The sequence below is a fragment of the Vibrio navarrensis genome, assembly GCF_015767675.1.
GTDB lineage: Bacteria > Pseudomonadota > Gammaproteobacteria > Enterobacterales > Vibrionaceae > Vibrio.
Map to the genome: position 1 here is coordinate 1268776 of NZ_CP065217.1, position 57671 is coordinate 1326446.

The following is a 57671-nucleotide window of genomic DNA, read 5'->3' on the forward strand; positions in this document are numbered from 1 at the left end:
GTCAAGAGCGAACAAAAGTGGCAGACCTTCGATTGGGATGCCAGCCGCCAGCAAAACCGCCACGACAAGGAAAGATGGCCCAGGTACGCCCGCTTGACCAACCGCACCCAGTGTCGCAGTAATGATGATCGCAATGTATGCGCCCATGCCAAGATCGATGTTAAACAGCTGTGCAAAGAAGATAGCGACCAAACCGTAGTAAATCGCATTACCAGACATGTTGATGGTTGCGCCAAGCGGCAGAACAAATGAGGCGGTTGAGTTACGCACGCCAAGTTCTTTCTCTACTGTGTCCATCGTGACAGGCAGTGTTGCCATTGAGGATGCGGTAGACAGTGCCACGGCTTGTGGCTTTTTCATCGCTAAGATGAATTTCTTCGCCGAGGTTTTGGTGAACAGTTGGATCATCAGCGGGTAAGCGACGAAGCCGAAGATCAGAATCGCAGCAACGTAGACCACGAACAGTTTGAACACCACCATGAGTGCGCCAAAACCGAACGTGCCGACCGCTTCGGCCATCAGACCAAACACGCCGATAGGAGCAATGATCATGACTTTGTTAATCATCCACACCATAGCGTCAACGATGCAGTTTACGCCGTTGATGATAGGTTCACGTTTTGCTTGAGGCTGCTTAGCGACAGCAATGCCAAAGAACATGCAAAAGACAAGGATCTGTAGAATGTTGGCTTCGTTCAGTGATTGGAAAACGTTGGTTGGGATCATACCAGTAACGGTTGCCCAGAAAGTAGGGAGTTCACCTTTAGAAGCGTATTCGGCCGAGAACATGCTCTCGATGCCTGAAACGTCGATACTCGCGCCTGGTTGGAAAACTTCGCCCATCACTAACGCCAGCGCAACGGCAAGTGCAGAAGTGATACCAAAGTAGCTTAAGGTCACCAAGCCCACTTTTCCTGCGGACTGGCTGTTACCAAGACCAGCAGCGCCAGAAATCAGAGCAACCGCCACTAGAGGGATAACCAGCATCTTGATCAAGTTGATAAAAATAGCACCCAATGGAGCAAAAGCTGACGCGCTGTCACCCATGAAGGCACCAACGGCAGTACCTGCAATCATGGCGATGACAACTTGTACGCCAATGTTGTTTAGCAAACTCTTTTCTTTTAACACTTCCATAACCTCTGTGCTAACAAAATTTAAAATTCCAGTGTTACCCTCTGAACAAAAACTGTTCTTTGGATAAATATTTCGAGAAGCTTTTTACACGTTAATTTCACATTTATCAAGATGAGTCATTTTTAAATGTTGCGTTTAACGACAACTTTATTGATTAGTGACAACTTTTTGACCAATAGCAAACGTTTGCTATTGGCTGTTTCTATAAAACGACGGGATTTTATTGAGAATTTACTGTTTATTGCGCAATGGGAGTGGCGGTGGTGAATGTTAACAAAAAGATCGATTCCCTACTGAAAATAAGAAATCGATCCCATAGAGGTCGGCGTGTCTAACACGTCATTTTTGCGTTGCAGATTTCATTGTTGAAACAAAATTGCTGAGGTTATTTAACATTTCGTCGGGGTTTGACACGTCAGCCTCAATGATTTTGACCACAGCCGAGCCGGAAATCGCCCCCGCTGCGCCAGCATCAATCGCTTGTTTGACTTGCGCGGGCTCAGAAATGCCGAATCCGAGTAGGGCTGGTGGCGCGTTGAACTGGGTGAGTTTCGCCAGCATATCATCAACAGGCATATTTGCTTTGGTTTCCGCACCGGTAACACCTGCACGTGAGAGCAAGTAGGTATAACCGCCGCCCAATTTCGCAACCTCTTTAAGCGTCTCATCACTGGCCGTTGGTGGTGCGATGAAAATCGGATGCACACCAAATTTTTTCGCGGCGGCGACGAACTCGGCGCTTTCGTTGGTGGGAACATCGGCGATCAGCACAGAATCAATTCCCGCCTTGGCACAGCGTTGATAGAAATCTTCAATCCCTCGCGAGTACACCAGATTGGCGTACATCAGCAGCCCAATCGGCAACTGCGGATACTGGGCGCGGATTTGGCCAATCAGTTCGAAGCAGATGTCCGGCGTCGCGCCCGAGTCCAATGCACGGATATTCGCCCCTTGAATGGTTGGGCCGTCGGCCAATGGGTCGGAAAAAGGAATGCCGAGTTCCAAAGCGTCAGCACCTGCTTCGACCAAGGCCTGCATGATGCGCAGTGACTGCTCAGGATTGGGATCGCAAACCGTTACGAACGGAACAAATGCGCCTTGTTGTTTCTCTGCCAGACGCTCGAACATGGCTTGATAACGGTCCATCAGATTGCTCCTTTTTCTTCTAAAATAGCATGTACAGTAAAGATGTCTTTATCGCCGCGACCCGACAGGTTCACTACCAGCAGTTGCTCCTTGTCAGGATTGTTGCGTGCCATTTTCAGGGCATGAGCGAGTGCATGCGAAGATTCGAGTGCGGGAATGATCCCTTCGCTGCGAGCTAACTCTTGGAACGCATCGAGTGCTTCATCGTCGGTAATGCTGTCGTACTCCGCGCGGCCAATGGCATTGAGATGCGCATGCTGAGGGCCGACAGAAGGGAAATCTAGGCCGGCAGAAACAGAGTAAGACTCCTCCACTTGGCCGTTTTCGTCTTGCATGAGTGGTGCTTTCATGCCAAAGAAGATCCCGGTTTTGCCGTGTTTGAGCGGCGCGCCGTGTTGGTCAGTATCAATCCCTTTGCCCGCAGGCTCAACACCAATCAAACGTACCGACTCTTCTTCGATAAAATCAGCAAACATGCCGATGGCGTTGGAGCCGCCGCCCACACAGGCAATCACCGCGTCAGGCAAGCGACCTTCCCGCGCGAGGATCTGGTTTTTGGTCTCTTCGCCAATCATACGCTGAAACTCACGCACTATGGTTGGAAATGGGTGAGGGCCCGCTGCTGTGCCGAGAAGGTAATGCGCGGTTTCATAGCTGCCGGACCAGTCGCGTAGCGCCTCGTTACAGGCGTCTTTTAACGTGGCGGATCCAGAGTGCACTGGAATGACTTTGGCTCCCATCAATTTCATTCGAAACACGTTCGGGCTTTGGCGCTCCACATCTTTTGCACCCATGTAAACGCGGCATTTCAGGCCAAGCAGTGCACAGGCTAATGCCGCTGCCACACCATGCTGGCCTGCGCCAGTTTCTGCGATGATTTCGTGTTTGCCCATGCGTTTGGCAAGCAGCGCTTGGCCGAGCACTTGGTTGGTTTTGTGCGCGCCGCCATGCAGTAGATCTTCGCGCTTGAGATAGAGTTTGGTCTTGGTGCCTTTGGTAAGGTTACGCGTTAAGGTAAGTGCGGTCGGGCGGCCCGCATACTCTTGCAGCAAGCCCATAAACTCACTTCGAAACGCGTCATCTTCTTGCGCATCAATGAAAGCCTGTTCAAGCTGCTCCAAAGCTGGGACCAGAATTTGCGGAACGTACTGACCGCCGTATTCGCCAAAGTAGGCATTCAGTTTTGCCATGGTGTTCATCCTTCTCGTCAATTTTTAGTAGTTGCGGATCGCAGCAAACGCTTGTTGCAACTTCTGTGTATCTTTTTTACCCGGTGCGCTTTCGACACCGGAGTTGAAATCCAATCCTAGGCAACCGAGTGAAGCCGCTTGCTTTGCATTATCTGCGTTCAAGCCACCCGCGAGCATCACCTTGCTCGGGTCGCCAATCAAAGTCCAGTCAAACGCTTGGCCTGTGCCACCGCTTTGGTTGCCGACTTGGGCATCGAAAAGATGTCTGTCGATATGTTGGGTGAGGCGCTGTGGAGTGTGTTCGGTCACGCCGTAGGCTTTCCAAATCGCGATATGTTCGGCGAGCAGGCTACGCAACTGCGTCACATAGTGTTGATCTTCTTCGCCATGCAGCTGCACTGCGGCAAGGCCGAGTGGGCTGGCGGTTTGCGCCACAAATTCAAGCGATTGATTTTGGAAAACGCCGACGTAACGTAGTGGCGCGCCACTCATGACCAAGCGTGCGCTGTCGATATCCACCACACGTTTTGATTGCTCAGCGAAAATCAGCCCGCCAAAAACAGCCCCCGCATGGTACGCTTTGGCTGCGTCGTCTGGCTGAGTGAGCCCGCACACTTTATTCTCACCTAACGTCACTTTGCGCACCGCCAGTTCAAGATTTTCCTCGGCCATTAGCGAGCTGCCAATTAAGAAACCATCGGCAAACTGAGCCAGATCGCGCACTTGCTGGTGGGTGTAGATCCCCGATTCAGAGATGACAACCGCATTGGGCGCCAGTTTGCGCAGGGTAGGTGCGAGTAATTTGGTGCGATTCAGATCAGTGGTCAAATCACGCAGGTTACGGTTGTTGATGCCTATGACTTTTGCCCCTAAGTTGACCGCGCGGGCTAACTCTTCCTCATTGCTGATTTCGGTCAGCACGCCCATATTGAGTTTGTGGGCAACGTTTGCCAGCGTTTGGTACTGCTCATCATCCAAAACGGACAACATCAGCAAAATTGCATCCGCTTGGTAGTGTCTTGCCAGCATGACCTGATATGGGTCGAGCATAAAATCTTTACACAGTACGGGCTGTTTCACTTGCTTGCGTACTTGCGGCAGGAAGTCAAAACTCCCTTGGAAATATTTCTCATCGGTTAGGACGGAAATGGCGTCTGCATGTCGGTTATACACCGAGGCGATGTAATCCAAATCAAACTCTTGACGAATAAGCCCTTTCGATGGAGATGCTTTTTTGCACTCAGTGATGAACACCGTTTTGCCGGTGGACAGTGCTTGATAAAAGCTGCGATCGGAAGGGATGAGATCCGCTTCGAAGGTATTTAAAGGTTGCTGCTGTTTACGTAAAGCAACCCATTGATATTTATCGCGTACAATCTTTGCCAGCACTTCGGCCATTTGCGCTTCTTGCACCGATACGTGCTCGGACAGTTTTTCGCTCATCTCTTTTTCCTTTCAGGCGTGTGCCGCGAGTTGTTCAACCAGTTGGTAGGCTTTTCCTGAGTTCATCACTTCAATCGCTTGCTGAGTGTTAGCTTTGAGATCTTCATGACCAAACAGACGCATCAGCAGTGCGACGTTAACCGCGACAGCACCAAGTTGCGCTTCGCTCCCTTTGCCTGTCAAGAGGTGCGTAATGATGGCGCGGTTTTCTTGCGGATCGCCGCCCTTAATCGCCTCTAGTGGGTGTGTTTGCAAGCCAAAATCGGCGGGCGTGAGGGTGTATTCATGGATTTTGCCATCTTTGATTTCCGCAACCGTGGTTTCGCCGTGGATCGCCACTTCATCCAGCCCGCTGCCATGTACCACCGCCGCGCGCTTCATGCCCATTTTCAACATGGTTTGTGCAATCGGCTTGACCAGCTCTTGGCTGTACACGCCCATCAGTTCGATGTTGGGCCGCGCCGGATTAATCAGTGGGCCGAGGATATTGAAAATCGTACGGGTTTTCATGGTTTGGCGCACAGGCATCGCATGGCGGACACCGCTGTGATACTGCGGCGCGAACAAAAAGGCGACGCCAATCTCATCCATCGCTCGGCGGGTATCTTCGGCGCTCATCGCCAAATTGATGCCAAAGGAGTCAAGCAGATCGGAAGATCCCGATTTGCTCGACACACTGCGATTGCCGTGTTTGGCAATTTTCAGCCCGCACGCCGCCGCCACAAATGCCGCTGTGGTGGAGATGTTGATGGTGTTGTGCCCATCGCCACCGGTACCGACGATATCAGCAAAGTCGTAATCTGGACGAGGGAAAGGGTTAGCGTTGGCCAATAAGGCTTTGGCGGCGCCAGCGATCTCATCTGGCGTTTCGCCTTTGATTTTCAATGCGGTGAGCGCTGATGCCATCAAAATCGGGTCCAACTCACCGCGAATGATAGTATCAAACAGCTGCTGACTCTCTTGCTCACTCAGCGACTGCTGCTGATAAAGTTTGTTGATGATAGTTTGCATAATGTCTCTCCCTGTCCTTACGCTAGCGCCCAGTCAATGGCATTGGCGAGCAGTGTCGCGCCGTAAGTGGTCATGATCGATTCTGGGTGAAATTGAAAGCCGCACACCTTGTCTTGCTCATTCACTACCGACATGACCAAGCCGTCCACTTCCGCAGTGACGGTTAAGCTCTCGGGCACTTGTGTGGCGACTAAAGAGTGGTAGCGAGCAATCGCGAGAGGCGAAGGCAAAGTAGAATAAATCGCGTGACCTTGGTGCGCCATCATCGACACTTTGCCGTGAATGATCTCACCCGCACCAGCAACGGTACCGCCATACGCCTCTACGATGGCCTGATGACCAAGACAGATGCCAATCACCGGCACTTTGCCTTTCACGCGTTGAATCAGCTCCGGCATCGAGCCCGCTTCTGACGGAGCGCCCGGGCCCGGTGAGAGAAGTACCACAGGTTGTTCGAGCTTGGCGATGGCTTGCTCAATCACCTTCGCAGGGATGTGGTTGCGGTAAATGGTTACCTTATGGCCAAGTGAGCGGAATTGATCCACTAGGTTGTAGGTGAACGAATCGAAGTTGTCGATAAATACGATGTCAGCCATGTCCGTTACTCCTTATGTGCTTTCTGGATGGCAGAAATAACGGCCTGCGCCTTGCCGCGCGTCTCATCGGCTTCGGCTTGTGGGTCGGAGTCAAATACCACACCCGCGCCCGCTTGCACTTGAGCGATGCCATTTTCGACGTAAGCTGAGCGGATCACGATGCAGGTGTCCAAGGTGCCTTCACCCGTTAGGTAACCGACCGCACCGCCGTAACTGCCACGACGAGCGCCTTCAACATCGCGGATAAGCTGCATCGCGCGAATTTTTGGCGCGCCAGTCAGAGTACCCATATTCATGCAAGCTTGGTAGGCGTGCAGCGCATCCAGATCTGTGCGAAGTTGTCCTACTACACGTGAGACCAAATGCATTACATGGCTGTAGCGGTCGACTTTGAGCAAATCGGCAACATGGCGAGTGCCCGCTTGCGAGATTCGTGCGACGTCATTGCGCGCAAGATCCACCAGCATCATATGCTCGGCGTTCTCTTTTTTATCGGAGCGCAATTCCAGCTCGATACGGCTGTCGAGATCAAAATCAACCTCACCATTTGCTCGTTTGCCGCGACGGCGGGTCCCCGCAATCGGATAGATTTCCACTTGGTTGGTGTCTGTTTCGTATTTCAGCGCGCTTTCTGGTGACGCGCCAAATAAGGTAAACAGCTCATCTTGCATGTAGAACATGTAAGGGCTTGGATTGCTCAGCTTCAACTCTTTATACGCCGCCAGCGGTGAAGGGCAGGGAAGAGTAAAGCGGCGTGATGGCACCACTTGGAAGATGTCGCCTTTGACCACGTACTGTTTGAGATCGCGGACGATTTGGCAAAAAGCCTCATCGCTGACACTCGGAGTGGCATCCACTTGCGAAAGTTTCACCGCTTGAGGCAGAGTTTTTGGGGCGGCGCAGAGTGTACTGATTTGTTCAATGCGTGTTTCGAGTACGGATTTTTGCTCTGTGTTGGCAAAGAGTGTTGCTTGCAGATGACAGCTTTCCGTTTGGTGATCGACCACCAGCAGTGTCTCTGCGACATAAAAAACGTAGTCTGGGCATCTGTTCGTGGCGCAGGCGTTACCCAAAGGTTCAAAACTGGCCACCAGATCATAAGCAAACAGACCGCCCATAAACAGCGCATGTTTGTCATGACTACTTAAATCAAAGCTGTGCTGAATTAAACGCAGCGCGTCAAAGCTAGATGCTTCGCGCAGACGGGAATCTTCGTCTAAGGTATTGTCGGAGTCGCTGAAGGTTAACGTCAGTGTTTGTCCGTCGAATTGGTGCTTGATCTCAGGTTGGATATTACGCAGTAAATGCGCTAGCAGATGACGACCGTTATCCGTGAGCGCGTTGCAGGTCACCGTTTGCCCGTAGCAGACAATACGCAAGGCGGAATCGACAATTAGCAGGCTCTTGAGATCCCGCTTCGAATCAATCTCGGCGGATTCGAGCAACAAGCTGTCCGTCTTGCTTTCGCATAAGGTGTGGAACAGACGGGTTGGGTCTTGTGTGTATGGGACCGATGCCGTAATCACATCTAACTTGCCCAAGGTTTTGATCTTAATGGCCTTGTTCACAAGACCTCCTTATTATTTCAAATCTGTTCTAGCTTCCTGTTGTACATACTCGCACAAAGCAAACGTTCACCCAACGCACAATTTCGTCAATCTGGTGGATATTTAATCGGTTGAACGTGAGTTATACAACAAAACAAAAAGCCCGCTGTTTAGGCGGGCTTCGTATCATGAGTGTCCTCAATTAAAAGTACACGTTTGCCCACCAAGAACTTGTCCAGATGCGCCACCAAGCCAACTCAGCTGCATTCGATTTCTCGTCATGCAGAGCAAGTTTCGCTTTTTGCTTTTGGTTAAGTTCTTGTAACATAGTCGGCCTTACAGTCAGGTACTTTGTATTTGTGTACTAGTTAACTAGTGCAAGGGTAAAAAGTCAACCCCCAAGAAGCAAATATATGAGAATAGATTTACACAGCCATACCACCGCCTCTGATGGCAGGCTCACGCCAGCGCAGTTGATTGATCGCGCAATCAGCTTTGAGCTGGATGTTTTAGCTGTTACCGATCATGATACCGTGGAAGCGCTGGAGGAGATTCACCGTTATGTGGCGCAGAATCAATTGCCGCTCTCCATCATTAACGGCATCGAAATTTCGACTGTGTGGCAAAACAAAGATATCCATATTGTTGGTTTGAATATCGATCCTCAAAATGCTCAACTAAGCCAACTGATCGCTCAGCAACAGGCGTATCGAGTCGCTCGCTCTGAAATGATCGCGCAGCGCCTTGCTAAAGCAACGCGAGAAGGAGTGCTTGAAGAGGTCAGAGCGATTGCCGATGGTGCGCCAGTGACTCGCGCCCATTTTGCCAAATGGTTGGTGGATAACGGTTTTGCAAAAAATATGCAGCAGGTGTTTAAAAAATACCTGACGCGCAACAATCCCGGTTACGTGCCGCCGAATTGGTGTTCAATGGCTGATGCCGTCGGCGCGATCCATGCCGCGGGGGGCTTGGCCGTGCTGGCTCATCCGGGGCGTTATGATCTGACGGCCAAGTGGCTAAAACGGTTGTTGCAAGCGTTTGTCGAGGCCGGTGGCGATGCCATGGAGGTTGCCCAGCCACAACAATCGCAACAAGAAAGACGCACGTTGGCGGATTATGCTATACAATACAAACTATTAGCTTCCCAAGGCAGTGATTTTCACTATCCCTCCCCGTGGATGGAATTGGGAAGAAACCTCTGGTTGCCCTCCGGCGTAGAACCAGTTTGGAAAGATTGGGGTTTAGAGTCCGCTCCTTTGGAGCAAGCACAAACATCCACACTCCAGTCTTATAGAGCCGAGAGGCTCGATAATGAGGAATTACAATGAGCCAGTTTTTTTACGTTCATCCAGAAAACCCCCAGGCTCGCTTGATCAATCAAGCCGTAGCAATCATTCGTAATGGTGGTGTGGTGGTTTACCCGACCGATTCCGGTTATGCACTTGGTTGTCAACTGGAAAACAAACAAGCACTAGAGCGAATTTGTCAGATCCGCCGACTGGATGAAAAACACAACTTCACCCTGTTATGCCGTGATTTGTCGGAGTTGTCGCTGTACGCTCGTGTTGATAACACCGCATTTCGTTTGCTAAAGAACAACACGCCGGGCGCGTACACTTTTATCTTCAAAGGAACAAAAGAAGTGCCTCGTCGTTTGATGAACGCCAAGCGTAAAACCATCGGCATTCGTGTGCCAGATAACCGCATTGCACTCGATCTTTTGGAAGCGATGGGTGAGCCGTTGATGTCAACTTCCTTGATTTTGCCGGGTAATAACTATACCGAGTCGGACCCCGATGAGATCCGTGACAAACTCGAGCATGCGGTGGATGTGATTCTCAACGGTGGTTATCTGGGCGAGCAGCCAACCACGGTGATTGACTTTAGCGAAGGTGAGGCGGTTATTGCTCGTCTTGGCGCGGGTGACCCAGCCCCATTTGAGTAAGCCGACACGAGAAAAATCTGTTTAAGATAAAGGAGCCAAGTGCTCCTTTTTTATTAATATTCATCAAGTTGTTATTATAAAGTTAACTGTCACCATCGACAGTGCTACTGGGTGATTTTTAGCGAGAATTTTTCCATGATTCGCCCGATGACGAAGTGCGGAGAGCTTACATTGCGGATTTATTTCCCGTATAATTGCCGCCCCCGATTCCGAGCTTCGGGTAGATAACTAAGTCTGGTCTATGCTTGGTAAGACTACGACGTCTGAGAAGACGACACATAGGTAGATAAATGAACGAAAAATTACAGAAAGTTTTAGCGCGAGCCGGTCACGGTTCACGTCGCGAATTGGAAGCATTAATCAAATCAGGACGTGTAAGTGTAAACGGTGTTGTTGCGAAACTGGGTGAGCGACTGGAAGACGAAAATGCGGTTGTGCGCATCGATGGTCATGTTGTGTCGGTTAAGGCACAAGAGGAAGTGATCTGTCGAGTGCTGGCGTATTACAAGCCGGAAGGTGAACTCTGTACCCGCCACGACCCAGAAGGTCGTCGTACTGTATTTGATCGTCTACCTAAGATCCGAGGTTCACGTTGGATTTCTGTTGGTCGATTGGACGCGAACACATCCGGTCTGCTGTTGTTCACCACCGACGGTGAACTGGCAAACCGTTTGATGCACCCAAGCCGTCAAGTTGAGCGTGAATACCTAGTTCGAGTGTTTGGTGAAGTGAACGAGCACAAAGTACGCAACTTAGTTAATGGTGTACAACTAGAAGATGGCCTCGCTCGCTTTGAAGACGTTGTCTATACGGGCGGTGAGGGGATGAACCACACCTTCTATGTGGTGATTAACGAAGGTCGTAATCGTGAAGTTCGTCGTTTGTGGGAATCACAAGATTGTACGGTAAGCCGTCTGAAACGCGTGCGCTACGGTGACATCTATCTGGATAAGAAATTGCCTCGCGGTGGTTGGATGGAGCTGGAACTGAAAGACGTCAACTACCTGCGCGAACTGGTTGAACTGCGCCCAGAAAAAGAGACGATGATTGAACTGAACAGCTCATCGCGTAAACGTGACCGTGCCCGCAGCCAAAAAATCCGTCGTGCGGTGAAGCGTCATGAAGAGCGAGTGAGTACGCCAAAAGGTCGCAGCAATAATCCGTCACGTCGCAAGCCCGCGACTAACAAAACAAGTACTGCAAACACGCCAAACGCACGTCCATCTCGCAGCAATACTCAGCGCTAAGTGCTTAAAAGTGATAGCAAAATAGATAGTAAAAAGGCTTGCCAGTGGCAAGCCTTTTTTATCGCGGTTAATCGCGTTTCCACCGAATGTGGCAGAATTTCTGATCGGGATCTCGGCTAATCAGCATTCTGGCGAACACATCGTCCAAGACATCGTTCTCTTCGTTGACTAAACCGATAAGCACTTCTGCGTAGATTTCGTCATCGACATCAAAGCCAACGTGGGAAGGCCAATCGCTCGCGACATCAACCAGCTCAGCCGCACCACGATCATCGAATTGCGCGGTGAACAAGATCACGTCAGCAGGCTCCAAGTTATCTGCAGCCATCTCTAGAAAGATATCGTACGCGGCATCAATCGCATCGTCGTAAGAAATCAGATCCGTCATGCTTACGCTCGGCTCATGTATTTGCGTTCTGCGGTGTTGATGATCACACGATCACCCGTCGCAATGTACTCTGGCACCTGTACAATAAGGCCAGTACTAAGACGAGCAGGTTTGGTACGAGCAGAGGCAGAAGCGCCCTTGATCGATGGGTCGGTCTCTTCAATAACCAACTCAACAGAAGAAGGCAGCTCTATGCCTACCGCGTCGCCGTTGACGAGGATTACGTGGATGCCTTGAGTTTCTTCGTTGATGAACAGCAGATCGTCTTCAATGTCAGCGTGTTTGAACACATACTGAGAGTAGTCGACGTTGTCCATGAAGATGTAGTCATCGCCATCGATGTAAGAGAAAGAAACCGCGTGTTTGTTCATTTCAACGGTTTCTACCACGTCGTCTGACTTGTAACGCTCTTCTACGCGAGCACCAGTTGTTAGGTCTGTACAACGCATTTTATAGATTTTTGAACCGCCACGGCCACCAGGGGTTGTCACTTCAATATCTTTAACTAGAAGAGTCTTACCGTTAGATTCGATTGCAAAACCTTTCTTAATTTCACTTGCCTTTGGCATATCTGTTCCTATTGCGTTTTTTAAGAGTTACTCAAAATCGCTGAATTATATACTCAACTCCTGCTAACTTGCGAGTACCAAGAAAAATTACTTCATCACACGGTTTTCGCTCTTAATCGCGCTTAGCTTTGGCGACGTTGTATTGCGCTTGATTCCGTGGGCTAACTGGGCGAAGATTGCCTAAACATCATAATTATCAAGAATCTAAACTGGTTATGACCTTACCTGTAATCGATCCAAAAACACCTTTTCAACCTGAATTTCAACCAGTTATCAATGATGTATTGATGTGTCTCAAAGGTGGTCTCGGAGAAAATCTGCACAGTGTTTATGTTTACGGCAGTGTGGCACGCAAAACAGCCATCGCAGGTTTGTCTAACTTGGATCTTGTGGTAGTGACTCACCGCCCATTTACGGCAAGTCGTGCCACGGTTCTCAATACCCTAAAATGGCGTGTGCAAAAGGGCTTTCCTCAAGTGATCGGCGTGGCGGTAAAAACTGCCGAGGTGAAAGACATTGCGTCACTTGATAGCCTGTTCACTTGGGGGTTTATGCTTAAACACTGCTGTGTCTGCGTTTATGGCAATGATTTAGCGGAGTGTTTTGGCGAGTATGTTCCGAGTTGGGAAATTGCCAAGCACTGGAACATGGACGTGGAAGATTGGCTGGCGGTCTATCGCAATAAAATTGTCCGTGCCAATACGTCTGAATTGCTGGTGATAAATCAGAAAATCATCGCCAAGAAGCTGCTGCGAGCCAGTTATTCGTTGATCATGCATAAAGACCAACAATGGTTTGATGATCCGATCGAGTGTGGAAAACACTTTGTGCAATATCATCCAGAAAAATCGGTTGAGATCCGTCGTCTGACGATTTTGCTGTCTGGCAAACTCATAGAAAAGCGTTCGGTGATTGGTTTGTTAGACAGTTTTGGCGATTGGCTTGTGAAGCACTATCAGAAAACTGAATTTAAAATCGGCTAATTGATCGCATTGTCACTAGAGTCGATACCGAATCATCCTGCTTGTGCTAACTTTAATTGGTAAAAGACAATTTTCAGGTGAGCATATGGATAAGCAAGCGGCTGCGCCATTGTATTGGCTCGGATCTGGTTTGAAAAAACGGCTTAAGTCGCTCTCACTATCCTTATTGGCGGTTAGAGAGGGAATGATTTGGCTGATCCCATGCCTGATGCTTTCTGCGTTTGCGCTTTTTTTTGCCAGCATTGGTGAGTTTTTCAGTGGAGGGAGGAGCTGGTGGATAGCCACCCTTTACGACATTCATAACGCTATCGCGACTTTTTTCCCCTACTTGATGACCGCGGCAATTTCTTACGTATTGGCGATGCAATGGAAACTTGCTCGTCCACCTATGGCGTTGTTATCCATGTTGTTTCTTTTGATTGTCAGCCAAATTGTGCCCGAAGAGCGCACGATGCAAATGTTTCATATCGTCATTGCCATTATTACTCCACTTTATGCTGTGCCGATCTTAGCCCGTTTGCAACATGTGCCACAATTGCGCATTACCTCTTCTGAAAGTGGCGGCAAGTTGGTCAAAGAGTCATTGAATTTGGTGTTTCCAGCCTTACTCACGGCCGCAATTGTGCTCACAATCAACTACCTGCTCTTTAGCTTGCTGAGCCTGACTGTCGCTTTTCAGCAGATCGGCCTAGATTACGCCAATGAACCGTATCAATTTGGTATGCTGTTCAGTGCGCTCAACTCAGGGCTGTGGTTTTTAGGGATCCATGGCTATTACTCTTTGCTACCGATGGTGGACCTGCTTCAGCAAGCCAGCCAACTCAACTATTCCACCTTTGTGGCTGGTGGGGAAGGCCAATACATGATGAACCTGTCTCTGATGGGGACGTTCGTTTTTATTGGTGGCAGTGGAGCGACACTCTCGCTGGTGGTGGCACTGTTACTGTTTTCTAAGCAAAAAAGTCACCGATTGATCGCCTTGGCATCGATCCCAATAGGGCTCATTAATGTCAATGAAATCTTGCTCTTTGGTCTGCCAATTATCTTGAACCCTAGGCTGTTTTTGCCCTTTTTGATCACGCCAGTGGTGAATGTGGTTGTTAGCATGCTTGCGGTGGAAAGTGGTTTTATTGCCGTTCCGAGTGCAAGTGTCCCTTTTAATGCCCCTATTCTTGTCAATGCGTGGTTAGCCACATCGGGAGATCTCAATGGGATTCTACTGCAACTGTTGAATATTCTGCTTGGTGTAGCGATTTATTACCCAGCAGTGCGAAGTCTGAATCGCTTGTATAGTAATCAGGCGATCAAAATTCATTTCCTCGATACGGTGTATGTACGCCGCCAAGAAGAAGCGGAAACGCTTAAAGAGGATCCCATTGCCACCGCCAATGACAGAGCGCGTCGTGACCGAGAAATCGAGAAAAAATTGGAACACATTGGCAGTAAAGAATTTTGCGTAGAGTACCAACCGCAAGTGTCGGCAGAAAATGGTCGCGTGGTTGGTTGTGAAGCCCTAATTCGAGCAACAGAGCCCGATGGCACATTGATTTATCCTGGTGCTTTTCTTCCTTGGCTCGAGGTGGCGGGGTTAATGAAAGAGGTGGATTTATGGGTGCTAAAAAAGGTGGTTTCCGATGTTCAGCAGTGGAATCGCAGTGAAATATACATCCCAGTCAGCATTAATATTACCCCTGATTTTTTGGTTGATCAGGAGTACATGGAAAAGTTGGAGTACATCATTGCGCCTGTGGCGTCACAAGTCCATATCGAGATCACAGAAGAAACGCTGTTGGTTGACGAGCAAATGCTGGCAATCTCGTTCAACCGCTTGCATCAGTTAGGCGTGGAAATATCGATAGACGACTTTGGTACCGGATTTTCATCGCTCTCTTATCTCAATCGCTTTGACGTTGATGCGATAAAGATTGACCGTTCGTTTGTTTTAGCGCTTGGTAATGAGAAGGGTAAGAAAGTCTTTATGAGTTTGCTGTCGGTCGCCGAGCAGCTCAAGTTAAAAGTCGTGGTGGAAGGGGTTGAATCGAAACAGCAGTTAGGCCACATTCCGATCCGCGATCATATTTCGGTGCAAGGATGGTACTATAGCCGCTCCCTGCAATACGTTGATTTTATTCACTACTGCAAAAAAGCGAACAATATCAAAAGCCTATAGACGTTGCTGACTAGAATAGCCCTAGTTGTGGCGCTGCGAGTTGGTCAAAATCCATGTCGATAAACGGGAGAATCGCATTTGCCACCGGTTTCAACTGTTTGTCGATATAATGCTGATAATCAATGGTGCTTGAGCGGTAATCTCTTGGCTCTGGGCCGTTGACCGTGATCAGATACTCAATCAACCCCTTGTTCTGGTACTGCAAAGGGCGGCCTAAACGGGCGTTCATCTCATCGGCAAGACGTGCTGCTCGAACTTGCGGTGGCACATTCTTTTGATATTCGTGTAATTTACGTCTTAACCGTTTTTGATAGACTAAATCGCAGTCAAAATCGCCATTTTGTGTTTGTTCTACGGTGTGGCGAACGTAGTCCGTCGGGTCTTCGCCATGAAATATCATCATGTAGAGCTGCTGCTGGAACTTTTGTGCTAGTGGCGTCCAGTCGGTTCGCGCACTCTCTAGCCCTTTGAATACAATGCTTTCGTTTTCTCTTTCACCGATCAGCCCTGCGTAGCGCTTTTTCGAGCCCGTTTCCGCGCCCCGAATGGTTGGCATGAGAAACTTGCGATAATGGGTTTCATATTCCAGCTCCAAAATCGAAGTGAGGTTGAATTCTTGCTGAAGATGTCGTTTCCACCACTGATTGATGTCCCGCACCAGCGATTGGCCAATCGCATCCGCTTGTTGTTGGCTATAAGCGCCATTGAGTGAAACAAAAGTAGAATCGGTATCGCCGTAAATCACCTGATAACCTTTTGCCTCAATCAACTTGCTGGTCTGTTTCATGATCTCGTGACCGCGCATGGTAATGCTAGACGCAAGCCGCGTATCAAAGAAGCGGCAACCCGAGGAGCCGAGCACACCATAAAAGGAGTTCATGATGATTTTAATCGCTTGGGAGAACGCCTTCTCATTGTTCTTTTTCGCTACATCACGAGCGGCCCAAAGTTGTTCGATCATCTCGGGCAAAAAATGTTGGCTACGATGAAATTGCCCCCCGCGAAAACCGGGTACGGCTTGATGTGCCTCTTTACCCATCTCGAGTTGTAAACCTTCGATAAGGCCGAGAGGATCAATGAGAAAGGAGCGGATGATGGATGGGTATAGGCTTTTAAAATCGAGCACCAGCACCGAATCATACAATCCGGGAAGCGAATCCATCACATACCCGCCAGGGCTAGCTACCCAATTCTCTGGTTGAAGGTTCGGGGCAATATAACCAGCGCGATGCAGTCGTGGCAAATACAAATTGGTAAATGCGGCCACCGAGCCGCCGACTCGATCCAGTTCCACGCCAGTAAGACGGGAGCGTTCGATGGCAAACTCAAGCAAGTGAGTGTGGGCAAAAATGCGATTCACCAAAACACAGTCTTGTAAGTTGTACTTGGCGAGCGAAGGCTTGTCTTCGCGAAACATGGTGTTGATTTCCGCCATGCGATCGTGAACATTGTGGATGGCTTTGCCTTCACCAAGCAGCTCTTGGGAAACGGATTCTAAAGACCAAGAACGGAAATGGTAGGTGGCCGTTTTGAGTGTATCGATGCCGTCTAGCACCACCCGACCGGGAATGGTGATGAAACTCTGCTGACTTTGCGTTGAAGAGCGAAAAAAACTGCTTTGGTTGCCGCGGCCCAAGGTGAGCTTTAGCTTGTGCCATTCAGCCCGTTTGTGCAGTAAACGAAAGTCAAAATCAATCACGTTCCAACCGATGATGACATCCGGATCGAACTGTTCAAACCAGCGAATTAGCCGCTCTAGCAACTGCTTCTCGTCATCTACCCACTCAATGGGCGTGTGTGAATCTTGAGCTTGGCCAATCATGATGACTCGGCTATCCATTGGACTGTCGAGGCCGATAGAGTAGAGGATGCCTTTTTCTGAACATTCAATATCCAGCGACACTACCGAAAGTGTTGGCACATAGTCGCCTTTGCGGCATTTGGCCTGTTTGACGCGAACAAACTTCTCCTGTGACTGGGGCTTGCCGACAAACTCCACCGATCCTTGAATGAAACGCTCCATCAGAAATCGGTCTGCGAGACGAACATCGGCCTCTAGCACGAGGATGTCGTGTTGTTGCAGCCAAGCTGCGAGGCTAGTTGACTCTTTTATGGTGGCACAATAGCAGGCAGCCACAGGGTGGTACTCAAAGTTTTTCAGTGGTAGAGGAGTAAGCTGCGCGTGATGCCCGCCCTCCAGAAGCAAGTTTTCGATACGAGGCAGATCACTTTGCAGCACAAAGAACACCGGTTTTTCGCCTTCGATCAGCAGTTGGTGAGGGCCATGTGGCGTGCTCAGCCACAACTCAAGTTGAGTTGTGGCAAATTTATCGCGAGATTGGCGTGTTAGAACGAACCCAGGTGTGGTGGTCAAAATATCTGCCTGTAGATGCTATTGCTCTGCTGATGTTAGCAAAGTCTACAAAAGGTTCAGAACTTTATCGTCAGATAAGCCGTGATTGATGGATAATTGAACATTTACTCTATGATAAACATGATGTAGGTAAAATTACTGAGTATTGGTCATAACTAACAGTCTCCTTTTTAAAACAAAATTGGTAGAGTGACTCGCTATATTCGCGTCTGCATTGAATAAGTCCTTGCTAAAGTTTGCGATTAGGCACATATTCTTAGCAGGCATTTCTGAGGAAATGCGGTAGTATAGGCAAGCGTACTGATATCCACATTTATTGTGGGTGCAGAGCCATTGAATAGTGTGGAGATACAAGTTTGATCAATGTTTTCCTTGTAGATGATCACGAGCTGGTTCGCACAGGGATACGACGTATTATTGAAGACGTCCGTGGAATGAACGTAGCAGGAGAAGCTGATAGCGGTGAGAATGCAGTAAAATGGTGTCGCACGAATCATGCTGATGTCGTTTTAATGGATATGAACATGCCTGGGATTGGCGGCTTGGAAGCGACCAAGAAAATCCTGCGTGTTAATCCGGATGTAAAAATCATCGTCTTGACTGTTCATACGGAAAATCCGTTTCCAACTAAAGTGATGCAAGCCGGGGCCTCTGGCTATTTAACAAAAGGGGCTGGTCCGGATGAAATGGTCAATGCAATCCGCATTGTGAATAGCGGACAGCGTTATATTTCTCCGGAAATCGCACAGCAAATGGCATTGAGCCAGTTTTCGCCAGCGTCTGAAAATCCGTTTAAAGATTTATCAGAGCGTGAACTGCAAATCATGATGATGATCACTAAGGGGCAAAAAGTCACCGACATCTCTGAGCAGTTGAACCTCAGCCCGAAAACGGTCAACAGCTATCGCTACCGTTTGTTTAACAAACTGGATATTAATGGTGACGTTGAATTGACGCACCTTGCCATCCGTCATGGAATGCTGGATACCGAGACTCTCTAGTTGTGACCCTTCCTTTCGACTCGGTATCTTTCCTTAAGACAGTGACTCATCAGCCCGGCGTTTATCGAATGTATAACGCCGGCGCTGTGGTGATTTACGTCGGTAAAGCCAAAGATCTTAAAAAACGCCTCTCGAGTTATTTTCGTAAGAAAGTCGACAGTGAGAAAACGCGCGCGTTGGTCAGTAATATTGCTAAGATTGACGTCACGGTCACGCATACAGAGACAGAAGCGCTGATCCTTGAGCACAACTACATCAAGCAATACTTACCTAAATACAACGTGTTGCTGCGTGATGACAAGTCCTATCCTTATATCTATGTGAGTGGTCACAAACATCCTCGAGTTTCTCTGCATCGTGGTGCGAAAAAACGTAAAGGTGAATATTTTGGACCGTATCCTGACTCCGGAGCGGTAAGAGAAACGCTGCATCTATTGCAGAAAATTTTCCCGGTGCGTCAGTGTGAAGATACGGTTTATGCTAACCGTACTCGACCATGTCTGATGTATCAGATCGGCCGCTGTGCAGGGCCTTGCGTGAGCAGTGTGATTTCCGATCAAGAGTACGCTGACCTGGTGAATTATCTTCGCCTGTTTTTGCAAGGCAAAGATAATCAAGTACTTGAACTGCTGGTTAGCAAGATGGAAGACGCCAGTGTGGCACTGCGCTTTGAAGATGCTGCTCGTTTTCGCGACCAGATCCAAGCTATTCGTCGAGTGCAAGAGCAGCAATATGTCTCTGAAGACAGTATGGATGATATGGATGTCCTGGGTTTTGCCCAAGAAAATGGCATAGCTTGTATCCATATTTTGATGATTCGGCAGGGTAAAGTGCTGGGAAGTCGCAGCCATTTCCCGAAAATTCCACAAAACACCACAGCGCAAGAGGTATTTGATAGCTTCTTAAGCCAGTACTACCTTAGCCACAATGAAGCGCGAACCGTTCCGACGCGCATTATTCTCAATAAGGATCTGGCGGTGGATGTGGCGGCTATTCAGGAAGCGCTCAGTCAGGTTGCCGGGCGTAAAGTCACTTTTCATGCCAATCCAACTGGGGCGCGTAGCCGTTATCTAAAACTGGCTAATACCAATGCGCTGACTGCTATTACCACGCAAATCAATCACAAGATGACCATCAACCAGCGTTTCAAAGCACTGCGCGAAGTTTTGGGTAAAGAAACCATCCAAAGAATGGAGTGTTTTGACATTTCGCATACCATGGGGGAAAGCACCATCGCGTCGTGCGTGGTCTTCAACACCGAAGGGCCCGTCAAGCAAGAGTACCGCCGTTACAATATTAGCGGGATTACTGGTGGCGATGACTATGCCGCGATGGGGCAGGCTTTAGAGCGGCGTTATTCGAAACAACTCGACGTGGAAAAAATCCCTGATGTGATCTTTATCGACGGTGGTAAGGGACAACTAAATCGTGCGCGTGAGATCATTGAACAGTATTGGGGCGATTGGCCCAAACGACCAGAAATGATAGGAATAGCGAAAGGCGTGACACGTAAACCGGGTTTAGAGACCTTAATTACCGTGTCAGGTGAGGAGTTTAACTTGCCAAGTGATGCGCCAGCTTTGCATTTGATTCAGCATATTCGTGATGAAAGTCATAACCATGCGATTGCGGGCCATAGAGCTAAGCGAGGAAAGACGCGTAAAACCAGTGCACTAGAGGGCATTGAAGGAGTTGGACCTAAACGACGCCAAGCATTACTGAAGTATATGGGCGGTTTACAAGAGCTTAAACGAGCCACTGTTGAAGAAATCGCCAAAGTTCCGGGGATTAGCCATTCTTTAGCAGAAATTATCTATCAAGCATTGAAACAATAGTGAAAATCCAGCACCATTAACGCGCAAAGTGTAAGAGAATAATAATATGCGTCTAAATATCCCTAACCTCCTGTCATTAATGAGATTATTTCTCATTCCGGTGTTCGTGGTTGTATTCTATCTTCCTTATTCATGGGCACCGTTTGCGGCAGCGATGGTCTTCTGGGTGGCGGGCTTTACCGATTGGCTCGATGGCATGCTGGCGAGAAAATTGGGCCAAACGTCTCGATTCGGTGCATTTATCGATCCGGTCGCAGACAAAGTGTTAGTCGCGACGGCGCTTATCCTTATCACTGAGCATTATCATACAATTTGGGTGACGATTCCGGCAGTCACGATGATTGCACGTGAAATTATTATTTCTGCCTTACGTGAGTGGATGGCGGAGATTGGCAAGAGGGCAAGTGTTGCTGTCTCTTGGATCGGCAAAGTGAAAACACTGTCACAGATGTTTGCCCTGTGGGTGTTGATTTGGCGCTATGATGACTGGATGATTTGGCTTGGTTATGCAGCGCTTTATATTGCGACATTCTTAACTTACTGGTCGATGGTGCAATACCTGATGGCGGCCAAAGATGACTTACTGAGTGAAGAGAATCACTGAATTTAAGAAAACGGGCGAAAGCCCGTTTTTTATATTTGAAAATAGCCATTCTGGCCCGTTTAAAGCACATTTGTGGTGAAGTCAAAAGCTCATTTTTAAAGACTAACTGCCTTTAAAATAAGCAATTTGCTGTGTTTCGCACACTTTCTGCTCAAACGATTCAAAAAAATAAAAATAGTGTTGACTCAGTGAGATGATTGCGTAGAATGCATCCCGTACCCAAGAGGGAGTTACCTCTTAAGGTTTGAAGGCGCGTTGGCAGAGTGGCTATGCAGCGGATTGCAAATCCGTGGACCTCGGTTCGACTCCGGGACGCGCCTCCATTTGCGACACTAGCTCAGTTGGTAGAGCGCAACCTTGCCAAGGTTGAGGTCACGAGTTCGAACCTCGTGTGTCGCTCCAAATTAAAAGATACGGCGAAAGCGGTATTTATAGATGGTGTCTCCATCGCAAAGATTTGCGTGCCCTGGTGGTGAAATCGGTAGACACAAGGGATTTAAAATCCCTCGACTTTCGAGTCGTGCCGGTTCAAGTCCGGCCCGGGGCACCATTAAAAGACAATATGCGACACTAGCTCAGTTGGTAGAGCGCAACCTTGCCAAGGTTGAGGTCACGAGTTCGAACCTCGTGTGTCGCTCCAAACATTGAACCCAGCAGAAATGCTGGGTTTTTTGTTTGTCTGTTTTCTTCGATTTATCTCTTCTGAAACATTAACTTGTCGACGGAAGCGGAAATTTGTTGGCAAAAAGGATTGCCTGTTGCTTTCTTATTATGATAAATTCGCGCGCAATCTCGGGCAGTAGTCCTGGGGGATACGCGTAGTGACCATTCAGGCTGATTGGGAAACTACGTAGGGTAGGTATCGGCAAAGCCTTTTGTCGATAGACGGGATACTAATGTTGCTTAAGCAGCGGCATGTAAATGGGAAACCCAACGTTGAACTTTTTTAATAATCTCACATTAATCAGCTTCATACTTCCTAAATGCCCTGTATTGCAAAACAGAAGCATTACCGAGCCTTGATTTTTAACACCGACATTTACCATTCGTCGTAATGGTCGCTATTCCGTACCCGTCTTTTTAGACCCAATCGGAAGGCTTGGTCATGTCCCAATCTCGTACTAAAAAGTTACACAGTGCGCAGGGGGCGAGAATCATTTTTTGTTTCAAGGGAAAATGTATGAGCACCGCCTTTGAAGTCGATACTAACGCTATCGCTACAATTTTTTCTTCCCAGGTTCCGATTGTTGAAGGAACTTACGATTTAACTCCGGATCAAGTACTGCTTGATCAAGCCGCGCACGAGTCTGAAGTTCGTTCATACCCTCGTCGTATCCCAATAGCGATTAAGCAAGCATTCGGCTGTTTAGTTGAGGATACTCGTGGTCAGATCTTTCTTGACTGTCTGGCGGGTGCGGGCACTTTGGCGCTGGGTTACAACCATCCAGAAATTAATCAAGCGCTAAAAGAGCAGTTGGACTCGGGTCTGCCATACCAAACACTGGATATCGCGACGACCGCAAAAACCAACTTTATCAAAACAGTAAAAAGTTTCTTGCCACAAGAGCTAGGTGATAACTGTGTCATTCAATTCTGTGGCCCGTCTGGTGCTGATGCCGTCGAAGCGGCTATCAAACTGGCGAAGCAGACGACAGGTCGCAACACCATGTTTGCTTTCCGTGGTGCTTACCACGGTATGACCAACGGCACAATGGGCATGATGGGTAACCTGAATACCAAAGCCCGCCGTACTGGTCTGATGTCTGATGTTCACTTTATGCCTTTCCCTTACAGCCTGCGCTGCCCGTTTGGTTTGGGTGGTGATGAGGGAGCGAAAGCAAGCATTCGTTATATTGAGCGTCTTCTCAATGATGATGAAGCGGGCATCATGAAGCCTGCAGCCATCATCGTTGAGCCGGTTCAAGGCGAAGGCGGTGTGATCCCTGCACCTGCATTTTGGCTGCGTGAACTACGCCGTCTCTGTGATGAACACGGCATGCTATTGATTTTCGATGAAATTCAATGCGGCGTGGGTAAGTCTGGCTACAATTTTGCGTTTGAAGAAGCTGGCATTGTGCCAGATGTTCTGTGCCTTTCTAAAGCAATTGGCGGCGGTCTGCCGATGTCTTTGCTGGTTATTAACAAGCAGCACGATACCTGGCGTCCTGGCGAGCACACGGGCACCTTCCGTGGTAACCAGCTCGCGATGGTTTCTGGCGCGAAAGCACTGGAAATCATTACTCGTGATAATCTGGTTGAACATGCCAACGTGGCGGGTCAATACCTGCGTCACGGCCTAGAGAAAATCCAACAACGTGTGAACTGTATCGCTGAGGTTCGCGGTAAAGGCTTGATGCTAGGTGTGGAAATTCGCAAGCCAGGCAGCGAACTCAACAAATTTGGTGAGCCTGTTTCGGATGGCAAGCTGACACTGGCGATTCAGCGTGCGGCGCTGGAGCGCGGCCTGATGGTTGAAAAAGGCGGTCGTGACGGCTCTGTGATTCGTTTCCTTCCACCGTTGATCATTTCTTTCGAGCAGATCGATTTTGCCCTGCGCGTGCTGGAAGAAGCGATTCTTGCTGCGGGCGGCGAACGTGTTGAAGCAGAGCAGAACCCAGAGTGGAAAAAACACTTCATCCACACTGGTGTCAATGGCAGCAAAGAGTTCGCCTCTGTGATGAACCACACCACAGAAGCAATGAAGTCGGTGTTTGAACAAGTCAGCGCCCCTTACTCAGGAATGGATCCGAAAGCACTTGAGCAAGCGATCTATGCCGTTGATCTAGACAACAAAAACGCTTCATTGAAAGCGGTGATTGACGAAACGGCGGAGCTGGTGGCGAAAAACTCGATTTTCACTCAGCATCCAGACTGTATCGCACACTTACACACGCCTCCTTTGATGCCAGCAGTGGCTGCTGAGAGCATGATTGCGGCGCTAAACCAATCCATGGACTCTTGGGATCAATCGTCTTCGGCAACGTATGTTGAGCAGAAAGTGATTGATTGGCTATGTGACAAATATGAGCTAGGCGAGAAGGCCGACGGCATCTTTACCAGTGGCGGTACGCAAAGTAACCAAATGGGTCTGATGTTGGCGCGCGACTGGATTGCCAACAAGCTGAGCAACCACTCCATCCAAAAGCTTGGCTTACCTGAGTATGCCGATAAACTGCGTATCGTTTGTTCGAAGAAATCGCACTTCACGGTACAAAAATCCGCTTCTTGGATGGGCCTAGGTGAAAAAGCAGTCCTGACCGTTGATGCACATCCAAACGGTACTATGGATGTCAGCAAGCTAGCTGAGGCGGTTGAACAAGCCAAAGCAGAAGGATTGATCCCATTTGCGGTGGTTGGTACGGCAGGTACCACCGACCACGGTGCTATTGACGATCTTAATGCGATTGCTGACGTGGCAGAGCTGCACGACATGTGGATGCACGTCGATGGCGCTTACGGTGGTGCGCTGATCCTCAGCAGCCAGAAACCGCGTCTAAAAGGCGTGGAGCGTGCGCAATCAGTGAGCGTGGATTTCCACAAATTGTTCTATCAAACAATTAGTTGTGGTGCGTTGTTGGTTAATGATAAGCAAAACTTCACTTTCTTGCTTCATCATGCCGACTACCTCAACCGCGAACATGATGAGTTGCCAAACTTGGTTGACAAATCAGTGGCAACAACAAAACGCTTTGATGCATTGAAAGTCTTTATGACTATGCAGAGCGTCGGTCCGAAAGCACTGGGTGCAATGTACGACCACATTCTAGCTCAGACACTGGAAGTGGCTGATCTAGTTCGTCACCATGAAGGCTTTGAGTTACTGGCAGAACCTTCGCTGTCCACCGTTCTATTCCGTGCAACCAACGGAACGGATCTGGATGAACTGAATAAAACGCTAAGACTGGAAGCATTGACTCGTGGTGTAGCGGTCCTGGGTGAAACGATTGTAGATGGTAAGACTGCTCTGAAGTTTACGATTCTTAACCCATGTCTGAAGATTTCAGATTTTGAAGCTTTACTATCTAAAATCAACACTCTAGCGGAAGAGCTAGCGCAATAAAGGTAACGGAAAACAATGGCAATTTTACAGATTGGTGCAGGCGGCGTAGGCTGGGTAATTGCACACAAAGCAGCACAAAACAACGATGTTCTGGGTGATATTACTATCGCTTCTCGCACGCTAGACAAATGCGAAAAGATCATTGAATCGATTCATGGTCGTAACAACCTGAAAGATTCGAGTAAGAAACTACAAGCTCGTGCTGTTAACGCTGATGATGTGGATGCACTGGTTGCACTAATCAAGGAAGTTCAACCTGATCTCGTTGTCAACGCTGGACCTCCTTGGGTAAACCTGACCATTATGGAAGCGTGTTACCAAGCGAAAGTCTCTTATCTTGATACGTCTGTGGCCGTCGACCTATGCAGCGAGGGGCAACAAGTCCCTGAAGCGTACGACGAACAGTGGAAATACCGTGCGAAGTTCGAAGAAGCGGGTATCACTGGCATTCTTGGTGTGGGTTTTGACCCGGGCGTGGTGTCGGTGTTTGCAGCCTACGCGGTGAAGCATCTGTTTGATGAAATCGACACCATTGACGTGATGGACATCAACGCTGGTGATCATGGTAAGAAATTCGCCACCAACTTCGACCCAGAAACAAACCTTTTGGAAATCCAAGGTGACTCGTTTTACTGGGAAAACGAAGAGTGGAAACGCGTACCATGCCACAGCCGTATGATGGAATTCGATTTTCCGAAATGTGGGAACTTCAAAGTGTACTCCATGGCACATGATGAAGTTCGCTCGATGAAAGAGTACATTCCGGCGAAACGCATCGAGTTCTGGATGGGCTTTGGTGACCGCTACCTGAACTACTTCAACTGTATGCGTGATATCGGCCTGCTCAGCCCAGAGCCGTTAACGCTGCAAGATGGCACTGTGGTTCAGCCGTTACAAGTTCTAAAAGCGATGCTGCCAGATCCGACATCTCTTGCACCGGGCTACACGGGGCTAACCTGTATTGGTACTTGGGTACAAGGTAAAAAGGATGGCAAACAGCGCAGCGTGTTTATCTACAACAATGCGGATCACGAAGTGGCTTACCAAGATGTGGAGCATCAAGCGATTGCTTACACCACAGGTGTGCCAGCGATCACCGCAGCGTTGCAGTTCTTCCGTGGTGAATGGGCGGACGCAGGTGTGTTCAACTTAGAACAGCTTGACCCAGATCCATTCCTCGAAACCATGCCAAGCATTGGTTTGAGCTGGGATGTTCAGGAACTGGTTCCTGGACAACCGACCATTCACACACTGAAATAAGTGTGCGTTAAGAATCTTCAGTAATGAACTCAAGCCGGTGCTTTGCGCCGGCTTTATTCCGTTAAAGTGATTGAACAATGAATAAAGAACAATTGAAGACGCCATTTTTCATGATTGACGAAGCGAAGTTGATCCGAAACTTGGAAATTGCCAAACAACTGAAAGAGATCTCAGGCGTTAAGCTCGTTCTCGCTCTGAAGTGTTTTTCCACTTGGGGTGTGTTTGACATCATCAAGCCTTATTTGGATGGCACGACCAGCTCTGGTCCGTTTGAAGTGAAACTTGGCTATGAGAAATTTGGCGGTGAAACGCACGCTTACAGCGTTGGCTACAGTGAAGAAGATGTGCGTGAAGTGGCCGATATGTGCGATAAGATCATCTTCAACTCGCAATCTCAGTTGGCGGCCTATCGTCACATTCTGGAAGGTAAAGCGTCGATTGGCCTGCGTCTTAATCCCGGTGTAAGCTACGCGGGGCAAGATCTGGCAAACCCAGCACGTCAATTCTCGCGACTCGGCGTACAAGCGGATCACATTGATTCGGCGGTATTTGAGAGCATCAATGGTGTTATGTTCCATATGAACTGTGAGAACAAAGATGTCGATGCGTTTATCGCTTTGTTGGATTCGATCTCACAGCGTTTCGGTCAATACCTAGACAAGCTTGATTGGGTCAGCATGGGCGGTGGTGTGTTCTTTACCTGGCCGGGTTATGATGTGGAAAAACTGGGCTTGGCACTTAAGGCATTTGCAGAAAAACACGGCGTGCAGATGTATCTGGAGCCGGGCGAAGCGATCATTACCAAAACAACCGATCTGGTGGTGACCGTGGTCGACATCGTTGAGAACGGTATGAAAACCGCTATCGTCGATTCAGCCACCGAAGCGCACCGTCTGGATACCTTGATTTACAAAGAGCCAGCGTCAGTGCTTGAGGCATCGGAAACGGGTTCACACGAGTACGTGATTGGTTCTTGCTCTTGTCTTGCTGGCGATCAGTTCTGTGTGGCTAAGTTCGATAAACCACTCGAAATTGGCCAACGACTGCACATTCTCGATAGTGCGGGTTACACCATGGTGAAATTGAATTGGTTCAACGGTCTGAAAATGCCTTCGGTTTACTGTGAGCGTACCAGTGGTGAGATCGAAAAACTCAACGAGTTTGGCTATGAAGATTTCAAGCGTTCTCTGTCGTTGTGGTCGGTGAGCTAACTGACTAACTAAGATAGATAGACCAAAAAGACAAAAGAGCAGCCGTTGAGCTGCTCTTTTTGTAGCAGGGTTATCAGAGAACGAAGTGCTTATGACTCTACTATGACCCGTGTATCTTCACTGAGTGATTCAAGCTCATTAGCAACGTCTTCAATGTCGACTTCAGCCGGTAATTTGATCGCAAGGTTTGCGGTAAACAGGCTCGAACTGACACCACCACCGCCAGCAATAAACACGCGTTGACAGTCCATATCGAGAATACTAATGCCTTGACTGTCTAGTACATGAGTGATCTCATTGACGATGCCCGCTCGGTCGTTGGAATCGACACGTAACTGATGGATCGTATCGCTTTTATTGGCTGTTAAATCCGTATCAACAAATTGCACAAGCAAATCAGCGTGAGCGGAAAAAGCCTCTTTGACCAAGGTTTCATTTTGTTTGGGTAACTCAACTTTGATCACTGCCGCCACTTGTTCTTCAATAAAGTTGACTTTGCTAATCAACCATTTACCACCATTTTCGTGCGTGATTGCCGCTAACTGTTTGATGGTCGTCGGTGACGCCTTGCCGATGAAACTCACGATGAATACACTGTTCATAATTTCCCCCTGATACATCAGACAACTCATTGATTCACAGAAATAATCCTTTTCAGATTCAGTGTAGAAGTTTTGCGAACCCACCTGATTTGATGGAGGTCATATTTTCCAACGAATGTGCCAAACCATCCTAAAAACTCTGTAAAAGAGCACAAAAAAGCGGCTCTTTAGCCGCTTTCTTGCAAAGTGTTTAGTTAAAACGTGACTTTAAAGTCCAGTCCATAAAACTGATTGTCGTAGGCGTAGCCCGCATCTAAAGCAAATTTCGCCGCGTCTTGATTGCCAAACCAAGGGTTGGAAGTGAAGTTCACGTCCGCGCTGCCGCCCCACAGATTCGACGCCCAGTGATGAATATGACCCACAGGGTTTAAGAAGAAAATTGAAACATCTCCCGCCAGTTTAGAACCGAGCACTTCACCACCATCGGCTACAATACTCTGTTCTGCCTCAAGCATCATTTCGCCGACGACAGCGCCAAAAAAGGGTGTAATAAAAATATCTTGCCAAGATGGCACTTCAGCAAACGCTTCTACACCATACTCCCAGAAAAAAGTCGACATAGTGGCTGAATAAAGAAATGACTCGAATTCGTTGTAGCCTGCGTGTCGAGCTGCCGTGTAGTACACGCCGCCAAAATAAGGGTGCATGATGTAGTTCAAGACGTGTTCATCCCTGTCCCATACTGGCCCAGAGGTGACGTTGTCTTTCCACTTACTTCCCAAGTTACTCAGATCTCGTGAGTCGTCATCCCATTTGGTGATACTTTGTGGCAATAAAGTCATTAAGCCAACAGTGGCGACGCTTAAACCCAAGATGGTGTAGGTTTGGCCCATCAGATAATCCCAGTCTTTATCTTGCGGGACGATCAAATACTTAGGCTGGGTGTCGGCATCGAGATCGAGCTTAAGCTCGCTCTCGTCCAGAGATAGGAGCTGGGCGTTGTTGAAGCTATACAAGCTATCGTTAACGCAGTACTCTTGAAGACAATCCGTTGCGTAGGTAGTTTCTGTGTGCTTACTGAAATCAAACTGACTGGCCTGGGCTGAAACAGAAGCGGTAAGAAGAAGTCCACTCAAAGCTTTTGTAAGAAGTAATGGCTTTGGCACGAATGTCTCCAGTTTCTTTTGTAAATAATCAAGCGCACGATTATCCCTGAATCTTCTGGGGATGCAAACACCTGTCACAAATTTATCCGAAACAAAGTGCAAGGCTTCGGGTCTAAGAAGAGAAAATTCATAGGGTTGCTTAACAAAGCAGCGAGAAAGAGGAAAAAGAACGTGAAAATTGCCATGTTGAGTACCGGTGAAGAAGTGCTTCACGGCGATATTGTCGACACTAACGCCGCTTGGCTCTCTAGCTACTTGTATGAGCATGGTTTCGCTATGGTGAAACGTGCCACGGTTGGCGACCAGCTATCTGCTCTTACTGAAGAGCTTATGATGTTGAGCTTCAATAATGATGTTGTGATTGTCAATGGCGGTTTAGGTCCCACTACGGACGATTTGAGTTCAGCCGCGGCGGCACAAGCGGCAGATTGTAAACTGGTCTTGTTCAAGGAGTGGTTGCAGCGCATGGAAGTGATGTATAGCCAGCGTGGCAGTAAAATGCCTGAAAGCAACTTGAAACAAGCCATGCTCCCTGAAATCGCACAAATCATTGATAACCCAGTCGGTACCGCCTGCGGGTTTAAAATGCTGATCAATGATGCGGTGTTTTATTTCACTCCCGGCGTACCTAAAGAGTTCAAGGTTATGGTGGAGCAACAAATTTTGCCTGATTTGCAGCGTGATTGGCCAAACAATGTCGCATTCCAGTGCAGCCGTTTGTACACCTTCGGCCTGTCGGAGTCAGCGATATCGGACAAGCTAGATAACTTGAAGCTACCCGCTGGCTATGACCTAGGTTACCGCTCTTACTTACCTTTCATTGAAGTGAAACTTTTTGGCCCTCAGGATGCTTTGGAAGAACGCGTCAGAGTGATGCAACTCATCTACAAGTTGCTTGAAGCGAATGTGGTGAGCGTTGATGAGCCAATGCTTGAACATTTAGGGCATCTATTAGTGGAGAAAGGTTTGACGCTAGCAACGGCAGAACAGTGCAGTTTCGGCTACCTCACCAGTTGGCTGCAAAGCGATGAACAGATCAGCCAGCAAAGTGGCCATAGTTGGATTTTATCGACCCGCGACAGTGAAACGATTGATAACAGCAACCCCCTGGCGGCCACCTTTGCATTAGCTGGGGCTACGCGAGAAAAATGCGCCACGGACATTGCGTTAGTCACGGGGCGAATGGAGGAGAATCGATTCACCATTGCACTTTCAGCACACGGTGGTGAGTGGGGGATGGTACTAGAGTTTAACCGTCCATATGGACGTAAAGAAGCGGTGAAAATCATCAGCGCCGCTGCCGCCGATTTGCTGCGTCGCTATTTAGAGCGTAAACCCATGTTTGGCGATTATTTTTCTCTGAAGAAAACCAAAGAGATGTTTTTACCAAGCAGTGTGGTGAAATAAGCACTGTTGGTCGTCATGTAAAAAAGAAGCCGGGTTTGTTCGCCCGGCTTATTATCGTTTTATTGCTGACCAATATCATAGTTGCTGAGAAGTTATGCTCAACTAGGCCCGTTTCTCTTTGAGACTGTAATTGACTTGACTCAGCACCACATCGGTCTTGGCCTTGCAAATGCAGGGCAGGATCTCGTTGCCTTGTGTGTAAGCCATGGCAAAACCAACATACTCGACTTCGCCGGCTTCGAGCTTGCAGCGACACGCACCGCAGTGACCATCACGGCAATTGTACTCCGGCAGCAGCCCTGCGCTTTCCATCGTCTCCAAAATCGTGTTGGAGCGGTTCGACTCGATGCAGACGAGTTTGTTGATTTTGATCCGCGCCATTAGAGTTCGAAGCCCTCGAAGTCGTCAATACTCACTTCGTTATCAATTTGGCCGACCAAGTAGGAGGAGATCTCCGCTTCTTGAGGGGCAACTTGCACGTTGTCAGAAGAGAGCCAAGCATTGATCCACGGAATAGGGTTCGACGTCGCTGCAGGGTAAGCAATCGGTAAACCTACCGCTTGCATGCGGATGTTGGTGATGTATTCCACATACTGGCAAAGGATGTCTTTGTTTAGGCCGATCATTGAACCATCTTTGAACAGGTACTCCGCCCACTCTTTTTCTTGCTCAGCCGCTTCTTTGAAGAGATCAAAACACTCTTGTTTTGCTTCTTCGGCGATCTGTAGGAAGGCAAAATCATCTTGGCCATTGCGCAGCAGGTTGATCATGTGCTGCGTACCAGAAAGATGCAGCGCTTCGTCACGGGCAATCAGTTTGATGATCTTTGCATTGCCTTCCATCAGTTCGCGCTCGGCAAAAGCAAACGAGCAGGCAAAACTGACGTAGAAACGAATCGCTTCTAGCGCGTTAACCGACATCAAACACAGATAGAGTTTCTTTTTCAGATCATACAGGCTGACCTTGACGCTTTCGCCGTTGATGGTGTGCGTTCCTTCGCCATAACGGTGGTAGTCATTCGTCGCTTGGATAAGGTCGTCATAGAAATGCGCGATATCTTTGGCGCGCTTGAGAATGTGCTTGTTTTCTACAATATCATCGAAGACGATCGCCGGATCATTGACGATGTTACGAATAATGTGGGTGTAGGAGCGAGAGTGAATTGTTTCCGAGAACGACCAAGTCTCAATCCACGTTTCCAGCTCTGGTAGCGAAACCAGTGGCAATAGCGCGACGTTCGGGCTGCGGCCTTGGATCGAGTCCAGCAGGGTTTGGTACTTCAAGTTTGAGATGAAGATATGCTTTTCGTGATCGGGCAGTTTGTTGTAGTCGATGCGATCGCTTGACACATCCACTTCTTCAGGGCGCCAGAAGAAAGAAAGCTGCTTTTCGATCAGCTTTTCGAAGATCTCAAACTTCTGTTGATCGTAACGAGCAACGTTAACCGACTGTCCTAGGAACATCGGTTCTTTGAGTTGATCATTTTTTGTTTGGTTAAAAGTACTGTAAGCCATAGTGCCTCATTTCCTTTTATACCTCCCCCGTAAGGGAGGTACTCGATAATCTGTCTTTACGGTTTGTGTTTTTACGCGGGTTAGATCTTACAACCGCCGCCAGCACAATCGTCATCTTGTGGTTGAACCGCATCTTTTTGTTCGTCTTTCGCACCATCACGCGTGTTATGGTAGTAAAGCGTTTTAACACCAAACTTATAGGCAGTGAGCAGATCCTGCAGCAGTTTCTTCATTGGCACTTTGCCGCTGTCGTAACGCGATGGATCGTAGTTGGTGTTGGCAGAAATCGCTTGGTCAACAAACTTCTGCATGATGCCCACAAGGTGTAGGTAACCATCATTAGAACCAATGTTCCAAAGTAGCTCGTAGTTGTGTTTCAGCTCTGTGAAATCGGGTACAACCTGTTTCAAGATACCGTCTTTAGACGCTTTTACCGACACATAGCCACGTGGTGGTTCAATGCCGTTGGTTGCGTTAGAGATCTGAGAGGAAGTCTCAGAAGGCATCAGCGCTGTGAGCGTAGAGTTTCGCAAGCCATGCTCCATGATCTCCACGCGCAATGCATCCCAATCGTAATGCAAAGGCTCATCACAGATAAGGTCGATATCTTTCTTATAGGTATCGATCGGCAGCAAACCTTTGGCGTAGTTGGTTTCGTGGAACGACGGACACTTACCTTGTTCTTTGGCCAACGCCACAGAGGCTTTCAGTAGGTAGTACTGAATGGCTTCAAAAGTGCGGTGAGTCAAACTGTTGGCGCTACCATCGGAATATTTCACGCCATGTTTTGCCAAGTAGTATGCGTAGTTAATCACGCCCACGCCCAAAGTGCGGCGGTTCATGGTTGACTTGTAGGCCGCTGGTAGTGGGTAATCTTGATAATCCAGCAGCGCATCTAGCGCACGTACCACCAGATCAGACAGCTCTTCGAAATCATCCAGTGATTGAATCGCGCCGAGGTTAAATGCAGAGAGGGTACAAAGAGCGATCTCACCAGAGTCGTCTTCCACGTTGCTCAGCGGCTTGGTTGGCAGTGCGATTTCCAGACACAGGTTAGATTGGCGCACTGGCGCCACTTCGGCATCAAATGGGCTGTGTGTATTACAGTGGTCAACGTTTTGAATGTAGATACGGCCAGTTGAGGCGCGCTCTTGCATCAGCAAAGAGAACATCTCAATCGCTTTGACGGTGGTCTTCTTAATCGACGCATCGTTTTCGTATTTTACATACAAACGTTCGAATTCTGCCTGATCTTGGAAGAAAGCGTCGTAAAGCCCAGGAACATCGGATGGTGAGAACAGCGTAATATTGCCGCCTTCGACCAGGCGTTGATACATGAGTTTGTTCAACTGCACGCCGTAGTCCATATGGCGAACGCGGTTCTCTTCGACACCACGGTTGTTTTTCAGCACCAGCAGAGACTGCGCTTCACCATGCCAAAGCGGGTAGAATACCGTCGCCGCACCGCCGCGCACGCCACCTTGTGAACAACATTTTACCGCAGTCTGGAAGTACTTGTAGAACGGGATACAACCCGTATGGAATGCTTCACCGCCACGAATTTCAGAACCTAGCGCGCGGATACGACCTGCGTTGATGCCAATGCCTGCACGTTGAGAAACGTAACGCACAATGGAGCTTGCGGTCGCGTTGATTGAGTCTAGGCTGTCACCACATTCAATCAGTACACATGAGCTGAACTGACGAGTTGGGGTGCGCACGCCCGACATGATCGGCGTAGGCAGCGAAATCTTAAACGTCGACGTCGCATCGTAGAAACGTTTGATATAAGACAAACGGGTCTCGTGGGGGTATTTAGCGAACAAGCAGGCTGCGACCAAAATGTACAGGAACTGTGCACTTTCGTAGATCTGGCCTGTTACGCGGTTTTGTACGAAGTACTTACCTTCGAGCTGTTTTACCGCCGCGTAAGAGAAATCGAGATCACGTTTATGATCGATGTAGCTATCCAGCTCGGTGAGTTCTGCTTGGGTATAATCTTGCAGAATGTGCTTGTCATACTTACCCAGTTCAACCATGCGAGTTACGTGGTCAATCAGCGTTGGTGGCTCATACTGGCCATACGCTTTCTTACGCAGGTGGAACACCGCTAGGCGAGCCGCGAGGTATTGGTAGTCTGGCGTCTCTTCGGAGATCAGATCCGCAGCAGATTTGATAATAGTTTCATGAATATCAGACGTGGTGATGCCGTCGTAAAACTGGATGTGCGCACGCAACTCGACTTGAGAGACAGAGACGTTTTGCAGGCCTTCTGCAGCCCAAGCAATCACGCGGTGGATCTTTTCCAGATCAATATTTTCTTTACGGCCATCACGCTTGGTGACGGTAAGTTGTTGGTTCATTCTGCTTTATTTCCCTAAGAAAACTGATTAAAGCCGCATTTTTGAATCTTTATTCTGAAACGATTGTAAATATCGTTACGGCCTTGTGATCAAAGTCTATCTATACATTGTAGTACAAACACAACATATAGGGGCACTACTGTTTGCGGGTAACAAGATAGTGCTATTGGCAGGTCATTTCAAGTTATAGCCTTGGGATGACTTGTGGATAAGTGGCGAAATCGAAAAAAACAGTAAGTAAACACTTACCGATGACAAAAGAGCTCAATTGAGTAGAGAAAAATGACAATTTTGGATCGGTTTAATCTTAACCGTCAGCAAAAATATTTTTCTTGATCTTTCAGTCATTTTGTAAGCCAAAACTGGATTGTATAAATTGGAAGCAAAAGCACAAAAATAGCGCAAGGAGCAACTAAAACAGGCAGTAGTTTTATGCTACTGCCGATGAAGTTAGAGCGATATCGAGATCAGAATTTTTGCGTGTGGACAATGTAGTTGACGTCAACATTGCGTCCGAGCTTGTAGCGGTCGGTTAACGGGTTGTAGTGCAGACCTGTGATGCCTTGCTCACAGAGATCGGTTTGGTCAATCATCTTGATGAGCTCTGAAGGACGAATGAATTTTTCGTGGTCATGTGTGCCCTCAGGGACGATCTTCAGCAGTTTTTCCGCACCGACAATCGCGAACAAATAAGATTTGAGATTGCGGTTGAGTGTCGAGAAGAACACGTGGCCACCGGGTTTAACCAATGCCGCGCAAGACTGAATCACCGACAAAGGGTCCGGCACGTGTTCTAGCATCTCCATGCAGGTCACCACATCATATTCGCCGGCATGCTGCTCGGCGTGATCTTCAATGGTGCTTTGCAAGTAAGTCAGTTTCGTGCCCGTTTCCAAAGCGTGTAAACGGGCTACTTCTAGCGGCTCTTTGCCCATGTCTAAGCCAGTGACAATCGCACCTTCACGAGCCATGCTTTCTGCCAAAATGCCGCCGCCGCAGCCAACATCCAATACCTTCTTGGCAAACAAACCTTGCGCCTTTTCGAGCACGTAGTCGAGACGCAGAGGATTGATCTGGTGGAGCGGTTTAAACTCGCCCTCTAAGTCCCACCAACGGGAAGCCATCTCTTCAAACTTTCTGATTTCATTTGGGTCAACGTTTTGTGTTTTACTCATATGCTTCGTCCGCGCTGTGTCTGCATCCGTGAAAAGATGGCGCATTATAACGCCATCGTTCTTTTCCTCCATAGGGAAAGGCGTTTTTGGTAGAACCTGGCTAAATAATCACCTGTTATCAGCGTGATAGAAAAAGAATGTGCAATTTCTCAGCAATTGATTCACAACCAACCTCACAACCTGATAAAAGGAAAGGGAAAGTGATGCCGCAAAGGGGAATTGTGTGTTATATTTTTGCACCTTAAACGTATTGTACATACGATCAGAAAATAGAGGGATAATGGCTCTATGAGCGATCTAGCTAAAGAGATCACGCCCGTAAACATTGAAGATGAGCTGAGAGGTTCATACCTAGACTACGCGATGTCCGTTATCGTGGGTCGTGCTCTTCCAGATGTGCGTGATGGCCTAAAACCAGTACACCGCCGCGTATTGTTCGCGATGAGTGTGCTAGGCAATGACTGGAATAAACCATATAAAAAATCTGCCCGTGTAGTCGGCGACGTAATCGGTAAATATCACCCACATGGTGACAGTGCGGTATACGATACAATTGTTCGTATGGCACAGCCGTTTTCGCTTCGTTATATGCTGGTCGATGGCCAAGGTAACTTTGGTTCGATCGATGGTGACTCCGCGGCAGCAATGCGTTATACCGAAGTTCGTATGGCGAAAATCGCTCATGAACTTCTAGCAGACCTAGATAAAGAAACCGTGGATTATGTGGCCAACTACGATGGCACAGAACAGATCCCAGCGGTGCTTCCAACCAAAATTCCAAACCTGCTGGTCAACGGTTCGTCCGGTATCGCAGTAGGTATGGCGACCAACATTCCTCCGCACAACTTGACGGAAGTTATTGATGGCTGCCTTGCATACATCAATAACGAAGCCATCACCATTGATGAGCTGATGGATTACATTCCAGGTCCAGATTTCCCTACGGCTGCGCTGATTAGTGGACGTAAAGGCATTATTGACGCGTACAAAACGGGACGCGGAAAAATCTACATGCGTTCGAAAGCGGATATCGAAGTCGAGAAAAATGGTAAAGAAACCATCATCGTGACTGAGATCCCATATCAAGTGAACAAAGCTCGTTTGATCGAAAAGATCGCTGAGCTAGTGAAAGAGAAAAAAGTCGAAGGCATCAGTGCTCTGCGCGATGAGTCTGATAAAGACGGCATGCGTATTGTTATCGAATGTAAACGTGATGCGGTTGGCGAAGTGGTTCTCAACAACCTTTACGCTCAAACACAGTTACAAACGACATTCGGCATCAACATGGTTGCGCTGGATAATGGTCAACCTAAGCTATTCAACTTGAAAGAAATGTTGAAATGCTTTGTTGATCACCGCCGCGAAGTGGTGACGCGTCGTACTATTTTTGAACTGCGTAAAGCACGTGAACGTGCGCACATCCTCGAAGGTTTGGCGCTGGCTTTGGCCAACATTGATGAAATCATTAACTTGATCCGTCAAGCGCCAACGCCAGCAGAAGCAAAAGAAGGCTTGATTGCTCGTGGTTGGGATCTTGGCAACGTAGCGTCAATGCTTGAACGTGCTGGCACCGATGCCGCTCGTCCTGAATGGCTTGAACCAGAATACGGTATCCGTGATGGCAAATATTTCTTAACTGAGCAACAAGCCCAAGCAATTCTTGAGCTTCGTCTGCACAGATTGACAGGTTTAGAGCACGAAAAAATTCTTGATGAGTACAAAGCTCTTCTGGAAGAAATCGCTGAACTGATGCATATCCTTGCCAGCACTGAACGTTTGATGGAAGTGATCCGCGAAGAGCTTGAAACCGTTCGTGATGCTTTTGGTGACGCACGACGCACTGAAATTACCGCGGCAACTCACGATATCGACATGGAAGAGCTGATTGCTCGTGAAGATGTGGTTGTGACTTTGTCGCACGAAGGCTATGTGAAGTATCAGCTACTGAGCGACTACGAAGCACAGCGTCGTGGTGGTAAAGGTAAGAGCGCAACGAAGATGAAGGATGAAGACTATATCGAGCGTCTTCTGGTTGCGAATACGCATGACAACATCCTATGCTTCTCCACTCGTGGTAAAACTTATCGCTTGAAAGTGTATCAATTGCCTCTTGCAAGCCGTACGGCTCGTGGTAAGCCAATTGTTAACTTGTTGCCGCTGGAAGAAAATGAACGTATTACCGCAATTCTGCCGGTCACTGAGTTCAGCGCAGACAAATACATCTTCATGGCGACTGGAGACGGCACGGTTAAGAAGACCTCGCTTGATCAGTTCTCTAATGTTCGTGCAAACGGTCTTATCGCACTTAACCTACGTGATGATGATTCACTGATTGGCGTGGATATCACTGACGGCGAAAGCGAAATTATGCTGTTCTCTAAATTCGGCAAAGTGGTTCGCTTTAAAGAATCAGAAGAAACCGCGGTTGTGGATGAAAACGGTCAACCTGTGCTGGATGAACATGGTCAACCAGAGATCAAGTTCAAAGGCGTAAGACCAATGGGCCGTACTGCCGCGGGTGTACGAGGTATGAAACTGGCCGATGGCGACCAAGTGGTATCACTCATCGTACCTAAAACGGAAGGTGACGTGCTAACCGTCACTGAAAATGGTTACGGTAAGCGTACCAGCCTGTCTGAATACCCAACCAAGGGGCGTGGTACTCAGGGCGTGGTTTCGATCAAAGTCTCTGAGCGCAATGGTAGCGTTGTCGGTGCGGTTCAAGTTGACGAAGGCGACGAGTTCATGATGATCACAGATGCTGGTACATTAGTGCGTACTCGCGTTGCAGAAGTGAGCCAAGTTGGCCGTAATACGCAAGGCGTGACATTAATCCGTACCGCAGAAGATGAGTTGGTGGTTGGTCTACAGCGTATTGAAGAAGTCGAAGAGGTGGAATTGCTAGAAGGCGATGAAGCGCAAGAGACCGATGTCGTTGTCGATGAGGCTCAAGACGAGCAGGAATAGCATGCTTTCTTCTTGAAAAAGCAAGCGTATGTTGATAAGAGCCGGGTAGTTTTCTATCCGGCTTTTTAATTTCTGCTCCTATTTTCCAGCGAAAAGTAAACTGCCTGGCAAAATATAGTTATGCAATTAGATGCTATAACTCGATTTTGGAACCGAACCCAGCAATTACCACATTTCTTGAGCTTAAAACCGCTCGTTCGCCTGCCTATCTGGTAACCTGCGCACTTATAGGAAAAAGCAGTAAGAGAAAGTGACTGCTTTTGCGTAGGAGACATACACATGGAATTGCAAGCTGCTTCCTCACTATCAACCTATCTGGCAGCGATGATGGCACTGCTGATTGGTTATCCTTTTGGTTTGGTCGGGGTCAAACTAGCAAACAGTGGCTGTCGTTTAGCTAAACAGAAGTGGGTTAATCGCTTTAATTACTTTTTTGCTCTGATTTTGTTGATCTTTATGATCGCGCATATTCATAGCGATACTTTTTTAGCCATTGAGCTTTTGCAATTGTTTAAACCAGAGTAAGCCAAAAACGCTATTTTATTGGATCGAGAAAGATCTTATTTGATGATCCAATCCGATTTTCTGCGCTAAATAAGAAATACAATAAGGAAATAACGAGAAAAGATCTTTCTATTCGATAGAAATGATCGATTCTTCGCGCCTTCTTGATCATAAAATTGGACTTAGGAAAATAGAGTGATTGATCTTTCTTCGTCCAGTAAGGGGAGAAACAGGCAGCGCAAATAGAGCACTAGGCTTGCCTTTATTTGCTTGAATTAAATGACTTTTTCTCAATAGAATTGCTTTAGTAAAGTGCAGAGAAGCAACTCAAATGCCACTTGTGGCAATGAAATTTCTTTTGTCTGTGGAAATTATCTGAGAGTTGGATGCGATCTTTTCTTCAGTAAAAGATCAAAAATATCGCAAGCTAGATAGGGATCATATGAGGGGAAAATAAGATCAAGATCCAAGTTGAAAAATAATGTGATGACTATTCCATTGTCGATAATTAATTGTACAATTATCACGCAAGCTGTTATTATTTTTGAGAATTAACGATTTTATTTCTGGTAATAATACGTGTGCTGATAGGGTAATCGCAGTGGATGCAGTCAAAACTCAACTAAAAAAAGATTTCTATTCACAGATTTATTCTCTACAGTCTAGTGCTGTCTCTCAGTCGACTTCAACGTTAGCAGTATTAACGGAAGAAGAGCTCAGCGAGCTGGAAGCCGCTTGGATAGAGTTGGTGGTCTGGAAGAAAAACCAAACGCACTAATTGATTAAAAGATTAATTGATTAAAAGAAAGTAAGACATCAGATGAACCTCAAACCTTTGTTTGGGGTTTTTTTACGCCTAAGGGTTGCCACGAGGTTGAATTGTTATAATATAACAAAAAATTCATTTGTGATCCGTATGTTGAATTTCTCAGTATCAGACCTCATATTTGGCCTATAAGTGAGAGCAGATCATGTATGCAATATCAGATAGACAAAAATTAACAAATCAAGTGAGTGTAGGTATGGCGGAAGTTCGAGCCAGGGTCGATTTTAAAGTCGGCGCAAAAAGTGATATTGATGCGGAGATTTTATCGTTTCGCGGTCTTAACTCCGACAAAGAACATGTCGCGGTGATTTTTAAGTCAGCCGACAAGACTCAGTCGGTGCCATTGGTGAGAATGCACTCTGAGTGTCTGACGGGCGATGTATTCCACTCCTCGCGCTGTGATTGTGGTGAACAACTCGAAGAAACGATTACTCGCATGGGGCAATCTGGCGGGATTATCCTCTACTTGCGCCAAGAAGGACGCGGTATTGGTTTGTACAATAAAATTGATGCTTATTTGCTTCAAAGCCAAGGGATGAATACCTACGAAGCCAATAATCATTTAGGCTTTGGTGATGACTTGCGTGACTTCACTGAGGCGGCGCAAATGCTTGAGGCGCTTGGGGTGCAACAGATACGCTTAGTGACAAATAACCCGAAGAAAATCCGTGAATTGAAAGAATATGGCATTGAGATTGTTGAAGTGGTCAACACCTCTGCCCATATTAAAGATGGCAACGAAAACTACTTACGTGCCAAAGTATCGCATGGCAAACACAACCTTAAAGTTGATTGAGCCAAGAGTCGGTCATTGATTGATATCCAACTTTCTAACAAAAGCCTCACTGAATTGGGGCTTTTTTCGTTTCTGGCTTGCAAAAAAAATGTAAATTTGTATGATCAGCAACAAAAGTGCAAATGAGAATAGTTAGCACTACCAATAATATTAACAAATGCTCAACAAGGATGCTTTCAATGAATGCCAAGAATTTCTTGCTCCACTCTATTACCGCGTCAATCTTGCTTACCAGTGGCAGTGCGCTGGCGGCAAATGTCACTCAACAACAAGTCGTTGAACACTATGCAGACATTGCGCACGCGGTTTTTGCCGATTCACTGACCACGGCACAACTACTTGAAAGAAAAGTAGAACAGTTCCTTTCTGCGCCGTCAGAAGCAAAACTCAACGAGGTAAAACAAGCTTGGTTTGCCGCGCGTGTTCCTTACCAGCAGTCAGAGGTATTTCGTTTTGGTAATGCAGTAGTGGATGACTGGGAAGGCCAGCTAAACGCTTGGCCACTTGACGAAGGTTTGATTGACTACGTAGCAGCGGATTACCAACATGAACTGGGTAATGAAGGTGCCAAAGCCAATATCGTAGCCAATACCACGCTGAAAATTGGCAACAGTACCTTGGATGCATCGAATATCACCCCAGAGTTGATTGCAGATTTAAACGAAGTCGGTGGCTCTGAAGCAAACGTTGCGTCAGGTTACCACGCGATTGAATTCTTGCTTTGGGGACAAGATCTCAACGGCACTAACGCTGGAGCCGGTCAACGTGCGTACACAGACTTTGTTGTGGGTGAGGCATGCACTAACGGCCACTGTGACCGTCGTGGTGCTTACTTAAAAGCCGCAGCACAGCTTCTCGTGCAAGATCTTGAGTGGATGGAAAAGCAGTGGTCTGCCGAAGGCAAAGGAAACTATCGCCAAGAGTTGCTTACAGATTCGAGCGACAATGGCCTACGTAAGATGCTGTTTGGTATGGGGTCCCTTTCTCTTGGTGAGCTAGCGGGCGAGCGTATGAAGGTGGCACTGGAAGCCAATTCTACCGAAGATGAGCACGACTGCTTCTCAGACAACACGCACAACTCGCATTACTACAATGAACAAGGTATCTACAACGTTTATACCGGGCTGTACAAACGCGCTGATGGTACGCTGCTCTCAGGTCCAAGCTTGCATGATCTGGTGAAGCAAAAAGATCCTCAAGCGGCAAAAGAGATCCAAAAGCAGTTTGATGTCACTCGTGCACAAGTCGGCAAGTTAGTGACTTCAGCAGAGAAAAATAATCAGCATTTTGATCAACTGATTGCGGCTGGTAACACGCAGGGCCATGCGTTAGTCAACGAAACCATCATGTCACTCGTGGCGCAAACCTCAGCCATTGAACGTGCGGCAGGCATTGTGGGTATTGACAGCCTCAACCCAGACACCGCTGATCACGAATTCTAATCAACACAGCATTATGTTTTTCAGGGCTCTTTGGAGCCCTTTGCTATTTAAGAATAACAACCTGTTTTTCAGGAAGTAATCGATGAAGCCTTATTTATTGAGCCTTTTGATGCTGGCCATTTCAGGCGCTGTGTTTGCAGATACCGAAAAATCGGGCGGCGACACCAGCGTAAGAAAAGAGGGGCCAAACGCTTTTTCCTTACCAGCGGCAAATTTGCCGATGAGCGAACGTCTGGATTTTAGTGTAGGAAACAGTTTCTTCCGCAATCCTTGGGTTCAAGCGCCTGCTTCAACGGACGCGAGAGATGGTCTCGGTCCGCTTTTTAATACCAATGGCTGCCAAAATTGCCATATCAAAGATGGCCGCGGCCACCCACCTGAAGCCAATGACTCGCATTCGGTCTCGATGCTGGTTAGGCTCAGCATTCCCGCACTGACGGATGAGCAAAAGCAAGCGCTGCTCAAAGGGGGAGTGGTCCCAGAGCCGACCTATGGCGATCAATTACAAGATTTTGCCTTGCCGGATCAAAAAGCAGAGGGCAAGATCATAGTCACCTATTCGCCCGTGCCAGTCAGGTTCCAAGATGGCAGTGAGGTGGTGCTACGTAAACCCCATGTCACAATCGGCGAGTTGGGATACGGGGCAATGCATCCTGATGTCATGCTGTCTGCCCGAGTTGCGCCGCCCATGATCGGTCTTGGCTTGCTGGAAAGCATCCCGGAAGAGACACTGCGCCAATGGGCCGATCCGGATGACGCCAATCACGATGGCATCTCAGGTAAACTCAACCGAGTTTGGGATGTACAAAAGCAACATTTCGCCATTGGGCGCTTTGGTTGGAAGGCGGGGCAACCCAGTCTGATGCAGCAAAATGCCGCCGCGTTCAATGGAGACATCGGCTTGACCAGTCGTCTCTTTCCACAAGAAAACTGCACCGCAAAGCAAGCACTGTGTGAAACAATGCCAAACGGGGGGGAGCCAGAGGTTAGTGATAATATCCTCGCTTTTGTTGAATTTTATTCACAGCATCTCGCAGTCCCAGTACGAAGGAACTTACAAGATCCTCAGGTTCAGCAAGGTGCAGCTTTGTTTGAGCGAGTGGGTTGTCAGAGTTGCCATAAAAAGGATGTAAAGACAGCCAAACGACCGAATTTACCTGCCTTATCGCAGCAAACCATCCACCCATACAGCGATCTGCTACTGCACGATATGGGCGAAGGGCTGGCGGATAATCGCCCAGAGTTTCTGGCTAATGGCCGCGAATGGCGCACGCCGCCACTATGGGGGATTGGTTATACGCAAGAGGTCAATGGCCATACCTACTTCTTGCACGATGGCCGAGCTCGCAATCTACTTGAAGCCGTGTTGTGGCATGGCGGTGAAGCAGAAGCAGCGAAACAAAAAGTATTGTCGATGAGCAAAGCGGAGAGAGACGCTTTGATCGCTTTCCTCAAATCCTTATAGGAATCGTTATAGGAATTTTAGTGTGAAATATTCTTTAATTGCGTTCATGACGAGCTCGCTTGTCACCATGTCGGGATGTGAGTCGATCGACTCGCAGATGGAGAAGAAAGCGGAGCAAACGCATCATGCTAGCCAAGCGGTTTACGAAGTGGAGTTTGCAGCGGCTCAGCAGTTTTATCGCCAAACCGAACTGCTCTCTCAATCGTTTGCTGATTATTGTTCTGCGCCGACGCAGGAAGCCAGCGAAGTGCGCCAGCAGTGGCATCAAACCATGCTCAGTTGGATGGCTCTGCAAGGTCAGGAAAGAGGCCCGGCGGCGGCACTGGAACAGAGCTGGAACGTACAGTTTTGGCCCGACAAGAAAAATACCACTGGAGTAAAGATGTCTGCCTTGACCCGCCGCGAGCAGAGTTGGTCGGTGGATGAGATAGCGGTACAAAGCGTCACTGTGCAGGGCTTGGGGGCGCTGGAATGGTTACTCTACGACAGCCAATCTAACTTGTCGAAAAATCCGCAGACTTGCGATACTGGCGTGGCGATTGCCGGTAATCTTAAGCGCAACGCAGAAAAAATCGCCACGGCTTGGCAAAGTAATCCATGGGTGGCTTTGGACGATAAAGAGTGGCAGTCAGAATACATTTCGCTGTTGTCGAATCAGCTCGAATACGCGATGAAAAAAATGGCGCGTCCACTGGCAAACATTGGTCAGCCGCGACCTTATTTTGCGGAATCTTGGCGCTCTGAAACCTCGTTTTCTAACTTGAAAGCGAACATTGAGGCACTTCGTCAACTGTATGTTGCTCACGGGCATGGTTTGGATGCGATGCTGCGCGAAATGGGCAAGCAGGATCTGGCGGATCGTGTGCTGAATCAGTTCGATACTATGCTGGCCACTTGGCCGCAAGAGCGGAGCCTATTTAGTGCATTACCAACGAAGGACGGCTACCGCCTAGCATTAGCGCAATATTATAAGCTCGAGCAGTTGAAGTACGTCATTCATGATGAGGTGGCGGTGGAGTTGGGCGTAGTGATAGGGTTTAACGCAACAGATGGTGACTGATTTACAACGCAGAAGCCTGCTGAAAGCTGCTTTAGCTGGCATAGTAACGCCCGTGTTGCCTTTTGGTTGTGCGTCTCTGGCCGCGTCAAAACCGGCCTTAATTGGCTGTGCCATTGCCGGGCGTGAGCAGTTTAGTGCGGTGGTGGCGGATGAATATGGCTACCCTTTGCATCAATTGCCACTGCCGGCGCGCGGACATGGCGTGGCGACGAATCGGGCGGGGCACGCGGCGGTTTTTGCAAGGCGTCCGGGCAGTTTCTTCATTGTGTTCGATTATCAGTGCGGGGAAATGCGTCATCTCAGTTTGGCAGCAGAAAATCGTCACTATTACGGACACGGTGTTTACTCTTTAGACGGAAACTACCTGTTTGCCACCGAAGGAGAGCGTGGAACCAGCCGGGGTATCATCGGTGTCTATGATGTGCAGCATAATTATCAGAAAGTTGACGAGCTGAGTGGGTTTGGCATTGGCCCGCACGAAGTGATCATCATGCCAGATAGCACCTTAGTGATCGGTGTTGGCGGCGTGCATACCAATGGGCGTGAGCCGCTCAACTTAGCGAGTATGCAACCCAGCCTCAGTTACTTAGCGCAAAACGGTGAGTTGCTCGACCAAGTGACTTTAGCCGATCCCAAATTGAGCATTCGCCATCTTGCACATGATGGTCGCGATACGGTGCTTTGTGGTCAACAATATCGTGGTGAGCCAGACGAGTACCCGTCATTGTTGGCCATGCACACTCGCGGGTATGAGATGGTGTCGTTGTACGCCGAGTCAGAGCAGTGGGCGAGGTTTAATCACTATATTGCCAGTATTGCCGCCACGGCAGAGTGGATTCTTGCCACTTCACCTCCGGGCAATTGCTACGGTATCTGGTCCAAACAGAGTGGCAAACTGGTGGAGCTGGGGGCTTTGCCTGACGCGTCCGGTGTGGTTGTGTATCAAGATCAATTTCGTGTCAGTTCAGGCGCAGGCACAGTTGTGAACACTTCGGTTGAGCAAGGGCGAAGAGAAATCCAGTCGAATATTCAATGGGATAATCACTGGTCACAAATTGTTTAAAAAAAACTTCTCACTTTTGCGCTCGTAACCTCGACGATATTTGCCATACTTAGCCTATGGCAAATTTTGATTTTCTGGAGCGAAAAAGGTGTCTAAGTCGTTGATAGTTTTATTGCTAGCGTTTCTCGCTCCACCTTTGTGGGCATTAACCCAGCAGGAAGATGTCCATTGGCGTATTGAAAACTCCGCGGCTCTTGCTTATGTGCAATATCCTCATCAAGTGGAGCAGTTGTATCGAGAGCACGGGCACCAACGAATTTGGACGGATGCGAGAGCGATTGAGCAATTTGAATTTCAACTGGAATTGGTCAAAGCGGCCGGAGTGAGCTCTTATTTTGAACATCAAATCGCAAAACTCAATCGCTATAAAGCGCAGCAACAGTGGTTGGGTTATGACATTCTCGCCACCGACATCTTGCTTTCCTACCTGAGTTATCTCGACAAACTGACGCGCAATGGCAAAGATTGGCTGTTTGCTTCCCCGTTAAGTCAAAGTTTGCCAGCGCCTAATCCAAGGTCACTAAGCAATCTCGCACAAGAAATTCGTTCAGGCTCGCTTGCCGATTACATCGCCTCTTTGCGTTCTCCGTTGCAGCTCAACCCTCAATTTGAGCAGCGTTATCGCAAGTTATGGAATGTACAGCATCAAGTTACTACAGAGTACCGTCCACAAGGTCTGAAAAAAGTCGGTGACTCCCTTACGGATAAAGCCACTTTGCTCAGACGTTTGCAAATGGTCGGTGTTGATACCCATCAAAGCTCAGATGCTGATCCTCTCTATGATGCGGCGCTCGCTAAAGCCATCAAGCAATTTCAAAAGATGCATGGCCTCGCTCAGGACGGGGTGATAGGTCCTGCGACCATCAAATGGCTGAATGTTTCACCAGCACAACGTTTGCACTCGATGGCACTGAATGCAGAGCGTTCGCGCTTATGGCCGCAAGAGCGGGATTTGCTCATTCTGGTCAATGTGCCTGGCTATGAAATGCAATTTTGGTACAAGGGCGAGGAGGTATTCGAATCGAAAGTGGTGGTCGGAAAAATCAGCCGCAAAACACCGATCATGGAAGGGAAAATGGACGGTATCGTGCTTAACCCGGTGTGGAATGTGCCAAATAAAATTATGGTTAAAGACATTTTGCCTAAGCTGAAGCGCGACCAAAACTATCTTAAAAAACAAAATATTGAGATTTTGGAAGCGTGGGACTCAGAGACGGCCATCGACCCTGGAAGCATCGATTGGTCACGTGTTTCGCGACACAACTTCCCGTACAAAATGCGTCAGTTATCAGGCAACACAAACGCCTTAGGCTTGTATAAGTTTAACATTCCCAATAAACGGGCCATTTTTCTGCATGACACGCCTTCTAAGCGTCTGTTCTCCAGAGATAATCGAGCGTTTAGTTCCGGCTGCGTGCGGGTGGAAAATGCCGATCAATTTGCCCATTTATTACTGCAAACCCAAGGGCTAGAAGAAGAACTCACGCGACAATCTGCCTGGCAAGAGCCTAACAATATGATCCCGCTCAAGACTCGCGTGCCAGTACACATCATTTATCAAACGGTTTGGTTTGATGGTGAAGAGATCAATTATCGTGACGATATTTATCAATTCGATTTGATTCGCCAGCAGGGATGAAATTTGCCAGAAATTTACATACGTGGAAAAGATCAGTTACTTCAATCACTAACTCTCATCCCTGATGCAAATTGAACCCGTTGCTACCCAGAAAGCAATTTGACGCTGAGAAAGTCATTCGCTATGGTGCCCCGCTGTTACCAATAAGTGTGGGAATTTGAGTGAAGTCGAAATTTGAGCCGCTTTCGCGTCGGCGTTTTATCTGTATGGCGAGTGCGACTGTCGCAGCGGTTTCGTGCATGCCCAGTCGAGCATTTGCTTCGTTGCCTGATGCACCTCGGGAATTGGCAATGAACAATTTACACACGGGCGAGTGGTTGGAAAGTTGTTACTTCGATGGCGTGAGCTACGTTGAAGAAGAGCTGGCTCGCCTTGACCATTTATGCCGGGACTTTCGCCAAAACGAAGCGCATCCGATGGACAGACGTCTGTTTGATCAACTCACGCAAATTCAAACTCTGATTGGCACACAAAACGAAGTGCAGATCATTTCGGGCTATCGTTCGCCCGTGACCAACGCGGCGCTAAGAGCTCGCTCTTCGGCGGTCGCTAAGAAAAGTTATCACATGCTGGGTAAAGCGATAGACTTTCGTATCGATGGCGTTGCCATCGCCACGGTCCATGAAGCCGCCTTAACGCTCAACGCGGGTGGTGTTGGTTACTATCCGCGCAGTGATTTTGTGCACATCGACACCGGGCCCGTTCGTCAATGGTAGCCGCTTCTTGTTTTTCCCTCCTTCAAGTGTCATAGTTCCGGCCAGATTTTCTTGGTCCGAGGTTACTATGGCACTTAAATATCAGATTGTTCCCGTTACTCCTTTCGCGCAAAACTGCTCGATTGTCTGGTGCGATGAAGCCATGAAAGGCATCGTGATTGACCCAGGCGGCGATGAGAAACAACTGGCGGCACGTATCAAAGAGCTCGGCGTTGAGGTTGTGCAATTGGTTTTAACCCACGGTCATCTGGATCATGTTGGTGGTACGGAGCGTTTGTCTGAACTCTTAGGCCAAGTGGAAATCGTTGGCCCGCACAAAGCCGATAACTTCTGGCTGCAAGGTTTGGAACGGCAAAGCCAAATGTTCGGGTTTCCTTTGACACAAGCATTTGAACCGCATCAGTGGTTACAGGATGGTGACGAGATCCGCTTTGGGCACCAAGTGCTGCAAGTGCTGCATACTCCAGGTCATACACCGGGCCATGTGGTGCTGTTTAGCGAACAAGCTCGTCGCGCTTTTGTCGGCGATGTCCTGTTTAACGGCAGCATCGGCCGTACCGATTTCCCACAAGGGGATTTCAACACCTTGATCGCTTCGATTAAAAACAAGCTTTGGCCTTTAGGCAATGACGTGACGTTTATCCCGGGTCATGGACCAGAGTCAACCTTTGGCCATGAGCGCAAAACCAATCCATTCGTCGCTGACGAGATGCCGCTCTACTGAGTCTCCCTTCACTCACTTAATCTGGTTCGGCGGCGGCTAAGTAGCGCCGAGCCAGGCCGACAAAATCGTCGGCTTCCCGGTCGAGATCTTGCGCCGAAATAAAAATGTCGTAATCAAAAAAACGCCGCTGATAGCGCATGCGGTTGGCGAGCATGGCTTTTAATCCGGTATACAAACGCTCATCGCCAATGTGGACGGGATCTGAGTTGAGCACCATATCTTCAAACTGGTTTGTACACCGATGTTGATGTGCGCCCAAGTAAAGTAGGGCTCGTTGACTGAGGAGAATTTCGCTGGCGACTCGGGGACAAATCGCATCCAGATAGGGCGTATAGTTTTTGAGTTTAATGCCTATCCAAGGTAGCGGCTCATGCCAACCTTGTGTCTCAACAGTGCAGACGCCAATTTTTTCAATATTGCGCCATTTGACCACCCAACCGCCTTTAAACAGGTGTTGTTGGAAGTGAGTGGCAGTGAGGGTGTATTTCACTTGGCTGCGCAGCATTAAGTAGATGCCAAGTAAGGCTAGAAAAAGCAGCAGTGTGATGGCGACAAAAGCTTGTAACCAACTGGTAGAGAGGGACAAAAGCAGTAAAGCAGCGGCCAAGAATCCGCCAATCAAGCCCCGACCTTTATTTGAGTTGAGACTGAAATCGTAGTTGCACAATTGCAGCGTTTGCATACTCATCCCTTTGCATTTTTAGTGAATCTTACCACTGTATTTATACTCAGCACTCAATGCTTTGTACTTGTTTAAATTGTAGTCTTTCTGCCCAAACCACGCATTTTTCATGACCTTTCGCCGCTTAAGCCTACAAATTACCCCTGAAATTTGCTATAAAACGCGCTTCAAAATTTTCATCCCTGCTGACAAGCAGTGAACTGGAGACCAATTCAATGAGACTTTCTCATAAGCGTAACGTGCAGGCAAAACTGCAAAAACGCATTCAAGCCGCTGTAGCAAATTTGGCGACGGCACCGAGAAAAGCGAAGCCAGTGGCGAGCAAAGCAACGGTATCTGCGCTGGTTGCTGAAAAGAAGGTTGCCGCCAGCGAAGTGGCTGAAGTGAAAAACGTTGCCGTTTCAGCGGTGAAAAGCAACCTCACGTTGACCCCAAAACAGCAGCAAGTGCTGGATATAGTGACGGCCAATGTTGATGGCATCAATCCCAAAAGTATTGGTCTCGCCGCAGGGCAAGACGAAGCAAAAGCGGCTTCATGGGCCACTGGTGCGCTAAAAAAACTGCTTGAAGAAAATCTCGTCACCAAAGAGCAGCTAAGCGGTAACAAAGTGATCTACAAGCGCGCTTAACTTTACTTGGCAACATCTGCTTTGCCTCGGCTTGCCCGGGGCACTTTATCCCATCTCACCCAATCTTGCGTCTTCTCTGTTGCTCTTAACCAGCCTTGTTTGTCACACTTTTGCTAAAAACTGTTAATACTTGACTTGTTTTACTACGTAAGTATCCGTTCAGATCTAAATTTGTCGATGAATTTTTAATGTTTATATTAATCAAATAATTAAAGTGATATCTGATTTTGATCTTACGTATTAATACGTAATACCTTGGTCGAATTATCTCGCCAATCACGAGACAGCTTGCGTGTTCCTGCCGATTACATGTCGTTGGTTTTTGTTACATCTTTAACATGAATAACAAGTGTTCATTGATGTGACATACAATAAAACCAAGGACGTGAAACATGAGTCTTATCCAACAATCTCTAAAACGTGTGCTGAAAAGTACTGCCGTGGCGGCCGCTTTGGCACTGCTTGCGACATCGGCCAATGCGGCAGAAAAAGTGTACCGCCTGAAACTGGCAGAAACGTGGGGGCCTAACTTTCCCATCTTCGGTGATGCGACCAAAAATATGGCGAAAATGGCAGAAGAGATGTCCAACGGCCGCTTGCAGATCCGTATCGACTCTGCCAACAAGCACAAAGCACCGCTTGGCGTGTTCGACATGGTGAAATCAGGACAGTACGACATGGGGCACTCAGCGTCCTATTACTGGAAAGGCAAAGTACCGAACACGCTCTACTTTACGTCAATGCCGTTTGGTATGTTGCCGATGGAACAATACGCTTGGTTCTATTACGGCGGCGGTATGGAGTTGATGGAGAAGGTGTACGCGCCGCACAACATGCTGTCTTTCCCGGGGGGTAACACGGATACCCAAATGGGCGGCTGGTTCCAAAAAGAGATCAACTCGGTAGATGATCTGCAAGGGTTGAAGATGCGCATTCCCGGTTTTGCGGGCGAAATCTTAGCCGAGCTTGGCGCGAAACCGACCAACATTGCACCGGGTGAATTGTATACCTCACTTGAGCGTCGTACGATTGATGCGCTGGAGTGGGTCGGCCCATCACTGGATTTGCGCATGGGTTTTCACAAAATCGCCCCTTATTACTACACAGGTTGGCATGAGCCAGCTACGGAATTGCAGTTTTTGGTCAACCAACGTACTTGGGATGGGCTGCCTCAAGACTTGAAAGCGATTCTGCTGGTGGCAATGAAAACTGCGGCGTACGACATGTATACCCAATCCAAGCATGAAAATGGCAAAAACTGGGCATCGATCAAATCTGAATACCCGAATGTACAAGTGAAAGACTTCCCGCCTGCGGTGATGTCTGCGATGCGTGCAGCCAACGACAAGTTGCTAAAAGAGCATGCTGAGAAAGATGCACTGGCCAAAGAGATCCAAGAATCGCAAGCGGCTTATCTTAAGCAGGTTCGTCCTTGGACCGACATTTCTACCCGCGCGTACCTAAATGGTCAGGCGCAATAAAATTCGCCAGCGATTCTGGTGAGGAGCCCAAGAAAGCTCACTCTATCTTGAGATGAGCCGATAACAGAGCTCCGCTGGCTTGCCAAGCGGAGCCATTTTTCAAAATTCCATGGAGTAGGGAATGAGAAGTCTGATCTATATCGAACGTCTGTTTAACCGTTTCGGGGACTTCCTCGGATGGCTTGCCAGCATATTGTTTGTGGTTCTGCTCGCCAACGTGGTATACGACGTCATCATGCGTTATGCCTTTAACGATGTGTCCATCGCCTTTCAAGAGTTGGAATGGCACCTGTTTTCCGCTGTTTTCCTGCTGGGTATCCCTTATGCGCTAAAAGCGGGCGGGCATGTTCGCGTTGATCTCTTTTACGAAAATCTTTCTCATCGCGCGCAAGCGATCATTGACCTGCTGGGAACGGTCGTTTTCCTCATTCCGTTTTGTCTTCTAGTGACGTGGTTTGGTATCGACTTTGCCAAAGAGAGCTATGCATTAGGTGAAACCTCCGGCGATCCGGGTGGGCTGCCCTATCGCTGGATAATCAAAGCGATGATCCCACTCTCATTTGCCTTCATGACCATCAGTGGCGTCGGTTTGATGTTGCATTCGCTCAACAAGATCGTCAATCCGCACTTGTTGCACCTTTCCAAATCAGATAAGTCGTAGGAGCTCAGGATGATCGGAATTGTGATGTTTTTTGTCGCGCTGTTTGCGTTGCTACTCGGCTTTCCTGTGGCGTTCACTTTTGGCGGTATCGCACTTTTGTTTGGAGTGTGGGCGGAAGGAGTAGAGATCTTTGCCTTCATGCCATACCGCATTCAATCCATCATGGAAAACACCGTATTGATGGCCGTGCCACTGTTTGTCTTTATGGGCTTGGTGCTGCAAAAAACGCGTTTGGCGGAACAACTGCTGGAATCGATGGGGCGTCTTTTTGGCGGCGTGCGCGGTGGTATCGCGATTTCTACCGTGCTGGTGGGAACGCTGCTTGCGGCATCGACGGGAGTGGTTGGTGCGTCTGTGGTGGCAATGGGCCTTATTTCGTTACCTGTCATGCTCAAATACAACTATGACAAAGGGTTAGCGTGCGGAACTATCTGTGCGTCGGGCACTTTGGGGCAAATTATTCCGCCATCGATCGTATTGATTTTATTGGGTGATGTGCTCGGCGTGCCAGTTGGCGACTTGTTCCAAGCCGCCGTTTGGCCGGGGATTGTGCTGGTGGGCGTGTATGTGGTTTACATCCTTATTTACGCCAAACTTAATCCGCACGCAGCGCAGCCGATTGAACGTGATGAAACGATTAGCCGCCGTGAGGAAGTGATCAAAGCGCTCAAAGCGGTCATTCCACCCCTCGCGTTGATCGTGGTGGTTTTAGGTTCGATCTTTGCTGGTGTGGCGACACCAACCGAATCGGCGGCGCTAGGCGGCGCTGGTGCAATCGTTCTGTCACTGCTTTATCGCCAGTTCAGCTGGAAAATGGTGTACGAATCAGCGAAAGAGACGGTCAATGTGACCGCTATGGTATTTGCTATTTTGCTTGGCGCGACCGCGTTTTCTATGGCCTTTACCTACACCGGCGGCGACCTCTTAGTCGAGGAGTGGATGCTGAATATTCCCGGTGAGAAATGGGGCTTTTTGATCGTCACTATGCTGGTGATCTTAATCCTCGGATTCTTTATCGATTTCGTCGAGATCTGCTTCATTATTGTGCCCATTTTAGCGCCAGTGGCTGAGACGTTAGGCATCAACATGACTTGGTTTGCTATCCTGGTGGCGATGAATTTACAGACCTCCTTCCTGACCCCGCCGTTTGGTTTTAGCTTGTTCTATCTCAAAGGGGTGGCGCCAGCGGGGGTGACCACTCGGGATATTTATCGTGGTGTTGTACCGTTTATCGGCTTACAGATATTGGTGCTTGCCTCATTGCTGCTGTTCCCAGAATTCTATGGCATGGGCTAGGGCGCACAATAGTGAGGTAAATCTTGCTAGGTTTGAAACTTAGTTGCTAGAGTAAATGGCTGCCAAGGATGGGCAGCCATTGTTGTATAAGGACACGCTATGCCGCTGAAAATGAAGCTGATCTTGCTAACGCTGTTGCCGCTGCTGCTGGTTTCAGCGAGTATCAGTTGGATCTCCATCTATCAGGCAAAAACGTTAGGGCAAAAAGAGGTGGAGATATTTCGTCAAAGCCTGATCCAATCTCGTGAAAATGCGTTGCAAGACAGCGTGGATCTGGCGTTTGACGCAATTGGTTACATTCACAACGATGCTTCTCTGAGTGAGGAGCAAGCGCAGCAGAAAGTAAAAGCCATTTTGACTCGGTTGCGCTATGGTTCCGATGGCTATTTCTTTGCCTACGATAAGCAAGGAACCAACTTGGTTCATCCTATTCAGCCTGAGCTTGTCGGGCAAAATCTCCTCGATCTGCAAGATGAAAATGGTGATCATCTGATTGAAGCGCTGCTGTATCAAGCGCAAACGGGAGGCGGCTTTCATCAATATTTGTGGCAAAAGCCATCGACAGGTGAAACAGTGCCGAAACTCAGCTACGCGGCTTGGCTGAGTAAATGGGAGTGGATGATCGGCACCGGATTGTACATGGAAGACATTCGCCAAGAAGTGGCGCACATGCAGGCGGCGGTGAACAAAAACATCGAAACGACTTTTTTTTCTGTGGTAGTGATTTTATTGGTCACAGTGGCGGTGATCATTGTGTTGACCTTGGCGATCAACTTGCATGAGCATCGTCTCGCGGATAAGAATCTCAAAGAGCTGGCTCATAAAACCGTGATGTTTCAAGAAGATGAGAAGAAGCATCTCGCCCGTGAACTGCATGATGGCATTAACCAGTTACTGGTCTCAAGTAAATGTCACTTAGAGTTATTGAGTAACAAGATCGATCAACCTTCACTGCGCCAACATCTGGAAAAGTCTCAACAGTCACTGATGACGGCCATTAATGAAGTGCGGCACATTTCGCATCAATTACGCCCCAGTGCGTTAGATGACATTGGTCTTGAGGCTGCGTTGTCGAGTTTGTTACAAGATTTTCGCGCTCATTCGGGTATTGATATCGATATCCACTTTGATACGCAAGCGCATAAACTCAAATCAGAAGTGGCAACGACCTTGTACCGTGTCGCGCAAGAATCACTCAACAACATCGAAAAACACTCTGCGGCGCGTAAAGTGACAGTGAGCTTGCAGCAGATGGGCAACATACTGCAACTGCTGATCCGCGATGATGGCTGTGGTTTTGCTGTGGCAGATGCGCTGCGCAAACGAGGAATTGGCCTGAGGAACATGCGTGAACGGGTCGAGTTCTTAGGCGGCGATTTTGAACTGATGAGTGAACCCGGTTTTGGAACGGAAATTACCGTGTTACTGAATTTGGATGGATTAACCTATGGATAGACCGATTCGAATCGTGATCGTCGATGATCACCAAGTGGTGCTCGATGGTTTTATGGCTCGCTTAGAAATAGAACCCGATATTGAAGTGGTAGGAACGGCCAGCAATGGCTTAGAAGCGTTGGATGCCGTTCGTCGACACAAGCCCGACGTAGTGCTGATGGACATCAGCATGCCGATTATGAATGGCATTGAAGCCACTCGCTTGATCAAAGAAGAGTTTCCTGAGAGCAAGGTCTTGATGTTGACTATGCACGACAATCGAGAATACATCATGAAAGTGATGCAGGAGGGCGCGGTTGGCTACATGCTGAAAGAGATTTCGGCAGAGAAAATGGTGCAAGCGATCAAAACCGTCAATCAAGGTTCGACCTATTTTTGTGAGTCGGTGACACAAACCCTATTTACTCAGGAGATCGTCCCCGCAGCTCAACGCGTCAACCCGCTCAGTCGCCGTGAAGAGGCGGTACTCAAGCTGGTGGCACAGGGGCACAGCAGCAAAAAAATTGCGACCTTACTGGATATCAGCTATCGGACGGTGGAAACCCACCGCCACAATATCAAGCATAAGTTAGATCTGCACTCCACCGCGGAGTTGGCCAAATATGCGTTTGAGCAGGGTCTGGTGCAGTAAACGGGTCACTCTGGCTTGATGCTACCCAGTTCAAGAATGGGTGATACATCAATCTGCTCTGCGCTCATCATGCTGGAGATTCGCTGCACAGACGAAAGTAGTAGCGACTGCTCCCAATCTTCCAATTTCTGAAACTCAGAGATGAAATTTTCCTGCAATGGCATTGGCGCTTGCTTGAGAATGCGCTCTCCATCGCCGGTGAGATGGGCGTGCACTTTGCGTTTATCTTCTTTGCTGCGAACTCGCTCTACATACCCGTTTCTTTCCAAACGGTCCAAAATCGCGGTGGCGGTTGCTTGGCTCATATTGGTATGGTTGGCAAGCTGGCGAATGGTAACTTCGCCCAACTCCCTGATTGCACGCATCAAAATAAGCTGAGGGCCAGTCAGTCCAGAAATTTTATTGAGCTTCTTCGAATGTAAATCGATGGCGCGGATGATCTGTCTGATGGCGATGAGAACTTCTTCGTGTTTTTCCAAAATGTCTGCCCGTCGATGATTTGGCCCCAAAACTACCGCAATTTATCAGTGATTGAAAGCACTGCAAAGCGTCGACGCGGCTTGAATAGGCCAAGAAATCAACGGCGATCTAGAGCCGCGAGTGCAGGTTTGGTTTGTGCCGCGGTGTCACCTCAGGAGGAATATGAAATAATAGTTTGATGACGAATGATTTGTGAGCATTTTATTTTTATGGTTTATTGTGTTATTAAGTGCCAATCGTTCCGATTTTAAAGCCTATTTCTTGTGGTTAATTTGCATTTATACGATGTTTTCTGTTAGTTTAATAACCGATATTTTTGGAGTATGTATTGTATTCTAATTATTTCCTTGATTGGTACATTTTAGAAAAAGCATTTTTAAGTGAGTGAGAATGACGACAGGTATAGATAAGTACAGTATTGACAGTACAGACTACACGGTTGGTCAGGACAATGTTCAACGATGGGGTTTTGATGTTCATAACCCAGTGTTTGGCATTAGCGCAGGTTTGGTTGCGCTGTTTCTGATTGCCGCACTGGTACTCGACGCCCACACCGCGAAGACGGTACTCGATGGCATCAAATGGCAAATTATCGGGTCATTTGATTGGTTGTTTATCTGGTCCGGTAATATTTTTGTGGTGTTTTGCCTTGCATTGATCGTTTCACCTATGGGTAAGATTCGTTTGGGTGGTTCTGATGCCGTTGCGGACTACTCTTTTCTATCTTGGCTAGCAATGTTGTTTGCAGCAGGGATGGGGATTGGTTTGATGTTCTGGAGTGTTGCAGAGCCGGTAGCCTATTTTACCGGATGGTATGAGACCCCATTGAATGTTGCTGCGAATTCACCGGAAGCGGCCAAACTGGCACTGGGCGCGACCATGTTCCACTGGGGTTTACACCCTTGGGCGATCTATGGCGTTGTGGCCCTATCACTGGCCTTTTTTGCCTACAACAAAGGCTTGCCGCTTTCGATGCGTTCGATCTTTTATCCTCTACTGGGTGATCGCGCTTGGGGTTGGGCAGGGCACATTGTCGATATTCTGGCGGTTGTCGCCACCTTGTTTGGCTTGGCGACGTCGCTTGGCTTGGGAGCTCAGCAAGCAGCGAGTGGTATCCACCATGTGTTTGGAATTGAAGCTGGCCTGAGCCTACAGATCATTGTGATCGTCGCGGTGACGCTTCTCGCAACCATTTCGGTCATTCGTGGCATTGATGGCGGGGTTAAAGTGATCAGTAACATCAACATGCTGCTCGCTTTTGCGCTGCTTG

At 48.2% G+C, this 57671-nt stretch carries 49 protein-coding genes, 4 tRNA genes and 1 other annotated feature (2 of these 54 only partly in view); of the genes, 34 read left to right on the forward strand and 19 right to left on the reverse strand.

Features of this window, described 5'->3' with window-relative positions; all coding sequences use genetic code 11:
* From I3X05_RS05740 to I3X05_RS05775, 8 genes are all read right to left on the reverse strand, one after another.
* Positions 1–1137, reverse strand: the 5' portion of a protein-coding gene (locus tag I3X05_RS05740; protein ID WP_337971000.1) for a dicarboxylate/amino acid:cation symporter. 123 nt of this gene lie to the left of the window's left edge; only the first 1137 of its 1260 coding nucleotides appear in the window; the start codon lies at positions 1135–1137; its stop codon lies off the left edge, out of view.
* A gap of 339 nt (positions 1138–1476) precedes the next feature.
* The gene (gene trpA / locus I3X05_RS05745; RefSeq protein WP_337971001.1) at positions 1477–2283 is read right to left on the reverse strand and encodes a tryptophan synthase subunit alpha; all 807 of its coding nucleotides are present in this window, start codon (positions 2281–2283) and stop codon (positions 1477–1479) included.
* A complete protein-coding gene (gene trpB, locus I3X05_RS05750; protein ID WP_337971002.1) occupies positions 2283–3473 on the reverse strand; it encodes a tryptophan synthase subunit beta in 1191 nt (396 codons plus the stop codon). The genes trpA and trpB overlap by 1 nt, the downstream gene beginning before the upstream one ends.
* Positions 3474–3497: 24 nt before the next feature.
* Positions 3498–4916 (reverse strand): bifunctional indole-3-glycerol-phosphate synthase TrpC/phosphoribosylanthranilate isomerase TrpF, encoded by a 1419-nt coding sequence (gene trpCF / locus I3X05_RS05755; protein WP_337971003.1) that lies wholly within the window; start codon positions 4914–4916, stop codon positions 3498–3500.
* Between the two features lie 12 nt (positions 4917–4928).
* On the reverse strand, positions 4929–5927 hold the full coding sequence (gene trpD / locus I3X05_RS05760; RefSeq protein ID WP_045568862.1) for an anthranilate phosphoribosyltransferase: 999 nt from the start codon (positions 5925–5927) through the stop codon (positions 4929–4931).
* Between the two features lie 17 nt (positions 5928–5944).
* Entirely contained in the window at positions 5945–6523 is a 579-nt protein-coding gene (locus I3X05_RS05765; RefSeq protein WP_045568861.1) for an aminodeoxychorismate/anthranilate synthase component II, read from the reverse strand.
* A gap of 5 nt (positions 6524–6528) precedes the next feature.
* A complete protein-coding gene (locus tag I3X05_RS05770) occupies positions 6529–8091 on the reverse strand; it encodes an anthranilate synthase component 1 (RefSeq protein WP_337971004.1) in 1563 nt (520 codons plus the stop codon).
* Positions 8092–8223: 132 nt separating this feature from the next.
* Positions 8224–8326: a sequence feature (Trp leader region), on the reverse strand.
* On the reverse strand, positions 8273–8398 hold the full coding sequence (locus I3X05_RS05775) for a trp operon leader peptide (protein WP_039425796.1): 126 nt from the start codon (positions 8396–8398) through the stop codon (positions 8273–8275). Its footprint overlaps the feature before it by 54 nt.
* A gap of 85 nt (positions 8399–8483) precedes the next feature.
* On the opposite strand from I3X05_RS05775, the gene rnm reads away from it, so the two are divergent.
* The 3 genes from rnm to rluB all read left to right on the forward strand — a co-directional run bounded on the left by rnm (position 8484) and on the right by rluB (position 11262).
* The gene (rnm, locus tag I3X05_RS05780; protein ID WP_045568859.1) at positions 8484–9398 is read left to right on the forward strand and encodes an RNase RNM; all 915 of its coding nucleotides are present in this window, start codon (positions 8484–8486) and stop codon (positions 9396–9398) included.
* Positions 9395–10015, forward strand: a complete 621-nt coding sequence (locus I3X05_RS05785) for an L-threonylcarbamoyladenylate synthase (protein WP_045568858.1) — start codon at positions 9395–9397, stop codon at positions 10013–10015. Before rnm ends, I3X05_RS05785 begins: the two co-directional genes overlap by 4 nt.
* 290 nt (positions 10016–10305) lie before the next feature.
* Positions 10306–11262: a 23S rRNA pseudouridine(2605) synthase RluB gene (gene rluB / locus I3X05_RS05790; RefSeq protein ID WP_045568857.1), complete on the forward strand. Its 957-nt coding sequence runs from the start codon at positions 10306–10308 to the stop codon at positions 11260–11262.
* Between the two features lie 67 nt (positions 11263–11329).
* Here rluB and I3X05_RS05795 read toward each other — a convergent pair whose 3' ends face one another.
* Both I3X05_RS05795 and yeiP read right to left on the reverse strand, forming a co-directional pair.
* The gene (locus I3X05_RS05795; protein ID WP_045568856.1) at positions 11330–11650 is read right to left on the reverse strand and encodes an HI1450 family dsDNA-mimic protein; all 321 of its coding nucleotides are present in this window, start codon (positions 11648–11650) and stop codon (positions 11330–11332) included.
* Positions 11651–11652: 2 nt separating this feature from the next.
* Positions 11653–12219 carry an elongation factor P-like protein EfpL gene (gene yeiP / locus I3X05_RS05800; RefSeq protein ID WP_045568855.1) on the reverse strand — a complete coding sequence of 189 codons (567 nt, stop codon included), beginning with the start codon at positions 12217–12219 and terminating at the stop codon, positions 11653–11655.
* A gap of 215 nt (positions 12220–12434) precedes the next feature.
* Between yeiP and I3X05_RS05805 the strand changes: the two genes are divergently transcribed.
* Positions 12435–13202: a nucleotidyltransferase gene (locus tag I3X05_RS05805; protein WP_045568854.1), complete on the forward strand. Its 768-nt coding sequence runs from the start codon at positions 12435–12437 to the stop codon at positions 13200–13202.
* A gap of 85 nt (positions 13203–13287) precedes the next feature.
* The gene (locus I3X05_RS05810; RefSeq protein ID WP_045568853.1) at positions 13288–15372 is read left to right on the forward strand and encodes an EAL domain-containing protein; all 2085 of its coding nucleotides are present in this window, start codon (positions 13288–13290) and stop codon (positions 15370–15372) included.
* A gap of 10 nt (positions 15373–15382) precedes the next feature.
* Here I3X05_RS05810 and I3X05_RS05815 read toward each other — a convergent pair whose 3' ends face one another.
* Positions 15383–17746 carry a DNA polymerase II gene (locus tag I3X05_RS05815; RefSeq protein WP_337971005.1) on the reverse strand — a complete coding sequence of 788 codons (2364 nt, stop codon included), beginning with the start codon at positions 17744–17746 and terminating at the stop codon, positions 15383–15385.
* A 356-nt stretch (positions 17747–18102) separates the two neighbouring features.
* Between I3X05_RS05815 and uvrY the strand changes: the two genes are divergently transcribed.
* From uvrY to nspC, 10 genes are all read left to right on the forward strand, one after another.
* Positions 18103–18747 (forward strand): UvrY/SirA/GacA family response regulator transcription factor, encoded by a 645-nt coding sequence (gene uvrY, locus I3X05_RS05820; protein ID WP_039425820.1) that lies wholly within the window; start codon positions 18103–18105, stop codon positions 18745–18747.
* 2 nt (positions 18748–18749) lie between these two features.
* Positions 18750–20582: an excinuclease ABC subunit UvrC gene (gene uvrC / locus I3X05_RS05825; protein WP_337971006.1), complete on the forward strand. Its 1833-nt coding sequence runs from the start codon at positions 18750–18752 to the stop codon at positions 20580–20582.
* Positions 20583–20628: 46 nt separating this feature from the next.
* Complete coding sequence (gene pgsA, locus I3X05_RS05830) at positions 20629–21186, forward strand: CDP-diacylglycerol--glycerol-3-phosphate 3-phosphatidyltransferase (protein ID WP_039434394.1); 558 nt, start codon at positions 20629–20631, stop codon at positions 21184–21186.
* A gap of 249 nt (positions 21187–21435) precedes the next feature.
* A tRNA-Cys gene (locus I3X05_RS05835) sits at positions 21436–21509 on the forward strand.
* 3 nt (positions 21510–21512) lie between these two features.
* A tRNA-Gly gene (locus I3X05_RS05840) sits at positions 21513–21588 on the forward strand.
* Positions 21589–21649: 61 nt separating this feature from the next.
* Positions 21650–21736, forward strand: a tRNA-Leu gene (locus tag I3X05_RS05845).
* A gap of 14 nt (positions 21737–21750) precedes the next feature.
* A tRNA-Gly gene (locus I3X05_RS05850) sits at positions 21751–21826 on the forward strand.
* Positions 21827–22366: 540 nt separating this feature from the next.
* Positions 22367–25246, forward strand: coding sequence for a pyridoxal phosphate-dependent class III aminotransferase (locus I3X05_RS05855; protein ID WP_045568850.1), 2880 nt, complete (start codon positions 22367–22369; stop codon positions 25244–25246).
* 15 nt (positions 25247–25261) lie between these two features.
* A complete protein-coding gene (locus I3X05_RS05860; RefSeq protein WP_045568849.1) occupies positions 25262–26506 on the forward strand; it encodes a carboxynorspermidine synthase in 1245 nt (414 codons plus the stop codon).
* A gap of 77 nt (positions 26507–26583) precedes the next feature.
* Positions 26584–27717 (forward strand): carboxynorspermidine decarboxylase, encoded by a 1134-nt coding sequence (nspC, locus tag I3X05_RS05865; RefSeq protein ID WP_045568848.1) that lies wholly within the window; start codon positions 26584–26586, stop codon positions 27715–27717.
* 89 nt (positions 27718–27806) lie between these two features.
* Here the strand turns inward: nspC and I3X05_RS05870 are convergent, their stop codons facing one another.
* Positions 27807–28319 (reverse strand): glycine cleavage system protein R, encoded by a 513-nt coding sequence (locus tag I3X05_RS05870; RefSeq protein WP_045569016.1) that lies wholly within the window; start codon positions 28317–28319, stop codon positions 27807–27809.
* Positions 28320–28513: 194 nt separating this feature from the next.
* The gene (locus I3X05_RS05875; RefSeq protein WP_045568847.1) at positions 28514–29425 is read right to left on the reverse strand and encodes a DUF3943 domain-containing protein; all 912 of its coding nucleotides are present in this window, start codon (positions 29423–29425) and stop codon (positions 28514–28516) included.
* A gap of 171 nt (positions 29426–29596) precedes the next feature.
* Between I3X05_RS05875 and I3X05_RS05880 the strand changes: the two genes are divergently transcribed.
* Entirely contained in the window at positions 29597–30832 is a 1236-nt protein-coding gene (locus I3X05_RS05880) for a CinA family nicotinamide mononucleotide deamidase-related protein (RefSeq protein ID WP_337971007.1), read from the forward strand.
* Positions 30833–30934: 102 nt separating this feature from the next.
* Here the strand turns inward: I3X05_RS05880 and yfaE are convergent, their stop codons facing one another.
* From yfaE to ubiG, 4 genes are all read right to left on the reverse strand, one after another.
* On the reverse strand, positions 30935–31213 hold the full coding sequence (yfaE, locus tag I3X05_RS05885) for a class I ribonucleotide reductase maintenance protein YfaE (protein ID WP_045568845.1): 279 nt from the start codon (positions 31211–31213) through the stop codon (positions 30935–30937).
* Positions 31213–32346 (reverse strand): class Ia ribonucleoside-diphosphate reductase subunit beta, encoded by a 1134-nt coding sequence (nrdB, locus tag I3X05_RS05890; RefSeq protein ID WP_193157382.1) that lies wholly within the window; start codon positions 32344–32346, stop codon positions 31213–31215. The genes yfaE and nrdB overlap by 1 nt, the downstream gene beginning before the upstream one ends.
* Positions 32347–32426: 80 nt before the next feature.
* Positions 32427–34709 carry a class 1a ribonucleoside-diphosphate reductase subunit alpha gene (gene nrdA, locus I3X05_RS05895; RefSeq protein WP_045568843.1) on the reverse strand — a complete coding sequence of 761 codons (2283 nt, stop codon included), beginning with the start codon at positions 34707–34709 and terminating at the stop codon, positions 32427–32429.
* A 467-nt stretch (positions 34710–35176) separates the two neighbouring features.
* Entirely contained in the window at positions 35177–35884 is a 708-nt protein-coding gene (gene ubiG / locus I3X05_RS05900; protein WP_193157383.1) for a bifunctional 2-polyprenyl-6-hydroxyphenol methylase/3-demethylubiquinol 3-O-methyltransferase UbiG, read from the reverse strand.
* Between the two features lie 288 nt (positions 35885–36172).
* On the opposite strand from ubiG, the gene gyrA reads away from it, so the two are divergent.
* The 11 genes from gyrA (at position 36173) to I3X05_RS05955 (ending at position 49086) form a co-directional block, all read left to right on the forward strand.
* Positions 36173–38851, forward strand: coding sequence for a DNA topoisomerase (ATP-hydrolyzing) subunit A (gene gyrA, locus I3X05_RS05905; protein WP_193157384.1), 2679 nt, complete (start codon positions 36173–36175; stop codon positions 38849–38851).
* 279 nt (positions 38852–39130) lie between these two features.
* A complete protein-coding gene (locus I3X05_RS05910; RefSeq protein WP_045568841.1) occupies positions 39131–39376 on the forward strand; it encodes a hypothetical protein in 246 nt (81 codons plus the stop codon).
* Positions 39377–39956: 580 nt separating this feature from the next.
* Positions 39957–40133: a hypothetical protein gene (locus I3X05_RS05915; protein ID WP_045568840.1), complete on the forward strand. Its 177-nt coding sequence runs from the start codon at positions 39957–39959 to the stop codon at positions 40131–40133.
* A gap of 244 nt (positions 40134–40377) precedes the next feature.
* Complete coding sequence (locus I3X05_RS05920) at positions 40378–40977, forward strand: GTP cyclohydrolase II (protein WP_139046242.1); 600 nt, start codon at positions 40378–40380, stop codon at positions 40975–40977.
* Positions 40978–41156: 179 nt separating this feature from the next.
* On the forward strand, positions 41157–42419 hold the full coding sequence (locus tag I3X05_RS05925; RefSeq protein ID WP_193157385.1) for an imelysin family protein: 1263 nt from the start codon (positions 41157–41159) through the stop codon (positions 42417–42419).
* 82 nt (positions 42420–42501) lie between these two features.
* Complete coding sequence (locus I3X05_RS05930; protein WP_193157386.1) at positions 42502–43884, forward strand: di-heme oxidoredictase family protein; 1383 nt, start codon at positions 42502–42504, stop codon at positions 43882–43884.
* 22 nt (positions 43885–43906) lie between these two features.
* Positions 43907–44944 (forward strand): imelysin family protein, encoded by a 1038-nt coding sequence (locus I3X05_RS05935; RefSeq protein WP_337971008.1) that lies wholly within the window; start codon positions 43907–43909, stop codon positions 44942–44944.
* The gene (locus I3X05_RS05940; RefSeq protein WP_337971009.1) at positions 44934–46007 is read left to right on the forward strand and encodes a DUF1513 domain-containing protein; all 1074 of its coding nucleotides are present in this window, start codon (positions 44934–44936) and stop codon (positions 46005–46007) included. The genes I3X05_RS05935 and I3X05_RS05940 overlap by 11 nt, the downstream gene beginning before the upstream one ends.
* A gap of 88 nt (positions 46008–46095) precedes the next feature.
* Positions 46096–47646: a L,D-transpeptidase family protein gene (locus I3X05_RS05945; RefSeq protein ID WP_337971010.1), complete on the forward strand. Its 1551-nt coding sequence runs from the start codon at positions 46096–46098 to the stop codon at positions 47644–47646.
* 206 nt (positions 47647–47852) lie between these two features.
* Positions 47853–48362: a DUF882 domain-containing protein gene (locus I3X05_RS05950; protein ID WP_139046245.1), complete on the forward strand. Its 510-nt coding sequence runs from the start codon at positions 47853–47855 to the stop codon at positions 48360–48362.
* A gap of 67 nt (positions 48363–48429) precedes the next feature.
* Positions 48430–49086, forward strand: a complete 657-nt coding sequence (locus I3X05_RS05955) for an MBL fold metallo-hydrolase (protein WP_045568832.1) — start codon at positions 48430–48432, stop codon at positions 49084–49086.
* Positions 49087–49102: 16 nt separating this feature from the next.
* Here the strand turns inward: I3X05_RS05955 and I3X05_RS05960 are convergent, their stop codons facing one another.
* Positions 49103–49768 (reverse strand): DUF2982 domain-containing protein, encoded by a 666-nt coding sequence (locus I3X05_RS05960; protein WP_045568831.1) that lies wholly within the window; start codon positions 49766–49768, stop codon positions 49103–49105.
* Positions 49769–49983: 215 nt separating this feature from the next.
* Here I3X05_RS05960 and I3X05_RS05965 point away from each other — a divergent pair, with 215 nt between their 5' ends.
* The 6 genes from I3X05_RS05965 (at position 49984) to I3X05_RS05990 (ending at position 55921) form a co-directional block, all read left to right on the forward strand.
* A complete protein-coding gene (locus I3X05_RS05965) occupies positions 49984–50397 on the forward strand; it encodes a hypothetical protein (protein WP_045568830.1) in 414 nt (137 codons plus the stop codon).
* Positions 50398–50789: 392 nt separating this feature from the next.
* Entirely contained in the window at positions 50790–51878 is a 1089-nt protein-coding gene (locus tag I3X05_RS05970; RefSeq protein ID WP_193157390.1) for a TRAP transporter substrate-binding protein, read from the forward strand.
* A 121-nt stretch (positions 51879–51999) separates the two neighbouring features.
* Positions 52000–52539 carry a TRAP transporter small permease subunit gene (locus I3X05_RS05975; RefSeq protein ID WP_045568828.1) on the forward strand — a complete coding sequence of 180 codons (540 nt, stop codon included), beginning with the start codon at positions 52000–52002 and terminating at the stop codon, positions 52537–52539.
* A 9-nt stretch (positions 52540–52548) separates the two neighbouring features.
* Positions 52549–53835 (forward strand): TRAP transporter large permease, encoded by a 1287-nt coding sequence (locus tag I3X05_RS05980; RefSeq protein WP_045568827.1) that lies wholly within the window; start codon positions 52549–52551, stop codon positions 53833–53835.
* 99 nt (positions 53836–53934) lie between these two features.
* Positions 53935–55290 (forward strand): cache domain-containing protein, encoded by a 1356-nt coding sequence (locus I3X05_RS05985; RefSeq protein ID WP_045568826.1) that lies wholly within the window; start codon positions 53935–53937, stop codon positions 55288–55290.
* Complete coding sequence (locus I3X05_RS05990; protein ID WP_045568825.1) at positions 55283–55921, forward strand: response regulator; 639 nt, start codon at positions 55283–55285, stop codon at positions 55919–55921. Before I3X05_RS05985 ends, I3X05_RS05990 begins: the two co-directional genes overlap by 8 nt.
* A 5-nt stretch (positions 55922–55926) precedes the next feature.
* Here I3X05_RS05990 and I3X05_RS05995 read toward each other — a convergent pair whose 3' ends face one another.
* Entirely contained in the window at positions 55927–56400 is a 474-nt protein-coding gene (locus I3X05_RS05995) for a MarR family winged helix-turn-helix transcriptional regulator (protein ID WP_045568824.1), read from the reverse strand.
* A gap of 391 nt (positions 56401–56791) precedes the next feature.
* Between I3X05_RS05995 and I3X05_RS06000 the strand changes: the two genes are divergently transcribed.
* Positions 56792–57671, forward strand: the 5' portion of a protein-coding gene (locus I3X05_RS06000; protein ID WP_045571453.1) for a BCCT family transporter. The gene runs 692 nt beyond the window's last position; only the first 880 of its 1572 coding nucleotides appear in the window; the start codon lies at positions 56792–56794; its stop codon lies beyond the right edge, outside the window.

Coding starts and splice junctions, on each gene's coding strand:
- I3X05_RS05960 (WP_045568831.1), bottom strand. CDS start 49,768: ATGCAAACGCTGCAATTGTGCAACTACGATTTCAGTCTCAACTCAAAT.
- rnm (WP_045568859.1), top strand. CDS start 8,484: ATGAGAATAGATTTACACAGCCATACCACCGCCTCTGATGGCAGGCTC.
- I3X05_RS05870 (WP_045569016.1), bottom strand. CDS start 28,319: ATGAACAGTGTATTCATCGTGAGTTTCATCGGCAAGGCGTCACCGACG.
- I3X05_RS05775 (WP_039425796.1), bottom strand. CDS start 8,398: ATGTTACAAGAACTTAACCAAAAGCAAAAAGCGAAACTTGCTCTGCAT.
- trpB (WP_337971002.1), bottom strand. CDS start 3,473: ATGGCAAAACTGAATGCCTACTTTGGCGAATACGGCGGTCAGTACGTT.
- I3X05_RS05810 (WP_045568853.1), top strand. CDS start 13,288: ATGGATAAGCAAGCGGCTGCGCCATTGTATTGGCTCGGATCTGGTTTG.
- I3X05_RS05925 (WP_193157385.1), top strand. CDS start 41,157: ATGAATGCCAAGAATTTCTTGCTCCACTCTATTACCGCGTCAATCTTG.
- nrdA (WP_045568843.1), bottom strand. CDS start 34,709: ATGAACCAACAACTTACCGTCACCAAGCGTGATGGCCGTAAAGAAAAT.
- I3X05_RS05965 (WP_045568830.1), top strand. CDS start 49,984: ATGAGACTTTCTCATAAGCGTAACGTGCAGGCAAAACTGCAAAAACGC.
- I3X05_RS05930 (WP_193157386.1), top strand. CDS start 42,502: ATGAAGCCTTATTTATTGAGCCTTTTGATGCTGGCCATTTCAGGCGCT.
- gyrA (WP_193157384.1), top strand. CDS start 36,173: ATGAGCGATCTAGCTAAAGAGATCACGCCCGTAAACATTGAAGATGAG.
- trpCF (WP_337971003.1), bottom strand. CDS start 4,916: ATGAGCGAAAAACTGTCCGAGCACGTATCGGTGCAAGAAGCGCAAATG.
- I3X05_RS05940 (WP_337971009.1), top strand. CDS start 44,934: ATGGTGACTGATTTACAACGCAGAAGCCTGCTGAAAGCTGCTTTAGCT.
- trpA (WP_337971001.1), bottom strand. CDS start 2,283: ATGGACCGTTATCAAGCCATGTTCGAGCGTCTGGCAGAGAAACAACAA.
- I3X05_RS05975 (WP_045568828.1), top strand. CDS start 52,000: ATGAGAAGTCTGATCTATATCGAACGTCTGTTTAACCGTTTCGGGGAC.
- rluB (WP_045568857.1), top strand. CDS start 10,306: ATGAACGAAAAATTACAGAAAGTTTTAGCGCGAGCCGGTCACGGTTCA.
- I3X05_RS05805 (WP_045568854.1), top strand. CDS start 12,435: ATGACCTTACCTGTAATCGATCCAAAAACACCTTTTCAACCTGAATTT.
- I3X05_RS05860 (WP_045568849.1), top strand. CDS start 25,262: ATGGCAATTTTACAGATTGGTGCAGGCGGCGTAGGCTGGGTAATTGCA.
- yfaE (WP_045568845.1), bottom strand. CDS start 31,213: ATGGCGCGGATCAAAATCAACAAACTCGTCTGCATCGAGTCGAACCGC.
- I3X05_RS05990 (WP_045568825.1), top strand. CDS start 55,283: ATGGATAGACCGATTCGAATCGTGATCGTCGATGATCACCAAGTGGTG.
- I3X05_RS05985 (WP_045568826.1), top strand. CDS start 53,935: ATGCCGCTGAAAATGAAGCTGATCTTGCTAACGCTGTTGCCGCTGCTG.
- I3X05_RS05980 (WP_045568827.1), top strand. CDS start 52,549: ATGATCGGAATTGTGATGTTTTTTGTCGCGCTGTTTGCGTTGCTACTC.
- ubiG (WP_193157383.1), bottom strand. CDS start 35,884: ATGAGTAAAACACAAAACGTTGACCCAAATGAAATCAGAAAGTTTGAA.
- trpD (WP_045568862.1), bottom strand. CDS start 5,927: ATGCAAACTATCATCAACAAACTTTATCAGCAGCAGTCGCTGAGTGAG.
- I3X05_RS05910 (WP_045568841.1), top strand. CDS start 39,131: ATGGAATTGCAAGCTGCTTCCTCACTATCAACCTATCTGGCAGCGATG.
- nrdB (WP_193157382.1), bottom strand. CDS start 32,346: ATGGCTTACAGTACTTTTAACCAAACAAAAAATGATCAACTCAAAGAA.
- I3X05_RS05955 (WP_045568832.1), top strand. CDS start 48,430: ATGGCACTTAAATATCAGATTGTTCCCGTTACTCCTTTCGCGCAAAAC.
- pgsA (WP_039434394.1), top strand. CDS start 20,629: ATGCGTCTAAATATCCCTAACCTCCTGTCATTAATGAGATTATTTCTC.
- I3X05_RS05950 (WP_139046245.1), top strand. CDS start 47,853: ATGGCGAGTGCGACTGTCGCAGCGGTTTCGTGCATGCCCAGTCGAGCA.
- I3X05_RS05785 (WP_045568858.1), top strand. CDS start 9,395: ATGAGCCAGTTTTTTTACGTTCATCCAGAAAACCCCCAGGCTCGCTTG.
- I3X05_RS05855 (WP_045568850.1), top strand. CDS start 22,367: ATGAGCACCGCCTTTGAAGTCGATACTAACGCTATCGCTACAATTTTT.
- I3X05_RS05795 (WP_045568856.1), bottom strand. CDS start 11,650: ATGACGGATCTGATTTCTTACGACGATGCGATTGATGCCGCGTACGAT.
- I3X05_RS05970 (WP_193157390.1), top strand. CDS start 50,790: ATGAGTCTTATCCAACAATCTCTAAAACGTGTGCTGAAAAGTACTGCC.
- yeiP (WP_045568855.1), bottom strand. CDS start 12,219: ATGCCAAAGGCAAGTGAAATTAAGAAAGGTTTTGCAATCGAATCTAAC.
- I3X05_RS05920 (WP_139046242.1), top strand. CDS start 40,378: ATGGCGGAAGTTCGAGCCAGGGTCGATTTTAAAGTCGGCGCAAAAAGT.
- nspC (WP_045568848.1), top strand. CDS start 26,584: ATGAATAAAGAACAATTGAAGACGCCATTTTTCATGATTGACGAAGCG.
- I3X05_RS05765 (WP_045568861.1), bottom strand. CDS start 6,523: ATGGCTGACATCGTATTTATCGACAACTTCGATTCGTTCACCTACAAC.